This window comes from Paraburkholderia sp. BR14374, from assembly GCF_040948685.1.
Taxonomy (GTDB): Bacteria; Pseudomonadota; Gammaproteobacteria; order Burkholderiales; family Burkholderiaceae; genus Paraburkholderia; species Paraburkholderia youngii.
In genome coordinates, this window is the sequence record NZ_JBFPKF010000019.1 from 57,408 (window position 1) to 115,078 (window position 57,671).

General features: G+C 61.8%; 48 protein-coding genes and 1 tRNA gene (1 of these 49 only partly in view). 14 read left to right on the forward strand and 35 right to left on the reverse strand.

The annotated features are described in order from the left end of the window. Window positions 1-48 precede the first annotated feature (48 nt). From rfbC to AB3X86_RS30830, 13 genes are all read right to left on the reverse strand, one after another. Window positions 49-600: a dTDP-4-dehydrorhamnose 3,5-epimerase gene (gene rfbC / locus AB3X86_RS30770; RefSeq protein ID WP_176123404.1), complete on the reverse strand. Its 552-nt coding sequence runs from the start codon at window positions 598-600 to the stop codon at window positions 49-51. A gap of 116 nt (window positions 601-716) precedes the next feature. After that, a complete protein-coding gene (locus AB3X86_RS30775) occupies window positions 717-1,709 on the reverse strand; it encodes a GlxA family transcriptional regulator (protein ID WP_176123405.1) in 993 nt (330 codons plus the stop codon). A gap of 792 nt (window positions 1,710-2,501) precedes the next feature. Then, window positions 2,502-8,450: an excinuclease ABC subunit UvrA gene (gene uvrA / locus AB3X86_RS30780; protein WP_368598859.1), complete on the reverse strand. Its 5,949-nt coding sequence runs from the start codon at window positions 8,448-8,450 to the stop codon at window positions 2,502-2,504. Between the two features lie 448 nt (window positions 8,451-8,898). Continuing rightward, window positions 8,899-9,930, reverse strand: coding sequence for an anthranilate 1,2-dioxygenase electron transfer component AntC (antC, locus tag AB3X86_RS30785; RefSeq protein ID WP_368598860.1), 1,032 nt, complete (start codon window positions 9,928-9,930; stop codon window positions 8,899-8,901). A 14-nt stretch (window positions 9,931-9,944) separates the two neighbouring features. Beyond that, complete coding sequence (antB, locus tag AB3X86_RS30790) at window positions 9,945-10,433, reverse strand: anthranilate 1,2-dioxygenase small subunit (RefSeq protein ID WP_368598861.1); 489 nt, start codon at window positions 10,431-10,433, stop codon at window positions 9,945-9,947. 4 nt (window positions 10,434-10,437) lie between these two features. Continuing rightward, window positions 10,438-11,826: an anthranilate 1,2-dioxygenase large subunit gene (gene antA / locus AB3X86_RS30795; RefSeq protein WP_184225906.1), complete on the reverse strand. Its 1,389-nt coding sequence runs from the start codon at window positions 11,824-11,826 to the stop codon at window positions 10,438-10,440. Between the two features lie 207 nt (window positions 11,827-12,033). Further along, entirely contained in the window at window positions 12,034-12,990 is a 957-nt protein-coding gene (locus AB3X86_RS30800; protein ID WP_368598913.1) for a transporter, read from the reverse strand. A 39-nt stretch (window positions 12,991-13,029) separates the two neighbouring features. Then, a complete protein-coding gene (locus AB3X86_RS30805; protein WP_368598862.1) occupies window positions 13,030-13,566 on the reverse strand; it encodes a flavin reductase family protein in 537 nt (178 codons plus the stop codon). A gap of 27 nt (window positions 13,567-13,593) precedes the next feature. After that, window positions 13,594-14,832, reverse strand: coding sequence for a styrene monooxygenase/indole monooxygenase family protein (locus AB3X86_RS30810; protein ID WP_368598863.1), 1,239 nt, complete (start codon window positions 14,830-14,832; stop codon window positions 13,594-13,596). 83 nt (window positions 14,833-14,915) lie between these two features. Then, on the reverse strand, window positions 14,916-15,704 hold the full coding sequence (locus AB3X86_RS30815; RefSeq protein WP_368598864.1) for an SDR family oxidoreductase: 789 nt from the start codon (window positions 15,702-15,704) through the stop codon (window positions 14,916-14,918). A 29-nt stretch (window positions 15,705-15,733) separates the two neighbouring features. Then, entirely contained in the window at window positions 15,734-16,975 is a 1,242-nt protein-coding gene (locus AB3X86_RS30820) for a dienelactone hydrolase family protein (protein ID WP_368598865.1), read from the reverse strand. A 129-nt stretch (window positions 16,976-17,104) separates the two neighbouring features. Then, window positions 17,105-17,344, reverse strand: a complete 240-nt coding sequence (locus AB3X86_RS30825) for a hypothetical protein (RefSeq protein WP_368598914.1) — start codon at window positions 17,342-17,344, stop codon at window positions 17,105-17,107. 22 nt (window positions 17,345-17,366) lie between these two features. Continuing rightward, the gene (locus AB3X86_RS30830; protein ID WP_368598866.1) at window positions 17,367-17,894 is read right to left on the reverse strand and encodes a lecithin retinol acyltransferase family protein; all 528 of its coding nucleotides are present in this window, start codon (window positions 17,892-17,894) and stop codon (window positions 17,367-17,369) included. Between the two features lie 346 nt (window positions 17,895-18,240). Between AB3X86_RS30830 and AB3X86_RS30835 the strand changes: the two genes are divergently transcribed. Next, window positions 18,241-19,278, forward strand: a complete 1,038-nt coding sequence (locus tag AB3X86_RS30835) for an AraC family transcriptional regulator (protein WP_368598867.1) — start codon at window positions 18,241-18,243, stop codon at window positions 19,276-19,278. Window positions 19,279-19,481: 203 nt separating this feature from the next. Here the strand turns inward: AB3X86_RS30835 and AB3X86_RS30840 are convergent, their stop codons facing one another. Then, the gene (locus tag AB3X86_RS30840) at window positions 19,482-20,363 is read right to left on the reverse strand and encodes a LysR family transcriptional regulator (protein WP_368598868.1); all 882 of its coding nucleotides are present in this window, start codon (window positions 20,361-20,363) and stop codon (window positions 19,482-19,484) included. Window positions 20,364-20,476: 113 nt separating this feature from the next. Here AB3X86_RS30840 and AB3X86_RS30845 point away from each other — a divergent pair, with 113 nt between their 5' ends. Further along, window positions 20,477-21,355, forward strand: coding sequence for an SDR family oxidoreductase (locus AB3X86_RS30845; RefSeq protein ID WP_368598869.1), 879 nt, complete (start codon window positions 20,477-20,479; stop codon window positions 21,353-21,355). Window positions 21,356-21,494: 139 nt separating this feature from the next. Here the strand turns inward: AB3X86_RS30845 and AB3X86_RS30850 are convergent, their stop codons facing one another. Beyond that, window positions 21,495-23,027, reverse strand: a complete 1,533-nt coding sequence (locus AB3X86_RS30850; RefSeq protein ID WP_368598915.1) for an amino acid racemase — start codon at window positions 23,025-23,027, stop codon at window positions 21,495-21,497. Between the two features lie 136 nt (window positions 23,028-23,163). Continuing rightward, window positions 23,164-24,054: a LysR family transcriptional regulator gene (locus AB3X86_RS30855; protein ID WP_368598870.1), complete on the reverse strand. Its 891-nt coding sequence runs from the start codon at window positions 24,052-24,054 to the stop codon at window positions 23,164-23,166. A 120-nt stretch (window positions 24,055-24,174) separates the two neighbouring features. Here AB3X86_RS30855 and AB3X86_RS30860 point away from each other — a divergent pair, with 120 nt between their 5' ends. Beyond that, window positions 24,175-24,918 carry an SDR family oxidoreductase gene (locus tag AB3X86_RS30860; RefSeq protein WP_368598871.1) on the forward strand — a complete coding sequence of 248 codons (744 nt, stop codon included), beginning with the start codon at window positions 24,175-24,177 and terminating at the stop codon, window positions 24,916-24,918. Between the two features lie 84 nt (window positions 24,919-25,002). Here the strand turns inward: AB3X86_RS30860 and AB3X86_RS30865 are convergent, their stop codons facing one another. The 3 genes from AB3X86_RS30865 to AB3X86_RS30875 all read right to left on the reverse strand — a co-directional run bounded on the left by AB3X86_RS30865 (window position 25,003) and on the right by AB3X86_RS30875 (window position 28,517). Continuing rightward, window positions 25,003-26,028, reverse strand: a complete 1,026-nt coding sequence (locus tag AB3X86_RS30865) for an aldo/keto reductase (RefSeq protein WP_176378098.1) — start codon at window positions 26,026-26,028, stop codon at window positions 25,003-25,005. A gap of 67 nt (window positions 26,029-26,095) precedes the next feature. Next, window positions 26,096-27,835 carry a tetratricopeptide repeat protein gene (locus AB3X86_RS30870; RefSeq protein ID WP_368598872.1) on the reverse strand — a complete coding sequence of 580 codons (1,740 nt, stop codon included), beginning with the start codon at window positions 27,833-27,835 and terminating at the stop codon, window positions 26,096-26,098. A 106-nt stretch (window positions 27,836-27,941) separates the two neighbouring features. Continuing rightward, window positions 27,942-28,517: a DUF4142 domain-containing protein gene (locus AB3X86_RS30875; RefSeq protein ID WP_176109026.1), complete on the reverse strand. Its 576-nt coding sequence runs from the start codon at window positions 28,515-28,517 to the stop codon at window positions 27,942-27,944. 351 nt (window positions 28,518-28,868) lie between these two features. Here AB3X86_RS30875 and AB3X86_RS30880 point away from each other — a divergent pair, with 351 nt between their 5' ends. Continuing rightward, window positions 28,869-29,861 carry a chemotaxis protein CheV gene (locus AB3X86_RS30880; protein ID WP_368598873.1) on the forward strand — a complete coding sequence of 331 codons (993 nt, stop codon included), beginning with the start codon at window positions 28,869-28,871 and terminating at the stop codon, window positions 29,859-29,861. 37 nt (window positions 29,862-29,898) lie between these two features. Here AB3X86_RS30880 and AB3X86_RS30885 read toward each other — a convergent pair whose 3' ends face one another. From AB3X86_RS30885 to AB3X86_RS30900, 4 genes are all read right to left on the reverse strand, one after another. Next, window positions 29,899-30,984 (reverse strand): asparaginase, encoded by a 1,086-nt coding sequence (locus tag AB3X86_RS30885; RefSeq protein ID WP_368598874.1) that lies wholly within the window; start codon window positions 30,982-30,984, stop codon window positions 29,899-29,901. A 59-nt stretch (window positions 30,985-31,043) separates the two neighbouring features. Beyond that, complete coding sequence (locus AB3X86_RS30890) at window positions 31,044-32,309, reverse strand: MFS transporter (RefSeq protein WP_368598875.1); 1,266 nt, start codon at window positions 32,307-32,309, stop codon at window positions 31,044-31,046. Between the two features lie 193 nt (window positions 32,310-32,502). Then, window positions 32,503-33,699, reverse strand: coding sequence for a phytanoyl-CoA dioxygenase family protein (locus AB3X86_RS30895; protein ID WP_176123425.1), 1,197 nt, complete (start codon window positions 33,697-33,699; stop codon window positions 32,503-32,505). A 75-nt stretch (window positions 33,700-33,774) separates the two neighbouring features. Next, window positions 33,775-34,677, reverse strand: a complete 903-nt coding sequence (locus tag AB3X86_RS30900; protein ID WP_368598876.1) for a class I SAM-dependent methyltransferase — start codon at window positions 34,675-34,677, stop codon at window positions 33,775-33,777. A 325-nt stretch (window positions 34,678-35,002) separates the two neighbouring features. Between AB3X86_RS30900 and AB3X86_RS30905 the strand changes: the two genes are divergently transcribed. From AB3X86_RS30905 to AB3X86_RS30930, 6 genes are read left to right on the forward strand one after another with little or no spacing between them, the layout of a single operon-like run. Continuing rightward, window positions 35,003-37,804 carry a monovalent cation/H+ antiporter subunit A gene (locus AB3X86_RS30905; protein ID WP_368598877.1) on the forward strand — a complete coding sequence of 934 codons (2,802 nt, stop codon included), beginning with the start codon at window positions 35,003-35,005 and terminating at the stop codon, window positions 37,802-37,804. Continuing rightward, the gene (locus AB3X86_RS30910) at window positions 37,804-38,136 is read left to right on the forward strand and encodes a Na+/H+ antiporter subunit C (protein WP_368598878.1); all 333 of its coding nucleotides are present in this window, start codon (window positions 37,804-37,806) and stop codon (window positions 38,134-38,136) included. Before AB3X86_RS30905 ends, AB3X86_RS30910 begins: the two co-directional genes overlap by 1 nt. Beyond that, window positions 38,133-39,929, forward strand: coding sequence for a monovalent cation/H+ antiporter subunit D (locus AB3X86_RS30915; RefSeq protein ID WP_368598879.1), 1,797 nt, complete (start codon window positions 38,133-38,135; stop codon window positions 39,927-39,929). The genes AB3X86_RS30910 and AB3X86_RS30915 overlap by 4 nt, the downstream gene beginning before the upstream one ends. 2 nt (window positions 39,930-39,931) lie before the next feature. Next, window positions 39,932-40,426 carry a Na+/H+ antiporter subunit E gene (locus tag AB3X86_RS30920; protein WP_368598880.1) on the forward strand — a complete coding sequence of 165 codons (495 nt, stop codon included), beginning with the start codon at window positions 39,932-39,934 and terminating at the stop codon, window positions 40,424-40,426. After that, window positions 40,420-40,695 (forward strand): K+/H+ antiporter subunit F, encoded by a 276-nt coding sequence (locus AB3X86_RS30925; protein WP_008922284.1) that lies wholly within the window; start codon window positions 40,420-40,422, stop codon window positions 40,693-40,695. The genes AB3X86_RS30920 and AB3X86_RS30925 overlap by 7 nt, the downstream gene beginning before the upstream one ends. Window positions 40,696-40,703: 8 nt before the next feature. After that, on the forward strand, window positions 40,704-41,096 hold the full coding sequence (locus AB3X86_RS30930) for a Na+/H+ antiporter subunit G (RefSeq protein ID WP_176123431.1): 393 nt from the start codon (window positions 40,704-40,706) through the stop codon (window positions 41,094-41,096). Between the two features lie 68 nt (window positions 41,097-41,164). Here the strand turns inward: AB3X86_RS30930 and AB3X86_RS30935 are convergent, their stop codons facing one another. The 10 genes from AB3X86_RS30935 to AB3X86_RS30980 form a co-directional block, all read right to left on the reverse strand. Continuing rightward, entirely contained in the window at window positions 41,165-42,238 is a 1,074-nt protein-coding gene (locus tag AB3X86_RS30935; protein WP_368598881.1) for a phytanoyl-CoA dioxygenase family protein, read from the reverse strand. Between the two features lie 134 nt (window positions 42,239-42,372). Next, window positions 42,373-43,407: a GlxA family transcriptional regulator gene (locus AB3X86_RS30940; RefSeq protein WP_368598882.1), complete on the reverse strand. Its 1,035-nt coding sequence runs from the start codon at window positions 43,405-43,407 to the stop codon at window positions 42,373-42,375. 85 nt (window positions 43,408-43,492) lie between these two features. Beyond that, entirely contained in the window at window positions 43,493-44,494 is a 1,002-nt protein-coding gene (locus AB3X86_RS30945; protein WP_368598883.1) for a LysR substrate-binding domain-containing protein, read from the reverse strand. Window positions 44,495-44,778: 284 nt separating this feature from the next. Continuing rightward, a complete protein-coding gene (locus AB3X86_RS30950) occupies window positions 44,779-46,272 on the reverse strand; it encodes an aldehyde dehydrogenase (RefSeq protein WP_368598884.1) in 1,494 nt (497 codons plus the stop codon). Window positions 46,273-46,289: 17 nt separating this feature from the next. After that, entirely contained in the window at window positions 46,290-47,621 is a 1,332-nt protein-coding gene (locus tag AB3X86_RS30955) for an NAD(P)/FAD-dependent oxidoreductase (RefSeq protein ID WP_368598885.1), read from the reverse strand. Window positions 47,622-47,626: 5 nt separating this feature from the next. Continuing rightward, window positions 47,627-48,514 (reverse strand): dihydrodipicolinate synthase family protein, encoded by an 888-nt coding sequence (locus tag AB3X86_RS30960; RefSeq protein ID WP_368598886.1) that lies wholly within the window; start codon window positions 48,512-48,514, stop codon window positions 47,627-47,629. Window positions 48,515-48,588: 74 nt separating this feature from the next. Then, window positions 48,589-49,884 carry a serine hydroxymethyltransferase gene (gene glyA / locus AB3X86_RS30965; RefSeq protein ID WP_368598887.1) on the reverse strand — a complete coding sequence of 432 codons (1,296 nt, stop codon included), beginning with the start codon at window positions 49,882-49,884 and terminating at the stop codon, window positions 48,589-48,591. A 122-nt stretch (window positions 49,885-50,006) separates the two neighbouring features. After that, window positions 50,007-50,888, reverse strand: a complete 882-nt coding sequence (locus AB3X86_RS30970; RefSeq protein WP_368598888.1) for a glycine betaine ABC transporter substrate-binding protein — start codon at window positions 50,886-50,888, stop codon at window positions 50,007-50,009. Between the two features lie 139 nt (window positions 50,889-51,027). Continuing rightward, window positions 51,028-51,909 (reverse strand): ABC transporter permease, encoded by an 882-nt coding sequence (locus tag AB3X86_RS30975; RefSeq protein ID WP_368598889.1) that lies wholly within the window; start codon window positions 51,907-51,909, stop codon window positions 51,028-51,030. Beyond that, window positions 51,906-53,195 (reverse strand): glycine betaine/L-proline ABC transporter ATP-binding protein, encoded by a 1,290-nt coding sequence (locus tag AB3X86_RS30980; RefSeq protein ID WP_368598890.1) that lies wholly within the window; start codon window positions 53,193-53,195, stop codon window positions 51,906-51,908. The genes AB3X86_RS30975 and AB3X86_RS30980 overlap by 4 nt, the downstream gene beginning before the upstream one ends. Before the next feature lie 514 nt (window positions 53,196-53,709). On the opposite strand from AB3X86_RS30980, the gene AB3X86_RS30985 reads away from it, so the two are divergent. From AB3X86_RS30985 to AB3X86_RS31000, 4 genes are all read left to right on the forward strand, one after another. Continuing rightward, window positions 53,710-53,883: a hypothetical protein gene (locus AB3X86_RS30985; RefSeq protein ID WP_368598891.1), complete on the forward strand. Its 174-nt coding sequence runs from the start codon at window positions 53,710-53,712 to the stop codon at window positions 53,881-53,883. Between the two features lie 280 nt (window positions 53,884-54,163). After that, window positions 54,164-54,316 carry a hypothetical protein gene (locus tag AB3X86_RS30990; protein ID WP_368598892.1) on the forward strand — a complete coding sequence of 51 codons (153 nt, stop codon included), beginning with the start codon at window positions 54,164-54,166 and terminating at the stop codon, window positions 54,314-54,316. Window positions 54,317-55,434: 1,118 nt separating this feature from the next. Continuing rightward, a complete protein-coding gene (locus tag AB3X86_RS30995; protein WP_368598893.1) occupies window positions 55,435-56,571 on the forward strand; it encodes an FRG domain-containing protein in 1,137 nt (378 codons plus the stop codon). 118 nt (window positions 56,572-56,689) lie between these two features. After that, the gene (locus AB3X86_RS31000) at window positions 56,690-57,241 is read left to right on the forward strand and encodes a hypothetical protein (protein ID WP_368598894.1); all 552 of its coding nucleotides are present in this window, start codon (window positions 56,690-56,692) and stop codon (window positions 57,239-57,241) included. A gap of 206 nt (window positions 57,242-57,447) precedes the next feature. On the opposite strand, the gene AB3X86_RS31005 is transcribed toward AB3X86_RS31000, so the two are convergent. Both AB3X86_RS31005 and AB3X86_RS31010 read right to left on the reverse strand, forming a co-directional pair. Next, a tRNA-Ser gene (locus AB3X86_RS31005) sits at window positions 57,448-57,538 on the reverse strand. 70 nt (window positions 57,539-57,608) lie between these two features. Continuing rightward, window positions 57,609-57,671: the final stretch of a sodium:solute symporter family protein gene (locus AB3X86_RS31010; RefSeq protein WP_368598895.1), read on the reverse strand. The gene runs 1,956 nt beyond the window's last position; 63 of the gene's 2,019 nt are visible here — the last part of the coding sequence; its start codon lies beyond the right edge, outside the window — the gene reads right to left on this strand; its stop codon occupies window positions 57,609-57,611.

Below are 57,671 nucleotides of genomic sequence, written 5' to 3' on the forward strand. Positions count from 1 at the left end.
GCGTCTCAAGAAAAAATGTCGTAAAAACTCTGGCCGATCACCTGTCGTTCACGACATGTTTTCGGCTTCGTACAGACGACGACCCGCCGCATCCTTGCTGCCGAGAATGGGTTGAAAGTCGATCGGCCACTCGATGCCGATGTCGGGATCGGACCACAGCAGGCAGCGTTCGAGTTCGGGAAACCAGTACTCGGTGGTCTTCCACACGCACTCGGCGACCTCGGACAGCACGACGAAGCCGTGCGCGAAACCGGGCGGCACCCACATTTGCCGCTGGTTCCCTTCGCTCAGATACTCGCCGCTCCATTTGCCGAAGTTCGGTGAGTTCAGGCGCACGTCGACCGCGACGTCGAAGATCTCGCCGCGCACGACGCGCAGCAGCCGTCCCTGCGGACGCTGCACCTGGTAGTGCAAGCCGCGCAGCACGCCATGCACGGCGCGCAGATGGCGGTCCTGCACGAAGTTGAAACCTTGCGCGACGTCGTCCGAAAACTCGTCCGCGCTGAAACTCTCGAAGCAGAAGCCGAATTCGTCGATGAACACTTCCGGCTCGATGAGTTTCACCTCCGGCAATGCCGTCGCCATGACCCTGTTGCCCATCGCCACTGTGCTCGTAAGAAGGCTGGCCAGCGAACCTACGGCCGCTCTCGCGACCGCGTCCAACAGACGAGGCGCGCCCGCGGCGCGGGCGCGCTATCGCATGCTATTGATACATGCTACGCCTCAGTGGCCGCCCGGCTTCGGGCGCGATACTCGGTTGGCGACAAAGCCATGCGCTTGCGGAAGATTTTCGCGAGACGGTCCCCGTTGCCGGTGCCGCTGCGACGCGCGATCTTGTCGACCGGCAATTCGGTCTCGGTCAGGAAGTTGCACGCGATGCGCAGTCGCACCTGCAGCAGGTAGTCCGACGGCGTGACCTGCATTTCGTGCTTGAAACGGCGCAGGAAATTGCGCTCGCTCATTGCGGCGACCTGCGCGGCATCGGCGACCGAGACCGGACGGTCGCAGTTCGCCTCCATCCAGCGTGCGGCCGCGCGAATCTTTTCGGCGACGCTCAGCGTGCCGCCCTCGGCCGGCAGCGGCACCCACGTGGAAGCCATGCCGGGCATCACGCGATCGGCGACGCTGCGTGCGAGCTCCGCGCCCAGGTCGCGCTTGATGAACATCAGCGCGCTGCGCGCGCAGTCGTGACGGTCGTTGGCCGCGCTGAACGCGCCTTCGCTCGCGCTCGCGCCCGGATAGCGGCTCATCAGGCCATCATGCTCGGTCGGGCCGGCCGCTTCGAGCACGAGGCGTCCCTCGCCGATCGTTTCGATCGCGCGGGTGCGCGATTGCACGGCGCGCAGCCAGTTCAGCAGGCGTTCGTCGCGTGCCGCCACGTGGGCGCCGTAGCCACCCGCGATGAACAGCACGTCGAAACCGCCGCCAAAGCGCGTGTCGATGCGATCAGTCCAGATGCGCGCCGACGACGAGCTGGCAACATTGCCGCCTTCCATCGACAGGAACTGCACTTCGTAGGGCGGATCTTCGCCCGCGCGCGTGCCCGCGAACTCATTGGCGGTCTGGAACATTTCGACGACGGTACCGGGGCCGAGCAGCCAGAAGCCGTCGAACAGCAGAATGCCGATTCGCCGCGCTGCAGTACGGACGTTCAATGCAGGCGTGTGAAGCCACGTAATTCTCGTTGTATCAAGGTGCATGTGCGGCATGATCTTCCCCAAACGGGCATACATTGTGGACCCCGATTTGCCCCGTCAGCAGACGGAACGAGAGAATGCGTTATTACGGCGGGAAAACGGACTAACGCCGCATAAAGGATTAAGCGTGATGTTAGCGGAATGGATCGCTATAGTAAAATTGAAAAGAATATTTCATCACGAATATCCATGTCTGAGGATAAGCGGTTATTGAGCGATTGATATGAGCGCTCGGCAGGGCCGGCAACTATGCAAGGTTGAGCGCAGAGGATGGGGATATCTTACCGCAAAGCCTTCGTGGACGGCACTCTCGCCCGTTCGGGCAAAGTTGCCGATAATGCGAAGCGTAGTGGACCCACCTTACCGAGTACGTTTCTTGCCGAATCAAAAATGTTTCAATTGTGAACTGCTTATCGTCCGGATTATGTCCGCGCAATTCGGTAGTTTATTCGCAAAGCGTAAAGTTATTCCCCGCGCCATTAGGGATATCGACGGCATTCATTCCGGGCCGAAAATTAATATCCAAATGCTGATTTATCGGGGGTTCTAAAAACGTTTCTATTTTGAAACATCGTCGGTCGCTTTCGTATGAACTAATGGCGCGGATGCGTCTCGTTCGGCGAATCTCTGACGATTGTATGCAGTGCAGCAATGATGTGTGGCGCACACGCGACGAAGCGCCGGCCGTTGCAACCTGCACGGTTGCAACGGCACATCTGACAAGCGGGTGGAATGCGAGCAAACAGTGGGTTGGGGACCGCAATCGCGGCCCGCAACGGCCGCGCCGCTGGTCGTCAGGTTGCCTCAGCCATTCGTCCCTTCGCCGGCCAGCGCCGCCGTAGCGGCCGTGCGCGCGAGCACTGGCCGCAAAGCCGCGCCGGTGTGACTCGCGGCCACACGTGACAGGCTTTCCGGATCGGTTGCCGCGACGATCGTACCGCCGCCCACGCCGCCCTCCGGACCGAGGTCGATGATCCAGTCCGCCTCGGCGATCACGTCGAGATCGTGCTCGATGACGACGACGCTATGCCCGCCATCCACGAGCCGATGCAGCACGCGAATCAGCTTCGCGACGTCCGCCATATGCAGGCCGACCGTCGGCTCGTCGAGCACGTATAGCGTGTGCGGCGGCTTCTGGCCGCGCCGGGTGACGTCGTCGCGCACCTTGCTCAGCTCGGTGACGAGCTTGATGCGCTGCGCCTCGCCGCCCGACAACGTAGGCGATGGCTGGCCGAGCGTCAGATAGCCGAGCCCGACGTCCTTCATCAGTTGCAGCGGATGCCCGATGTTCGTGATCGACGCGAAGAACTCGACCGCTTCGTCGATTTCCATCGTCAACACGTCGCCAATGTTCTTGCCGCGCCACGTGACCGCGAGCGTCTCCGGATTGAAGCGCTGACCGTGACAGACATCGCACGGCACTTTCACGTCGGGCAGGAAGCTCATGCCGATCGTGCGCACGCCTTGGCCCTCGCACGCGGGGCAGCGGCCTTCACCGGTATTGAACGAGAAACGCGACGCGGTATAGCCGCGCGCGCGTGCCTCCAGCGTGCCCGCGAACAGCTTGCGAATCGCATCCCACACGCCGATGTAGGTGGCGGGACAAGAACGCGGCGTCTTGCCGATCGGCGTCTGATCGACTTCGAGCACGCGGTCGATGCTCTCCCAGCCGGTGACCGAATCGCAGCCCTGCCACGTGTGCGTGACGTTCAGCGGCGCGCGCGGCGCCGAGCGCGCGAGCACACTCGAGCGCCGGTTCGCGGCCGGTTTCTGTTCGACCGCCGCACGCGCGCGCCGGGTGGCCGGCGACGACAGCACCGAGCGCCCGACCGCGTCGAGCAGATTGGTCATCAGCACGTCGCGCGCGAGCGTCGATTTGCCCGAGCCGCTGACGCCCGTCACCGCGACGAGCCGCGCGAGCGGAATGCCGACCGTCACGTCACGCAGGTTGTGCAACTTGCCGCCATGCACGGTCAGCCAGTTCTCGGGCACCGCGGCCGCGCGCTTGCCCGGCGCGACGACCTCGCGACGCGGCTGCAGCGGATGCACGATCGGCTGCGCGAGAAAGCGCCCGGTCAGCGAATCGGCCTGCGCGGACAGGTCCGCGACGCTGCCCTGCGCGATCAGCGTGCCGCCGCGTTTGCCCGCGCCCGGCCCGATATCGATGATGTGATCGGCGCGCCGGATCGTATCTTCGTCATGCTCGACGACGACGAGCGTATTGCCCTTGTCGCCGAGCTTGCGCAGCGCGTTCAGCAGGATCTGGTTGTCGCGCGGATGCAGGCCGATGGTCGGCTCGTCGAGCACGTAGCACACGCCCTGCAGATTGCTGCCGAGTTGCGCGGCAAGCCGGATGCGCTGCGCTTCGCCGCCCGACAAACTCGGCGCCGCGCGATCGAGGCTCAGATAGCCGAGCCCGACCTCTTCGAGGAACTGCAACCGGCTGCCGATTTCGCTGACCACGTCGCGCGCGATTTCGGCATCGCGGCCCGTCATCTGCAGCGTATCGATCCATGCGCGCGTGTCGGACACGGTCCATTGCGCGACATCGACGATCGCCTGCGAGTCGAACGTGACCGCGCGCGCGACCGGATTCAGCCGGGTGCCCGCGCAATCCGGACACGGCTCGTCGACGAGCCCTTCCGGTTCCTGCTCCTCCGACGGCAAGCTCTGTTCACGACCGCGATTGTCGTCGACGACGATCGTGTCGTCATACGCGGCGCGCTGCTCCCGCGTGAGCGACAGCCCCGTGCCGACGCAGCTCGTACACCAGCCATGCTTGCTGTTGTACGAGAACATGCGCGGATCGAGCTCGGGATAGCTCGTGCCGCACACTGGACACGCGCGCTTCGTCGACAACACCTTCACGTCGCCGAGCTTCGCGGTGGACTCGCCGCCGTTGATCGCGTCGTGCAGGCCGTCGAGCGGCGCGAGCAGATGCATGATGCCCTTGCCGACCTCAAGCGTCTGATCGAGCGCTTCGCGAAGCTCGGCTTCATGATCGGCCGAGATGACGAGATCAGCGACCGGCAGCTCGATCGTGTGCTCACGGAACCGGTCGAGCTTCGGCCACGGATCGACCGGCACGAACTCGCCGTCCACCCGCAGATGCGTATTGCCGCGCGCTTTCGCCCATTTCGCGAGGTCGGTATAGACGCCCTTGCGGTTCACGACGAGCGGCGCGAGGAAGCCGACATGCTGGCCCTTGTGATCGCGCAGCAACTGCGCGGCAATCGATTCGGCGCTTTGCGACGTGACCGGCGTGCCGTCGTGAATGCAGTGCTGCAAGCCGAGCTTCACGTACAACAGACGCAGGAAGTGCCACACCTCCGAGGTGGTCGCGACGGTACTCTTGCGGCCGCCGCGCGACAGCCGCTGCTCGATCGCGACGGTCGGCGGAATGCCGTACACCGCGTCGACTTCGGGGCGCCCGGCCGGCTGCACGATCGAGCGCGCGTACGCATTCAACGATTCGAGGTAGCGCCGCTGACCTTCGTGGAACAGGATGTCGAACGCGAGCGTCGATTTGCCCGAGCCCGACACGCCGGTGATCACATTGAACTTGCCGTGCGGAATATCGACGTCGAGCCCCTTCAGGTTGTGCTCGCGCGCGTTGACGATGCGCACCACGTCCTCGCCTTCGATCGCGCGACGCGCGCGGGCCGCGCTCAGTGCCTTCTGCAGCGGGATGCCTTGCGGCTCCGCTTCCGCTGCGACGCCCATCGCGCAGTCGTATTGCAGCAACGCCTCGCCGGTATGCGACTCGGCACACGCTTTCACTTCGTCCGGTGTGCCCGCGCACAACACGCGGCCGCCGCCGTCGCCGCCTTCGGGACCGAGGTCGATGATCCAGTCGGCCGCGCGGACCACGTCGAGGTTGTGCTCGATCACGATCAGCGAATGACCGCTCGCGAGCAGCTTGCCGAACGCCTGCATCAGCTTCGCGATGTCGTCGAAATGCAGGCCCGTGGTCGGCTCGTCGAACATGAACAGACGCTTCGCGACCGCCTGCTTCGCGCCACGCGTGCTGCGCGCCTGCGCCGATTCCGCGAGAAACCCCGCGAGCTTGAGCCGCTGCGCCTCGCCGCCAGACAGCGTCGGCACCGGCTGGCCGAGCTTCACGTATTCGAGCCCGACGTCGACGATAGGCTGCAGCACGCGCAATACTTCGGCATCCTTTGCGAAGTACGCGGCAGCCTCGCTGACGGTCAGCTCGAGCACGTCGGCAATGCTCATCGAGCGCGCGGCCTCGCCTCGCTCGATCTTCACCTCGAGGATTTCCGCGCGATAACGACGCCCGTCGCAATCGGGGCAGCGCAGGTACACGTCGGACAGGAACTGCATTTCGATGTGCTCGAAGCCCGAGCCGCCGCAGGTCGGACAGCGGCCGTCGCCCGAGTTGAAGCTGAACATGCCGGGGCCGTAGCCGCGCTGCTGCGCGAGAGGCGCCTTCGCGAACAGCTTGCGGATTTCGTCGAACGCGCCGACATAGCTGGCCGGATTCGAGCGCGCGGTCTTGCCGATCGGCGACTGATCGACGAACACGACGTCGGTGACCTGGTCGGCGCCCTCAAGCGACTTGAACGCGCCCGGCGCTTCGGTGGCAAGGCCGAAGTGGCGCGCCATCGCCGGATACAGCACGTCCTGCAGCAGCGTCGATTTGCCGGAACCGGACACGCCGGTCACGCAGACGAGCCGCTGCAATGGAATTTCGACCGTGACGTCACGCAGATTGTGCTCGCTCGCGCCTTCGAGCACGATGCGCGGCGTGCTTGAATCGACCGTGCGACGCGACCAGTGCGCGGCATCCGCGACATGGCGCCGGCCGCCGAGGTATTCACCGGTCAGCGTGCCGGTCGAGCGGATCGCGTCGGGCGCGCCGTCGAAAATGATCGAACCGCCGCGCTCGCCAGGCCCCGGACCCATGTCGATGAGCCGGTCCGCCGCGAGCATCACCGACGGATCATGCTCGACCACGACCAGCGTATTGCCCGCGTCGCGCAGCCGGTGCATTGCCTCGACGATGCGGTTCAGGTCGCGCGGATGCAGGCCGATGCTCGGTTCGTCGAGCACGAACAGCGTCTTGGTCAGCGACGTGCCGAGCGCGGTGGTCAGGTTGATACGCTGCACCTCGCCGCCCGACAGCGTGCGGCTTTGCCGATCGAGCGTCAGATAGCCGAGGCCGACGTCGCAGAGATACTTGAGGCGCGTGCGCACTTCGGCGAGCAGCAGCTTCAGCGCGTCGTCGAGCAACGCGCTCGGCAGCGTGATGTCGTCGAAGAAGCGGCGGATGCGCTCGATCGGCATCAGCATCAGATCGTGCACGGTCAAACCCGGCAACGCTTCGAGCTGTGCGCGCGACCACTGCACGCCGCGCGGCATGAAGCGGTGCTCGGGCGCGAGCACGTCGTTCGCGCTCGCTTTGCTGCCGAGGCGCCACAGCAGCGATTCGGTTTTCAGACGCGCGCCGCCGCAGGTTTCGCATGGCGTATAGCTGCGGTACTTCGACAGCAACACGCGGATATGCATCTTGTACGCCTTCGATTCCAGATAATCGAAGAAGCGTTTGACGCCGTACCAATGCGTCTGCCACTTGCCGTTCCAGTCCGGCGAGCCGTTGATGACCCAGTTGCGCTCGCGCTCGCTGAGCTCGCCCCACGGCGTGTCGCGGCGGATGTCGGCTTTCGCCGCATAGCGCATCAGATCGTCCTGGCACTCCTTCCACGCGGGCGTCTGCATTGGCTTGACCGCGCCTTCGCGCAGCGTCTTGCGCGCGTCTGGAATCACCAGACCGAGGTCGACGCCGATCACGCGGCCGAAGCCGCGGCAGGCATCACACGCGCCATAGGCCGAGTTGAACGAGAACAGCGCGGGCTGCGGATCGGCATAGCGCAGATCGCTTTCGGGACTGTGCAGGCCGGTGGAGAAACGCCAGATGCGCGGCTCGGCGGCTTCGGCTTTCGGTTCGTCCGAGGTGGCCGGCAGCACGTAGATATTGACGCGCCCGCCGCCACGCTTCAGCGATGCCTCGATCGCCTCGATCGCGCGCGCTTTGTCCACCGAACGCAGCCGGAAGCGGTCGGCGACGACGTCGAGCAGCTTGCGCTTGCCGGTCGGTGAATCGACTTCGCGCTGCGCCTGCACGCGCGTATATCCGCTCGCCGACAGCCACTGCTCGACCTCCTGCTCGGACGCCGACTCCGGCAATTCGACCGGGAACGTGACGACGAGCCGCGGCTCCTCCTGCGCGGTGCGCTCGAGCAGTTCCGCGTAGATCGTCTCCGGCGTGTCGTGCCGCACCGGGTGCGCGGTCTGGCGGTCGAACAGCTCGGCCGCGCGCGCGTACAGCAGCTTCAGATGGTCGTTGAGCTCCGTCATCGTGCCGACCGTGGAGCGCGAGCTGCGCACCGGGTTGGTCTGGTCGATCGCGATGGCGGGCGGTACGCCGTCGACGCGGTCGACCTGCGGCCGGTCCATCCGGTCGAGGAACTGGCGCGCGTACGCACTGAAGGTTTCGACGTAGCGGCGCTGGCCTTCCGCATACAGCGTGTCGAACACGAGGCTCGACTTGCCCGAGCCCGACGGCCCGGTGACGACCGTCATTTCGCCGGTGCGCACGTCGAGGTCGACGTTTTTCAGGTTGTGCTGGCGGGCGCCGCGAATGCGGATCGTGCCCTGGGTCTTGTTGCTGCTCGGCTTGCCGGCTTGGGGAGTATCGGCGAGGGTGTCAGGGGTTGCGTCGTTGGAGGACAATTTTTCCGACCGTCTGAAGGAGTGGGTCACCTCTCACGGCCGGCTCTCGCGACCGCGCAAGTTCGGTGCAGCCGGGACGGCGCGACGAGCGCCCGGAAGCCTGGCTGTAGGGGGATACTATACTGTATGTTTATACAGTTTTCCATGACAGGTGAGGGTGCGCCTCGCGCGTGGTGCCTGCGGACCGAATTCGTGGGACGCGAGCGGATTTTTGAGGCTGGACGAACCGCATCAGGGAGACTGCCGGGATTGGCGTCCCGGCGGATCTGCGGCGGGGGCAAGTATCTCGTCAAGGCACAGTGGGAAGATGCTGGTCCGCGACAGCCAACCCGGTGAGGCGTTGGCCGAACGCACGGCTCGGATGCGGGATCGAAGCAAACCGACCCTGAACGATCGGCCCGACGCTGCTCCAAAGGCAGATATCAGATCGGAGGGGTCATTCCGTACGTCACTCAAGGCCTCCGGTGCTTGCAAACTTTTCGAAATGCAGCTGAAAATCTTGAAGGCCTGAAGTCGCCAACCACTTCCTGACCGCTTCAACCATCGGGGGCGGACCGCATACGTACATGTCGAAAGGTCGCGCGGCTAGTGCCTTCACGTCCAAATGATCCGGAATATATCCCGCCTTCCCGCTCCAATCGGGCGACGAATTCACGACCACGGGCACGTACGAGAATCCCTCGATACGATCAACATACCCTTTCAACCGTTCATACTCGCACAGGTCGCCGACGTTGTTCACCCCGTAATACAGCGTGACGGGTTGACCGCAACCGCCACGCGAAGCCATCTCATCCAGCATGCCGAGGAACGCCGAGAGACCCGTTCCGCCCGCGACCATCACAAGCGGTCGCTCGACGTGTCGCAGGTAGAAAGTCCCAAATGGCGCTTCAAGGTCGATTGACTGACCGGGCGTACAGCGTTCGCGCAGGTAATTGCTCATGATGCCGTCAGGCAGCAGTCGGATCAGAAACTGCAACTGATTGTCATAACTTGGCTGATTCGCGAACGAATAGGAACGCCATGCGTCCGTCTCCGGAACGAGGAGGCGAGCATACTGACCGGGCAAAAAGTCCAGACGTCTGCGCACGCCACTCGCGTCGAGATGCAGAATTGCCGTAGAGCCGGATACTTTCTCCATACGGGTGACGGTCGCCGTCATGCGACCTGTATCCTCGGCACGGCACAACGTCGAGTCAAAGTCAAAGAAGAACGACGCATCCGATCTGACTCTGGTCTGGCACGACAGCATTTTGCGTTGCGCAAGATCCTCGGCAGAGAGCGCTTCATCGTCCACGTAGTCCTGCTCATATTCGCCCGATTCACAGCGCCCCTTGCAAGTGCTACAAACGCCTTCGCGGCAGTCGAATGGAATCTTCACGCCATTGCGCAATGCCGCGTCCAGCAAGATCTCGTTTGCGCCGGCATCGAAGAACAATGTCTTACCATCGGCAAAACTGAAGGCTACCTTGTGATTCATCTCAATGCCCTCGATTAAAGATGGTAAAAGTCGAGGACCGCGTTGATGCGGTCATTGAGCAATAGGATGTGTTTGCGCACGATCTTCCAGCTATCGACGTCGGCACGCAGCTGGTAAGTCCCATGGCCGAAAAAGTGATCCGACACGCCATGGCGCGTGTAAAACGTCGCCCAGTTGACCTTTGCTTCCGTCAACCCGTCCGGCCCGCCAGTAACACGTACATTGGTGATTTGATGGAGGGTACGCGGTAACGGTGTCGACGCGGCAGATTTGCCAGTGCGGAGTCGAAAAACACGATCTTCCAGCCCGGAGCGGTTCGAATAATAGATCAGTGATAGACCGCGCCGGGGATCTGTCGTGTACTCGAATTCAGAGTCCCACTGAGGCACATGGAATTCGCATTGCTCGTCAAAAAGGGCGAGGTAAGCATCCCAGTCCCGCGCATCGCAAAGTTCGGACTTGCGATAAAAGAATTGTTCGATCGAATGCTGCAACGGGTTCATGATCTCAGATCTCCTTAACGCTCAATGACTTCTGCCGCAACCCTTTCAGCAATAGCGCCTGCCATGCGCCGTGCTGGTTCACATACAAGCCTTCGTGCGTGAACTCGGAACCTGTTAATGCGGGTGAGATGCCCAACAACGTGCTGTTAGGTGTTGCCTGTTCGATCCATTTGTGATGGCCCCGCGAAATGTCGCTCCAAGGCTCAAGGCGCGCCTGAAAGCCCCGCTGAGCTTCACGGAACTCCACGAGATCGTCCGGTGTGCCCATGCCGGACACGTTGAAAAAATCCTCGAACTGTCGGATGCGGCTCTCACGGTCGCTGTCCGATTCGCCCTTCACGCCGATACACTGGCTGATCACCTCGGTCTTGTTCCACGCGATCGGACGCACGATGCGCAACTGCGAGCTGATCTGGTCCATGAAGAAAAGACTCGGATACACGTTCAGGTTGCGAAGCCGATGCATTATCCATTCAGCGCGCTGCTGGCCGTACTCCTGAACGAGGCGCGGCATCACACTCGCATAGCCGGGCCGCACTTGCGGATTCGGCATGTCACTGAATAGCACCGAGTGCCCGTTGCGGAACGAGAACCAGCCGTCATCGGTATCCGCGTCGCCAGCACCGAGCTTGCTGTAGTCGAGCGTGCCGTTGGCCGCCGCACCCTTTTGCACATTCGATTCGTGACGATGCTTGACTGTCGCCACATAGTTGTAGTGGACTGTACTTACGTGATAGCCGTCGAGGCCGTTCTCGTTTTGCAATTTCCAGTTACCGTCGTATGTATAGGTCGACCTGCCTGGAAGCACCTCAAGTTCACCGGTGGGCGACTGCGCCACCATCATGTCGAGAAAGACGCGCGTGTCGCCAAGGTAGTCTTCGAGCGAATCTGTGGCTGCCACATCAAGGCTAACGAACACGAAGCCCTTATAGCTTGCAATGCGTGCCTTCTTCAGGCCGCGCGCGCCTTTGTCAAAATCTTCGCAATATTCCGACGGCGCTTTCACCTTGACGAGCCGCCCGTCACTCTTGTAGCACCATGCATGGAATGGGCATGTGAAAGTCGACTGGTTGCCCTTGCTCATGCGCGTGAGCGTGGCGCCGCGGTGCTGGCAGGCATTGACCATCGCATGGAGCGCACCACTGCCGTCCCGGCTCACGATCAGCGGCTGGCGGCCTGCCTGCATCGTGACGAAATCATGCGGCTGCGGAATCTCGCTCTCGTGACACGCGTAAATCCATGCCTTTTCGAATATCAGTTCCATCTCCAGCGCGAACAGCTCAGGCTCCGTGAACATTTCGCGGGCGATCCGGTACACGCCCTCTGCCGGACGAAAGTCCAGACAGCCGCTCACAAACTCCTTCCATTCAGCCACGTTTCTTGCTGTATCCATCATCGTCCTCTCATGTCTGCTGCCGGCTGACGGTGCAAGGCGCGCACCGCATGCTGTCCGTCGGCGTTTGTAACACTGCGTCGCTTCACCTAGTGCTGGGTAACGGCATCCTTCTTAATTCAGGCGCTCGCCAATGCAATCCGAACCAGGAACGATCACCGTACTTTTCGTAACCAAAGAAAATGCAAAATGCCTTGTGATACATCGCTAATTAAAATGATGCACATACCGTAGGACCACCCTGGTCCCCTGGGGGCGGTTTCTGGCGTCCCGCTCGAAGTAACTGTCAAAGAACACATGGTCCTGCTGCGAAAAGCTGTACATCGCTCCTGGCCCGATTGCCCAGACTGCTTCGCGAGTACCCGGCACGTCCACGCCATTCACCTTCATGTCGGTGATCTGCCGTAGCCAGTATCCGTTCAGTCCAATCCGAAGACCTGGGCGAACTTCGTACTCGGTGGCGACGTTTACATGAACGGCCTGGCCCGCCTGAGATGACGTGACATCGGGTGCGAGCGCCGTCGCTGGTTCGTGGTTCGTCGCGTTCCACAGGTAATGCAGACGCCATGAAACGGTCCACTTCGGTGTCAGCCAGACGGTCGCCGCCCAATACGGGTTGAACGACCAGAAGTGGCTGCCTGGATTGATCGCCTTGCGCGGATCGTATGCCCCCATCGGCACGATGAACTGGAACTCAACGCGCTGCGCGAAACGTGGACCGTTGGCGCCCATCACGGGATCGAACTGGATGAACGGTCCAATCAGCAGATCACCGATACCGTTCTGTGCGCTCAGCGCCGCATTGCCCAGGCCATCATCCACATGCGCCGATGCGATCCACGGCAGCATCAGATTGAGACCCGGATGCGCTGTCGCAAAGGTTAGAGGCGACTGGTATGTGAGCTGCGTGATGCCCGCAAAGATATCGATATCCTGCTTCGGCAGCGGCACGCGGTTTCCCGCGTTGTCGTTGATCCGTCCCGCTGTGTAGTACTCGAAGTACTGCTGCGCATACCAACCCGATCCCGCAGGCGGCAAGCCGTCGAGAAAACTTGTCGCGCCCAGATTGACAGCCGGCAGATCGTTGGCGGATGCAGGCAAAGTGAGACACGATACCGCCACTGACACGAGCCATGGCAAGAGTCGAACACTGTTGATTCTCATTGACAGCACCATCTATCAGATTTTCACGGTCGTGAAGCGTCAAATGTGCGGATGCGGATGCGGCGAAACAACCCGATAAGCGCCTGCATGAAAGACGAGAGGTGCTCTGCCGAACGACTCGTACTCCTCGACACCGCCAATGAAGATGAGGTGATCGCCACCGTCGTATTGACCGACGTTTCGACACACGAAGTGGGCAGCACTACCGTCGATAAGCGGAACGCCCCCAGTGCCATCGACGCAAGGCACGCCTGCGAACTTGTCGGCAGACGCCGTTGAAGAAGTGCGCGACAGATGCTGCTGATCGTCGGCCAGCATGTTGATGGCGAAATGCGTAGTCGCAACAAAATCTGCCATGCTCGGTGACGGTTTCGCGAGGCTCCACAAAATCAACGGAGGGTCCATCGACAGCGAAGAAAATGAATTCGCCGTCAGCCCGAGTCTTCGGCCATCTGTCGTGCGTGTCGTGATTACCGTGACGCCTGTCGGAAACTGGCCGAGTGCGGAGCGGAAATGCTTCGAATCGAACCGGCGCCCGCCCGGCGCGAGCGCATCGAGATTGAGGTGAGCGGTCATGTATGTTCTCCTGCGGGACGTTCGTGCTCAGGCGGCAGCCCTGGTCTTTTCGCGGATGAAAGCATTGCATGCAGCCGGATCGAACCACCACGGCGAAAACGTTCGCGGATCGTCGAAACCATTGACGATCGCGGCCGCAAGCGCCTGCGAATCGCCAGCAGCGCGAAGCAGTTCGACGATGTGTGGCGGCGGCGGCGTCAGCATCGAATTGGTCCACCTGACCACGTGTTGCGCGTAGTCCCAGTAACGGTCGAACGTCTGCTGCATCCAGTCCTCGGAGAAGGGAGCCGATTCTCTTGCGAGGATTGCGTTCAGGTACACCTTGCTGCATTTCGCTGCGCTGTTCGAACCTTGCCCGGTGATAGGGTCATTGACAACCACCGCATCGGCCATACCAAAGATGGTCCGCCCCGAGGGCAGCCGGAAGAACGGCTTGCGCACGGTAGGTGCAAAACGACCAGAGAGAACACCGTTGGGATCCGTCAACTGCACATGCGCGCAACGATCTGCTTCCCAGGGAACGTATCGGCGGACAATGTCGAGACTTCTTTCCAGATGCTGCGCCGGTGTTTTTACCTCGCCCCAGCAATCCAGCGGTCCGTCGGGAATGCCTTCGAAGACCATGATTTCGCAGGGCCCCGTCACCGTCAGGGCCGGGAACACAAAGTACTCCCCTATTCCAGGCAACAGGTTGAAGCGCACCCGTGAATAGGGTGTCGACGCCGTCATGCCCGTCACATAGGTCAGGGCCAGGACGCGCTGCGGCTGACTGAATGCGCTACGCACCGGGTCGCGTCCGAGCAGATTGACTACTTCGCCCTTGCCTGCCGCAAGCAGCACAAGATCGTGGCTCGCGCTCAGCTGTTCGAGTTCCGGAACCCCGACATCGACAATGCGCACATGGCCTCCTCGCCGCTCGACTTGTTCGAGCCATGCCGCCATCTTGATCCGTTGATCGACGGCCTGAGCATAGCGATGCAGACGCGCCGACCAGTCGATGATTTTTTCGCCGGCCACTTCCTGATGCGGGACAGCGACACTGATTCCCTCAATGGAAGGACACGCTTCTTCCCACCCGTTAAGACCGAGATCGCGTTCGGTTTGCAGGGATTCATTGAACATGCACTGGCTGGACATGACCTTGCCGGTGCGAATCTGCTCTGCGCTGCGATTGGTGGCGAGCGTGATCCGATAACCCTGATCGAGCAAGGCCAAAGCCAGTTGCAGGCCAGCCTGTCCCGCTCCAACGATTGCAATGTTTCTCATGGACGATGTCTCCTGAATAGGTTGTTGTCTGGATAAAGCGCATGGGCTTCGCTGCGTATCCGCTCGCAAACCCACGCAATGTGTCATTCCGCAAGCCTGGGGATCGCGGGTATGTTCTGTTCCGGTCCCATCGTCGAGTAGCCGCCATCGACCGCGTAGTCGGCACCCGTCACGAAGCTGGCCGCATCGCTGCACAGGAACGTGACGACCCGGGCGACCTCTTCGGGATTGCCGACCCGCCCCAGAAGATGAAATGACGCAGCGACGCTATCGGCTTTCGCGCGATTGCCGTGCGTGAGTTCATGCATCACGCGAGACCACGTCCAGCCCGGAGACACGGAATTCACCCGGATGTTGTCGACGGCGAGATCCATCGCCATGCTGCGCGTCAAATGCCGGAGCGCGGCTTTCGATGTCGGATAAAGCCACCGCCCCGTTTGCGCGCAATGGGCCGAAATCGAACTGAAATTCACGATCACGCCGCCGCCCTGTCGCTTCATGTGTGGATAGGCCGCTTTCGCAAGCATCACGGCGGAGATCACGTTGACGTCCATGGCGCCGAGCCAGTCGTTGCGGCTCGCACTAAAGCCGTTATCCACGTAACTGCACGCGAGGTTCACAAGAGTGTCGACCGCACCGAAACTGTCGACCGTCCTGGCAATCGCGTGATCGATGGCCTTGTCGTCGGTGATATCGGTTTGGACGAAAATGGCACTTTCGCCGAGCGCGCGTGATGCGCGCTGACCGTTTTCCGCATCGATGTCCAGAACAGCAACCCTGGCGCCGGCGTCGGCCAGATCCTTCGCGACGGCCGCGCCAACGAGCGTAGCGCCGCCTGTGACGATCGCCACCTTGCCTGTCAGTGATGTCATGGTGTTCTCCGTGGATTGGTCAGAGTAGTTCACCGTTCTGCGCTGCCGTCGCGCAGCCAGCGGTTCATCAGCGTGTTCGAAGGGAGGGTTTCGTCGAGCAGTTTGTGGGCCGTCTCGGCCCCCGCGACCGGCAAGCCTTCCGGCTCAAGCAGACCGATCTGCACCAGCACACTCGCCTGGTCCCAGTAAATATGTTCGTGATAGAGCTTGTCGCCGCGAAATTTCACAATCGCGACGAGGGGAATCTCGACACGCTTTCCAGTCGGTGCAACGCCAGGCAGCATCCAGTCGATTTCCGTCGTGTGGGTAAAGCAGAAGAGCAGTTCATCGACGATCTGCGTTGCGCCAACCGTGCGCGACACTGGGGTGATCGTCGTATCGGGCGGATTGTTATGGACGAAGTGATGGCGGTAGAAACGCTTGAGTTCGCTATACCCGACACCGCCCGTCATCGTGGGAATGTGATTGACGTAGGGCTCTGGCACCATCGTGCGCATGGTCGCGTCGACGTCGCGCGTGGTGAATTCATGAGAGAGATGCGCCTCCCAGAGCGAAGACAGATCGTAGGTCGGACCGATCTCCCGCCTGAACGCCGCAACCGAGCGTTGATGTGCCATCGTCGCAGCAGCCTTGTCCCAGTGCTCGCCGCGTGCCCGGGCAAACGCGTGATCGACGCCGGGATATGTGTAAATCTCGACGCACTCCCGCGTGGACAAAGCCGCCTGAATTTGCTGCCGGGCTTCGGCAGGGCAGAAGCGGTCCTGTTCGGCGATCTGAAGCACCAGGCGTCCATGCAGATTTTCGGCTTCCCCAAGGGCCGTTTCGATACCGACACCGTAATAGCTGACGGCACAAGCGACGCGCGGCAGGCGGCAGGCAGCAAGATAAGCAAGCTTGCCACCCAGACAAAAACCAAGCACACCGATTTGACCGACGCATTCGGGAATCGAACCGAGCGCACTTATAGCAGCATCGATGTCTTCGACGCCCTTGTCGTGGTCGAAGGCGCGATACAGTGCGAACGCACGTTCGGCGTCTTCGGCCGAATAACCCAGTTCAATGCCCGGCTCGGTGCGCCAGAACAGGTCGGGAGCAAGGACGGTATATCCTTCTTCGGCGTAGTAGTCCGCCACTTCGCGCATCGTCCCGTTGACGCCGAAGATCTCGTGGCAAAGCACGATGCCGGGACCTTTCCCGTTGGCCGGCGTTGCCAGGTAGCCGCGAAAAGTGGCGCCGCCCGCGCATGGAATTTCGATGTATCGACCTTTCATTTGAGCCTCGACATAGGGTTGTTTGTGAATCAAGTATTGGCGGCCAATACTGGGTGCACTATCCGTTGCCTGCGACGGGTATCCACGAAATGCAGAATTTGTCGTTGATGCCGCTGGTCCGTGTGCAAGTCACAGCCAGGGGGCCATCGCAGGTCTTTGCGTCTGAGGCGGATAGACCCGCCACGATCTGTCGTCATGCCTGAAGAAGAAAAGTGCTAGCGTCCCCATCGGCCCCGACGCCTCAACGCATACGTAGCGTCTGCGATGCAGCGAGAGCCGACTGAACTGAATCACACGCATGCGCATTCCGTTCGTCGGCGCGAGCCATTTATCAACCTGGCCACGCAGGGATTTTTCCGGGGCGCGCATGTCGTTCTCCACGGGATATCGATCACATTGCGCGCGCCGTGCAGTCCACGCTGTGCAGTCTCGGTCTGAAGGTCTGGAGGAAAAGGATCGCTAAGGCGCGCAGCGCCCGGAGGGGATGGGCAAAACATGCTTCCACCTGTTCACTTCGGCTTTCCCCATACAGGCACCAGTTGCAAAAATGCTCGCAGTTGTTGCTCAGCAGCCGGTAGCGGTTTTCGCCCAGGCGCGAGCGGGCGCGGCGAACTGCATCGGCGCCGACGTATCTCGCCATCGAGTTCTGCACGACCGCGATTTCGTGACCTGAGGCAAAGCACTCGATCGTGGTTTCCTCCACCGGACCTCGGTGCAGAGATCCGCAGAGACCGGCGTAGTGCACCACCCTTCCATTTCCCACATAGATGCCGTGATGGTCGTATGCGGAACGGCGCGCAAAAATGTGGCTGCCCTCATCCGGTTCAATGCCGGTCGGCAGAGATCTTGATCGCACGCGTTCAGATCCGACCCGCACGACGGTCCTGTCGACTCTCGCATTGAACTGCTCGGATGCCATGGCACACCTCCGTAGGCGCTGGGGCCATGATCAAAGCATGGGGCGCCGGCACCCGCCGATCTATCCGCTGAATCCAATCGATGTCCGGAGAGTCCGGAAATTGACTTCATCCGGGCCAGACATTTGTGGACCCACGTCCCGGGTATTTGCCGATGTGGAGGGACGCGGATTTCACTACGATCAAAAGGAAATGGCCCGTTTATTGCGGGCGCGAAGAGTCATGTAGCAGACAATGCGACAGCGATATTCGAATCCTCGCAGTACTATCCGAATAGCACGACGATTCCGCGAAGACGCGAACGTGTTGCATCGCACAAGCGCGTGCGTGCTTTTAGTGGAGTAACTGATGGAGCACTGGTCGGCCTTCGGTGTCGATGGGCAGCGGCTGGCAACCGCGCCCTGTTTCAATCGCGACAACCTTCTGCTTCAGTCAAACGACCTGGAGGAAGTCCGCGCGAGCGTCGGACGCATCTTCAAGCCGCACGGACTCGAGTTGGCGGGCGGCTCCCATCGCCTGTTTGGACGCATGCACCACGCGCGGTATGGCGATCTCTCGCTGAATCTGCTCGATTATGGGAGCGAGGTGACCATAGATCCTGGACACCTGGAGAGCTTTTTCCTGCTGCAGATTCCGGTTCATGGCAATGCTGAAATCGAATGCGGCAACAAGCGGTTCGTTTCGTCCGCGCTCGTAGCGTCCCTGCTGTCTCCGTCACTGCCCTTACGGATGCACTGGAGCGACGCGTGTCCCCAAGTTCTCCTGAAAATCGAACGGGGGACCATAGAGCGTCACTGCGAGCAACATCTGGGAGACGCGTTCAGGCGACCGGTGGAATTCGATCCGGAACTGCAACTGGGGTCCCCCGGAGGCCATTGCGTGATGCAACTGCTGCCGTCTTTGGCGGACGTGTTGAGTTTCCCGGACCACCCACTGCGGAATCCGCTGGCCTTCAGTCAGTTCGAGTCCACTCTGATCAATGCGTTGCTATACGGCCAACCGAACAGTGCCCGGCCTGGACTTCGTCATTCCGTCGGCGCGCTCGCGCCGTTTTTCGTTCGACGTGTCGAGGAGTATATTCGCGCAAACGTGCAGGAGCCCTTGACCATCGAGCGACTTGCGGAGCACGCCGGCGTCAGCGCCAGCACCTTGTTCGCCGGATTCAGGAATTACTATGGCCTCAGCCCAATGGCTTATGTGCGACAGTTGCGTCTCGAACGTGTCCGAGCCGATTTGCTCGCCATGGAAGCATCCAACGCCTCATCAATTACTGAGGTCGCAACCAGATGGGGATTCGCGCATCTCGGCCGATTCTCACTGGACTATAAGCGGCACTTCGGTGAATCGCCGTCGGCTTCTCTACGTTACCGGGGTAAATCTGGCTAGCGCGCCCAACACCTGATGTCCGAAACAAGGGACGTTTTGCGCAGCGTTAGCAATCGCCTAAATACCATCGCAGATGCCTGCAATGCCAACACGCGACCGTTCACCAAACACCTACCGGAATGCGTAAGGTGGGGCCCTAAAATCATGTGTCCACGAATATCCACTGTTTGGTGCGGAACTGCGTCGCACACCGCCACGTTTTCTCACGCTCGCGCGGGTAATTCCTGAAGCGCATCCAGGAATGCTCTGACCTTGACACTCATCAGCCGACGAGAATGGTAAAGCGCCCATATCTCCACCGGAGAACCCTCTTCTTTACCCCAGCAGACGAGTCGTCCGGCCATCACATCTTCTTCGACTAGCAGTCTCGGCAACATCGCCGGTCCCACGCCGGCGAGAACGGCCTCGCGCACCATCAGTAGCGACGATAGCCGGAGGACCGGCATCGGCTCAAATGTCTTTGTACCTTTGGATTTCATCCGTACGCTCCAGATCGCTCCCGATGGCGCAGCCGCCGACAAGACCGCCGGCACCGGAAACGGGCTCATATCCTGTTTGCGCATCGCAGGAACCGATACGGCCGGCGTTGCCACAAGCCATCGCTCATCATCGAGAATGCGCCTTCCCACGAGCAGATCGTCTCGCGGCGGATCGACACGAATCACGAGGTCATAGCCGTCTTCCACCGGATCCACGACACGATCTTCCGCGACAATCTCGACCTCGACTTGCGGGTAGGCCAACGCGAAGCGCGCAGCGATCCTGCACAGCACAACGTGCGCGAAAACGATGGGAGCACTGATGCGTAGCCGTCCACGCGCGACGGGCGCACGCGAGGCCACCGCGTCGCCCGCCTCCTCAAGCTCTGCCAGAAGGCCCCGAGTACGCTCATGGAGAGCGATGCCATCTTCCGTCAGGCGCATTCGTCTCGAGCCGCGCTCAATCAACCTCACTCCGAGTTCGTCTTCCAACTCTGCTACATGCCGCGATAGCGTGGCCTTGGGCCGGTCCAGCGCGCGGCCAGCTGGGCCGAAGCCGCCGTAGGTGGCGACCGCATTGAAATCAGAAAGCGCCATTAAATTCATGAAAGTTCCGTTTTTGAGACGAGGTGTTTCGATTCTATGCCTATCGGCTCAAATCCGGAACGAATAACCTGTCCTCACCGGGCCGCTTTGGGCCGTTCATTACAGAGACAGTCATGACAATTCTTGTTACTGGAAGTACGGGCACAGTGGGTAAGCAAGTTCTTGAACACCTCCAAGGCCGTGGAGTTCAGGTGCACGCCCTGACGCGTTCGCCCCAGAAAGCCCAATTTGCTGACGGCATCAGGGCAATCAGAGGCGACTTGTCCGATGCGGATTCGGTACGGCAAGCCATGAAGGGCATCAGCACGTTGTTCCTGCTGGCGCCAAACGCCGCAGACGACCTGACTCAGGCGCTGCAGGCCTTGAGCATCGCGCGAGAGTCGCATGTGAATGGCGTGGTGTATCTGTCCGTATTCAGGGGCGCAGAGTTTGTCGACGTGCCACACTTCGCGGGCAAGCACGCAGTCGAGCGCATGATCGAGCAGTGCGACATGCCGGCGACTGTGCTTCGTCCCGCGTACTTCATTCAGAACGATGTGCGGCAGAAAGATGCGTTGCTGAAGCACGGCATCTATGGGATGCCGATTGGCGAGAAGGGCATTTCCATGGTGGACGTTCGCGATATCGGAGAGGCAGCAGCCAAAGAGTTGCTGCGGCGCGAGTTCGCTGCCAGCCCGCTACCGCGAGAAACCTACGAACTGGTCGGCCCGGACGCGCTGACGGCGCAATCCGTTGTCCGTATCTGGGCGGATGCACTCGGACGCGCTGTTCGCCATGGCGGTGACGATCTCGATATTCTCGAGCAGCGTTTGAAGTCAGTCGCGCCGGCGTGGCTGGCGTATGACATGCGCTTGATGATGCAGCGATACCAGCAAGACGGTGCCGTGGCTTCGACTGAACAGATCGGGCGCTTGTCGACCCTACTGGGACGCCCGCCCAGGTCTTACCGCGATTTTGCGGTTGCCATGGCCGCTGCGTGGGCGAAGGATTGACCCACGCGCGCACGGTGGTTCATCAATCTTGCTTGATGCAAGAGGCATAACACGACCCGGAACGGGCCGATACATGGCCGAAAGCAGGCGAGACTTGCTCTCGCGAACCGTAATTGAACACTGGAAGGACAATACCTCGTTAGCCGACCGCGCTTTCCTTCGGCGACGCGCACCCTGTCACCGCCAGCACCGCGCGACCCGCCAGGGTCTCGCGCGCGGCACTATCGCCAAGCGCATACTCGACACAACGCCTCGCCAGCAGGTCGGTCGGATCGACGAGTCGCACCACCCGCCCGCCCGAACACGCGAGCGCTTGCTCACGCAACAGCAACGGCAGCTCGGTGCACGCGAGCACGATGACCTGCACGCCACGCATGACCAGATCGTCGACGGCCGCCGCCAGGTCGTCGCAGCATTCGCCCGATGTATGCCCAGCCTTCGCGCCGCGCGGCCCGTAGATCGCGTTCATCAGACGCGCTTGCGCGGCCGCGGACGGTGCGATCTGCACGAGGCCGCGCGCATCGAGCGCCTGTTCGTAGACGCGGCTCGCGAGCGTGCCCGAGGTGGCCAGCATGCCCACTTCGCGCAGACCCGGAAAGGTCTCGCGCAAGTAATCGGCAGTACAGGTCAGCATATTGACGATCGGCACGCGCAGCGCCGGCTGAAGCCGCTCGATGAACGCATGCGCGGTATTGCACGGAATCGCGATCAGATCCGCGCCGCCCTCCTCGAGCGTCTTACAGGCCGCGTACAGCGCAAGCGTCGGGTCGTCGCCGCGACCGAACAGCGCCGCGGTGCGGTCCGGGATTTGCGGATTCTGCTCGACCATGATCCGGATATGGTCCTGATCGCGCGCGGCCGGCGTGTTGCGCACGACCTTGGCCATGAAATCGACGGTCGCGGCCGGCCCGATGCCGCCGACCACGCCGAGGCGGAACGCCCGCTGCGGCTGTGTGTACCGCGCCGCCGCGACATAGCGCGCGTACACCTGGTTCGAATCGACGAGCGGCACCTCGATGGGCCCGAGCGCGCGCAGCAGGAGGCCGATTTCCGCGAGCCCCGGCACGATCACGTCGACGCCCTGCGCGACCAGGTCGACGCACGCCGCGCGCAGCAACTCGACCGGCCGCCCTTGCAGGCGGCCAGCGCGGATGCCCTCGTCGCCGAAGACGGCGCTCGTCACGCAGTCGAAACCAGCGTCGTTGCGCGGATAGCACACGTCGAACTGGCCGGCTCCGAAGTAGCGCTCGAACAGGCCGTTCGCGCGAATCGCCGCCGACGTCAGCACGCCAATGCGCCGGGCGCCGTCGCGCCGCGACGATGGATAGTTACGCCGCATATGCTCGGACAACGCGGTCATCATGTTGGCGACCGGCACGGTGACGTTGGCCGTGAGTTCGTCGATGAAGGTGTGGCTGAGGAAGCATGGCAGCACGATCGCGTCCACACCGCGCTTTTCGAACGCGCGCATCGTGTCGAGCATATGGATCTTGAACCGCGCGTCCGTCGCATCGGGCGCGGCGGGCCCGGGCCACGGGCGCGGTTCGAGAATCAGATCGAAGGTCTGCGCGGCACCTGGCCGGCGCGACGCCGTGCTGATCCGGCCGAGGATGTCGGCGCTGGCGAATTGCGCCGCGCCAGTCGCCACACCCAGCGAACGAAAACGCTTCATCATCAGATCCCCCGGTCGTTCTGTGCGTCCACCCTCGCTCACGGGTGGCTTTCTGCGCGCTTGAGAATGACACTATGCGAGACGCAGATGTACAGGTGTTAACCACGTCAAAGCATTACCTTGCGTTTGCGCTTCTTCAACTCACTGGCTCGAAAATCTCCCGCAGCCACTGCGCGAACACCCGCACCCGCGACGACAACTGCCGGTTCTGCGGATACAGCACCGACACCGGCATCGGCGGCGGCGGATAGTCCGCCAGAATGACGCGCAACCGTCCGGCCGCCAGTTCGTCAGCGACACGGTAGCGCGGCACCTGCACGATGCCGAGTCCGGCGATCGCCGCGCCCGCGTACAGTTCGGCGCCGCTGACCGACACCGCCGACGGCAGCACGAGCGCGGTATCCCGCCCGTCGACGCGGAATTCGAGCGGCAGCGGCTTGCCGGTGGCGCTCGACACGTAGTTGACCGCGCGATGCGTCGACAGCGCGCCAGGATCGGCCGGCTCGCCATACGCGGCCAGATACGCAGGACTCGCGACCGTCACCTGCTGAAGCTGCGCGACGCGCCGCCCGACCATCGACGAATCCTGCAGCACGCCTGCGCGCAGCACGCAATCGATGCCCTCGCGCACGAGGTCGACGAGCCGGTCGTCCTCGCCGATCATCAGCTCGATGTCTGGAAAGCGCGCGAGAAACGCGGGCAGCGCCGGCACCACGAAGTGCCGTGCGAGCGTGCCCTGCACGTTCACGCGTAACAGTCCCTTCGGCGCGACATTGGAGAACGCGCCCTCGGCCTCCTCCATGTCGGCGATCAGGCGCACGCAGCGCTGGTAGTGCGCGTCGCCGTCAGGCGTGAGCCGCACCGTGCGCGTGGTGCGTTCGAGCAGCCGCGCGCCGAGCCGCTGCTCGAGGCGCTTCATCAGGTTGGTGACGGTCGCGCGCGGGATTTGCAGATCGTCGGCAGCGCGCGTAAAGCTCTGGCGCTCGGCGATCCGCACGAATACCCGCATTTCCTCGAAACGGTCCATATCGGCGGATTATTAAAGCGAATGGAATGATGATCGCGAGTCTAACCGGATTATCTCGACGCGGAAAGCCTTCATCATTCACCTCACCGATCCACCACCCCTTCTGTGAGGAAACGAATCATGAGCACGAACCAACAACCGAAAGTCGCCATCGTCACCGGCGCATCGCGCGGCATCGGCACGGCGATCGCACAGCGCCTCGCGAATGACGGCTACGCGGTCGCCGTCAACTACGCATCGAGCGCGGGCGAAGCCGACGCGCTCGTCGGCGCGATCCGCGAAGCCGGCGGCAAGGCCATCGCGGTGCAAGCGGACGTGTCGAAGCCCGGCGACGTGCGTCGCATGTTCGAGATCACCGAACGCGAACTCGGCAAGGTCGACGTGCTCGTCAACAACGCGGGCGTGATGAAGCCCACGCCGCTCGCCGACACGTCCGACGCGCTGTACGACCAGACCTTCGACATCAACGTGCGCGGCACCTTCAACACGCTGCGAGAAGCGGCCGCGCGCCTGAACGACGGCGGACGCATCGTCAATTTCTCGACCAGCGTGCTCGCGCTGAACTTGCCCGGCTACGGCATCTACACGGCGACCAAGGCGGCCGTCGAAGCGTTCACGCGCGTGTTCGCGAAGGAGCTGCGCGGGCGCAGCATCACGGTGAATGCGGTCGCGCCGGGACCGATCGCGACCGCGCTGTTCCTCGAAGGCAAGACCGACGAGCAGATCGAAACCTTCGCGAAGATGCCGCCGCTGCAACGCCTCGGCGAGCCGGAAGACGTGGCGGGCGTGGTCGCGTTTCTGGTCGGCCCGGATGCGGGCTGGGTCAATGGCCAGACGTTGCGGGCCAATGGCGGTTTGGCTTGATGGGATGCGCTGGTCCAGCGTGCTGCCGCGCTGGACCGCTGCGTTGCGCCGGCTGCGGCGCCTGGAATGTGATCGACCCGCCGCTCAAACCGCCTTCGGATTGCGTTCCGCGAAACCTTCCTGATGCCAGTACGGATACGCGGGACGCACCGCGCTAGCCGCGTCGAGCTTCGCGACCTGGTCGGCCGTCAAATTCCAGCCGACCGCGCCGAGGTTCTGCCGCAGTTGCTCCTCGTTGCGCGCGCCGATCAGCAGCGTCGCGACGGTCGGCCGTTGCAGCAGCCAGTTCAGCGCGATCTGCGGCACGGTCTTGCCGGTCTCGGCGACGACTTCGTCGAGCGCATCGAGCACGCGGAACAGATACTCTTCCGGCACCGGCGGGCCCGATTCGGCGGTCTTGTGCAGACGGCTCGTCTCGGGCAGCGGCTGGCCGCGCTTGAGCTTGCCGGTGAGACGCCCCCAGCCGAGCGGACTCCATATCACCGCACCCACGCCCTGGTCGACGCCGAGCGGCATCAGCTCCCACTCGTAGTCGCGCCCGACCAGCGAGTAGTAGGTCTGATTCGCGACGTAGCGCGGATAGCCGTAGCGGTCGGCGATATCGAGCGACTTCATCAGATGCCAGCCGGAGAAATTCGACACGCCGACATAGCGGATCTTGCCCGCGCGCACGAGGTCGTCGAGCGTGGACAGCACTTCGGGAATCGGCGTTTTCGCGTCGAAGCCGTGCAACTGGAACAGGTCGATGTAATCGGTTTGCAGACGCTTGAGCGCCGCATCGACCGCGTTGATCAGATGGAAGCGTGACGAGCCGACGCCGTTCGGATCGCCGTCGAAACGGAAGGTCGCCTTGGTCGACAGGATCGCCTTGTCGCGCTTGCCTTTCAGCGCTTCGCCGAGCACCGACTCGGACGCGCCCTTCGAATAGATGTCGGCAGTGTCGAACATCGTGACGCCCGCGTCGAAGCAGATGTCGATCAGACGCCGCGCTTCGGCGACGTCGGTCGCGCCCCAGGCCTCGAAAAATTCACCCTTGCCGCCGAAGGTACCGGTGCCGAAACTCAACACCGGCACCTTGAACCCCGATGCACCCAGATGTCTGTATTCCATTGCAGAATCTCCATGACATTGCCGTCGATGAACGGAAATTCAGTCTACGCGCGTCGGTGAAAACGCGTCATGGCGGCGACGCGCTCAGATCGGCCAACGCATCACGCACAGCGTCGATCACGCTGTCCCAGGCGCCGAGCTGCGGTTGACGGAATAGACGCGCGGACCGATACCACGGCGTGTCGCTGCGTTCCAGCAACCAGCGCCAGCAGGTGTCGAAGCGGTTCAGAATCCAGACCGGTTTGTCGAGCGCGCCGGCCAGATGCGCGGTGGACGTGTCGACCGAAATCACCAGATCAAGACTGGCGACGAGCGCGGCGGTATCGGCGAAATCGTGCAGCAGCTCCGTGTAATCGGCGACGCGTTCACGGTAGGCGCTTTCGGCGAGTTGTGCGGCGGCCGCGCCCTTCTGCACGCTGAAGAAGCGCACGTTCGGCACGTCGAGGAGCGGCGCGAATTGCTCGAACGCGAGCGAGCGACGCGCATCGATCTTGCGCAGTTCCGCGACCTGCGCGCGGTTCTCGCCGGCCCACACGAGGCCGACATTCAGCGGTTTGATTGCGTTGCCATCCGCATTGGTGTTGCCGTGCGGTTCGATACGCTCGCGCCATTCGCCGACGGCCGCTGGCTGCGCAAAAAGATACGGTGTGGCTGCCGGAATGCTCGCTTCGTTGGTGCTGAACGCAAGCGGCAAGCTCAGTAACGGGCAATGACAATCGAACGGCGGCAATGGCTGGCCCGTTTCGATCAACTGATCGACACCATCGAGGGTCGACAGCAGCCGCAACAACGGACCCGGCACTTCGAGCACGAGCTTCGCGCCAAGCTTCGCAACCAGCGTCGCATAGCGACAGAATTGCAGCGTGTCGCCGAGGCCCTGTTCCGCATGCAGCAGGATCGTTTTGCCGTCGAGCGCAAAATCGCCGAGCCACAGCGGCTGCGCGAACGCGCGCCGGCCGGCCTTGATGCGGCTACGCTCCCAACGCCATTCGTATTCGCGCCAGCCGCTCTCGAAGCGGCCCATTTGCAGCAGGCACAGCGCCTGGTTCCAATGCGTTTCGACCGACGCCGGATTCAACGCAAGCGCGCGCTGATAGCTCGACAACGCCTGTTCGCGCTGATTCAGATCGATCTGCGCGAGACCGAGGTTATTCCATGCATCGACGAAACCAGGCGAGAGTTCCAGCGCGCGCTGGTAGCAGCGCTCTGCATCGTGCGGCTGGTTCAGATCGCCGAGCACGTTGCCGCGATTGCTCCACGCATCGGGATAGCCGGGCTGCAATGCGAGCGCCCGGTCGCAGCTATCGAGTGCATCGGTATAACGGCCGAGATCGCGCAGCACGCATGCGCGGTTGTTCCAGGCCGGCGCGAACTCCGGCGCGATAGAAAGCGCGCGCTCGTAGCTCGCGAGCGCCTCGAGCGGACGGTGCAGCGCCGCCAATGCGTTGCCGCGATTGTTCAATGCATCGGCGAATTTCGGCTGCATCACGAGCGCCCGCTCGGCGCACGCAAGCGCTTCGTCATGACGCTGCAACGCGTTCAGCGCATAGGCGAGATTCGAATGCACGGCCGGCTGTCTCGCGTTCACGGCGAGCGCCTTCTTCAGCAGATCGACGCCTTGCTGCAAGCGGCCCGTTTGCAGCGCGAGTTCGCCGAGCCAGCGCAACGCGTCGCCGTGTTTCGGCTTCAGTTCGAGAATCTCGCGATACATCTCCTCTGCTTCGACGAGCGCGCCGTTCTGTTGAAGCGCGACGGCTTGTCGAAGCAGATGGTCCAACTGTTGCGGCAGACTGGCTTGCTTGCTCATGCGGTACCTGGAATCGAAGGCGCGAAGAATCGTCGGATAAAGCGCACGATTATCGCTGAAAAGCCTGTATTCGAAGTACCGCCGCCGCGTCGCGACGTGACGCCGCTTATTGCGCGGCCACGGACAGATGCTTGCGCTTCGCGAGTTCCTGCGCCATCGCGTAGTGCTGCTGGATCGTTGGCAGCGCCTCTTTCGCCGCGGTCTTCAACTTCTCGTCACGACCCGAGGCGATTTCCGCCTGGAACGCGGACAACGCTTTCTGCTCACCGGCGAGCGCGACCTGCTCGATATACCTCTTGTCGAAGTCGGCGCCGCGCAGATTGTTGATGCTCGCGAGCACGGCCTCGTCGGGATCGTTCTTCGGCACGTCGACACCGCGCGGACTCGCCGCCCGCAATGCGTCGGTGATCTTCGCGTCGTCATCCGACACGCGCTCGGCGAACGCCTTCACGTCGCGATCGGCCGAACGCGCGGTGGCGATACGCGCGGCGTCGCGCTGCGTCGCGACGGCTTTGGTGCCGTCCGCGACGAATGTCTGATCGGCCGCATGCAGGCGGACTGCGTCCGCGGGCGCGGCGCTCTGCGCGCTCGCCACCGAGGCGGCCGTCAGAAGACCGCCGAAGCAGGCAGCGGCGGCGATGCGGGCCAAAGCGACCGAAGGGACGGAAGGCAGGCGGATCATACGTTCTCCTTGAGGTGAAAGCATCTGAAAGCAAAACGAAGGACACGTGTGCGCCGCGAACAAAGCGTGCGATGCAAAACGCTGCGGACTGCTTGCGAGCCCAGCGGGGCGCCACGCTTTCATCGCTGCCGATTCTAGAAGCCATGCCGGCTGGCAGGTGAAACGCTGCTGTCGCTTCTGTAACCTTAGGTAACCCTCATATGAATGCGCACACGTTTGCCTTATTGACGTGAATCATGCGCGCCGCTCGCCACTGCGAGGCAGTGCTGAATCTTTCGCCATCGACGCCGATAACCAGAGACAGGCACCGCTTAGCACCGCTCAGCACCGCAACTCTGGAGAACGATTCCGATGGCAGACGACCACCGTGCCAATCACGAGCGCCATACCGAACGCAGCAACCTGACGAGCTCCAACAAATTCGAGCTGCTGCTATACCGCCTCGGCCACGTGCCGGACAGCGACGCGCACGAGCTGTATGGGATCAACGTATTCAAGGTGCGCGAAATCTCGACGATGCCGACCATCACGCCGATCGCCGGATCGTCGCCGTACGTGATGGGCGCGGTCGACATTCGCGGGCAGATCATCCCCGTGATTGACCTGCCGCGGCTGATGGGCTGCGAGCCGACGCGCGGCCTGAACATCCTGCTGGTCACCGAATTCGCGCGTTCGACGCAGGCCTTCGCGGTCGAGGAAGTCGACGAGATCGTGCGGCTCGAATGGAACCAGGTGCTGTCGGCCGATGGCTCGGCGGGCGGCAAGCTCGTCACGAGCATCGCGCGCATCGACGGCAATACCGGCGACTCGCGGCTCGCTCAGGTGATCGACGTCGAGCAGGTGTTGCGCGACGTGTTCCCGTCGCAGCATCCGAGCGTCGATCCGGCCTCGGTAGGTGAAGCGCTCGGCATCCGCCGCGGCGCGAAGATCCTTGCCGCCGACGACTCCGGCTTCGCGCGCAAGCTGATCGAGCAGGCGCTCACCGCGATCGGCGCCGACTACATCATGACGAAGACCGGCGAGGAAGCGTGGCAAGCGCTGCAGCAGGTCGCACGCGAAGCGCAGCAAAAAGGCGTACGCGCGAAAGACACCATCGCTCTCGTATTGACCGATCTGGAGATGCCGGAGATGGACGGCTTCATGCTGACGCGCCAGATCAAGGCGGACGCACGCACGCGCGATATTCCGGTGCTCATCCACTCGTCGCTGACGGGCGCGGCGAACGAGGCGCATGTGAAGAACGCGGGCGCGAACGGCTACGTCGCGAAGTTCGCGGCGAGCGAGCTCGCCGATGCGATCCGTCAAGCGCTGGGCTGCGCGCCGGCGAAAGCGACGGCGGCTTGACGCCTCGCGTGCCGGGCAGTGAAGCGGATCGCCGCACTCAACGATGCGCGGCAAGCTCGATCGAGAAATCCATCCGGCCGATCTCGACGCCCATCGTGTTGAGCCGCTTCGGCGCATGAAAGCCGTCGAGCGTCGCGCGTTGTTCAGGCGTGCCGATATCGAGCACCGCGAGCAACTCGGCAGTGACCGCGTAGAGCGCGGCGGCATTGCCGTCCTCGATCTTCAGCGCGATGCCTAGCGCGCCCTTCGCACCCAGCCGCGCGGTTTGCCGCGATGCGCGCACGCCGATCGCATAGCTGCCGTCCGCGCCGACCTTGCCGACCAGCGCGCCACCGAACGCCCGCATCAGCAGCGTGCAGAAGCGCCCTTCCCCGCCGACCAGTTCCGGGTACGACGTCATCGCGCGATAGATGCGCGCGAGCGCGGCCGTGCGCGGCGGCGTCGCGGCTGCTCCGGCTTCGTGTTGATCCTGCGCCGCCGCGAGCTTCGCGAACAGACGTGCGAGCCGGTCGAGGGGAAACGCCGGGGTCGGCAGATTGCAGCCGTCGATCGCCCATTGCACGCCGTCGTCCGGCAGGTCGCACACGCTCGCGACCGTCTGCTTCACGCGCACCTGCAACGGATGCGCGGGCAGTTCATAGCCGGCGAGCGCCGCCCCGATCGACCGCGCGCCGGCAAGCATGCCCGCATGCTTGCCCGAACAGTTGCTGCACACGCCGGTGGGCGTAAAGCCGCGCCGGATCCAGTCGACATACACCGCATCCGACAACGGCGGATGACCGCCGCAACGCAGATCGGCCTCGCTCGCCTGCGCTTTCGCGAGCATCGCGCGCGTGCGTTCGATATGACGCGGCTCGCTGCTGTGCGATGCGCACATCAGCGCTAGATCGGCTTCGTCGAAACCGCAATGCTCGAGCGCGCCGGTTTCGAGCACCGCGAGCGCCTGGGCCGGCTTCGCCGCGGAACGCGCGAGCGTGATGCGCGCAGCGTCGCCGAACGAATACAGCAGACGGCCGTCCGCATCGACGACCGCGACATGCGCCAGATGCGTGTTCTCGACGGACTCGCCGCGATAGATCGTCGCCGCGACCGGCGCGGCGGGGTGCAGTTCGGATCGGCTCATCGGTATCGTCTCCGCGTCGTTCATTGATCGGGCGATGGCGCCCAAGGCCTGGCAATCGATCAGGCGCTCGCCGCGAGCGCTTCTTCTTCTCGCTCGAGCGTGCGGGTGTGCCGCAGTTCGGGAAAGAACCGCATCCACAACAGCGCGATCGCGATCGTCGCGACACCGCCGACCAGCACGGCCGGCTGCGCGCCCCACCATCCGGCAGTCAGGCCCGATTCGAACTCGCCCAATTGATTCGACGTCCCAATGAACAGCGAATTGACCGCGCTGACGCGGCCGAGCATTTCATCGGGCGTGCGCAGTTGCACGAGCGACAGCCGCACCACCACGCTGATCGTGTCGGACGCACCGAGCACCATCAACGCGAGCAGCGACACGAGGAACTGATGCGACAGCCCGAACACGATCGTCGCGATGCCGAACGCGATCACGCCGCCGAACATCGCTGCGCCGGGCCGGTTGCGCAATGGAAAATGCGCGAGCCAGATCGTGGCCGCGAGCGCGCCGATCGCCGTGCCCGAGCGCAGCAGGCCAAGACCGATCGGGCCCGCGTGCAGCACGTCGCGCGCGAAGATCGGCAGCAACGCGGTCGCGCCGCCGAACAGCACCGCGAACAGATCGAGCGACAGCGCGCCGAGAATCACCGGCTCGCGGCGAATGAACGCGATGCCCGAAAAGATCGATTCGAGCGTGACGGGCGCGCGACTCGCCGGCTTCACTTGCAGCGGAATGCTCCACACCGACGCCGCCGCGGCCGCGAACGACAGCGTGCACGCGAGATAAGCGGCACCGGGGCCGATGCCGTACAGCAGACCACCGAGCGCCGGCCCGGCGATCTGCGCGGTCTGATTGGCGGACGTGGACCATGCGGTAGCTTTGGGCAGATAGCCGCGCGGCACGACGGCTGGCAGCAGCGACGACACGGCCGGCGATTCGAACGCGCGCGACGCGCCCACGCAGGCAGCCAGCACGTAGATCACCGGCGCGCTGATCCAGCCGCTGAAGGTGCCGATCGCGAACAGCAATGCAGCGACGCTTTCGAGGCTCTGACAGACGGCCGCGATGCGTCGCCGATCGTAACGATCGGCGACATGACCGACGACGAGCGTCAGCAGGAACATCGGCAGGAACTGCGCGAGACCGACGAGGCCAAGTGCGAACGCGCTATGCGTGAGCGCGTAGACATGCCAGCCCATCGCGACGGCGAGCATCTGGAACGACAGCGACGACAGGATGCGGGTGCACCAGAAACGCTGGAACGGCGGGTGTTTCGGCAGGCTGAAATGCGGGGAATCGGCGGGATCGGTGGAGGCTGGGGGCATCGATTGTTGCTCGTGACGGGGAGCATCGGAGCGTGGATTGGGCGGCCGCTAGTTTAGAGCAAGATCCGGGAGCGTGCAGAAAGGCGGCGGGCACGGGCGGCGGCGTAATCGGAGGCGATGGGGTGGCCCGTGCCGAGGCCGGCACGCTCGAACGAAGCAGGCCGTCCTCGCCTGCTTCGGCGCCACGCATGACTCAGGGGTGCAGGGGCCGGCCTTCCGCGCGGCCGAACTCGACGAAGTGATCGACGGGGTCGACGCCCGCCGCGGCGACGTCGGGATTCGCTTCGAGGTAAAGCTTCGGATCGAAACCCTCGGGCAGTTGGGCAAGCCGCGCCTTGCGCTGAAACGATTCGGCGCTGCTCAACGGACGCCCTTCGAATCGACCGTAGTAGATGTAATGCTGCAACGCATTGCCGCCGCTCGCCGCGACGTCCGGATTGGCGTCGAGATACGCCTCGCCGTCGAAGTCGACGATTGGCGTCAGGCTCGACGGCATACCGGTCAGGTCGTGATAGCACAGACAGCCGTCCGCGAAGAAATGGCAAACCAGCGCCTTGCGGCTCACGTGCTCCGGATCGCGCATCTTGCTGCCGCCGTGCAGGAGGTTCGCATGCCACAACAGCACATCGCCCTTCTTCGGATAGAAGTACTTCGGGCCCGCCGAATGGTCAGCGATCAGCTTCTGAATCGCGGGTTCGTAGATGTCGTGATAAGCGGAATAACCGCAACCGAACGGCATGCCCAATTCAGTCGACATCAGATACGGCAGCTTGTGCGTGCCGGGGTGATAAACGAGCGGCCCCGAGTCCGGATGGATATCCTCGAAGGCGATCCAGTTCGCGACCAGATACCCGTTCGGATAGGTCGACATGTGAATCGAATCGGAATGCTCGAGTTGCTCGCTGCTCTTGTGACCGCCGATCGTCTGGAACGGCGCCGATTTTGCGCCCAGCAGCAAGCCCACGATCTCGTTCATGCGCGCATCGAACAGCATGTCGCGAATCGCGGGCACGTTGAAATGCGGATTCAGCGTGCGCCCCGGCAGCGTATCGCCTTCGAAAAGCGGCTCGTGCGGCGGCCGCAGCGTGCCGTCGGCGATCGCGTTTTCGTAGGCTTGCCACGTCGCATCGAGCTGTTCGTGCCCGAAGAAGCCTTCAATGATCAGATAGCCGTCGCTGACCCATTTCCGGCACCATTCGGCTTCCTGCTCGCTGATTACACCTTGGGACAACAACTCGGCGACCCGCTCCAGCGCATCCGGTCGATCGAGCCAGGGAACCGGGCCCGCCGCGGGAAATTTTTCGAATTTGAAGACCTGGGTCTGACTGTCGATCGGAACGTCCGCGACGACGGGCTTATCGAAAAAACGCTGAGTCTCGAGAGTGTTCATGTTGTATCGGGAAACTTTCCGGGTTAGCGTTTCAGGGTACCTGGCTTGAACAGGACGCGGGCGGTGCGGTGTCGGTCACCCGAACGAGCGCCCTTCCGTACGGCCATAACGGATGTAGTGTTCCGCACCAGAGCCGATGTGCTTTTGCGCAACGGCTTCTGCTACGTCGGGGTTGCGCTGAAGATATTGCGCCTCGTCGAAATGCGGAATGTGAGCGGCATAAAGCAGAATCGACGGGCCGGCCGGATGTCGATCGCGATCGTCCATGCCGACGACCACGGTCATACCCAACGCGTCGAGGACCGCCATCAGGCTTTCGCGGGTCATCCAGTTGACTTGCGGAGCACTCCCGCCGATGAATTTTGCGTTGTTGATGCTGTCGAGATAACTGTGTCGGTGCAGATGGACTTCGCGTCCGCGAAACTCCGAGATGGTCGGCGTCGAATCGAAGTGCGTCCGCAAGTTCGCATTCGTGCGCACGACTTCGGCGTCGTAATAGTGCGTCCAGATGCAGATCGAGTCCGACGCATACGCCATATCTTCCAGTAGTGATACCGGATCGGTCATGTGATAGAGCACGCCGCTCGCAAGAATCAGATCGAATCGCTGATCGCGCTTTTTCAGCAATTCTCTGAAATCGCCATACATGAATTCGGCATTGAACTTCAATGCATTCTGCACGAGCAGGCATTTCAGAAAGGACTTCGAATTCGCCTCGATTGCAAGGACACGGGAAGCGCCGGCTTTGGCCATCATGAACGTATGGCCGCCTTCCATCGGGCCGAGTTCGAGCACGCTTTTTCCGGAAAAGCCGCCGCACATCGTCTCGAACCAGTGAAGACGCCCATCGTCGAAATGGGGCGCCATACCTAAACCGTAGCCCGGCACATCGGACACCCACGTGCCATCGAAAAGATTGAAAGCCAAAGTGTGGCCTGGCTCTTCCGTTGCATACAGATCCAGTTCAGTTCCTTTCAATTTGGCGCCTCGATCGGTCGTCAAGTTTGCCGATTATGGCACGCTCAGGCGATAAATCACGCAAACCTCGCATTCGCGCGCCGCATGTCACGCAAGCGGGTGTCAAATCGAACGCGCGTCCGCATTAATGGACATGATTTGACATCGGTCGCGATCGCCGCGCGCTTCGCACTGCGTATATTTATGCTTCATGGATCGACGTGAACTGCCGGTCTGTTTGCGGCTATGATTGTGCCCCGTGGGCTGCCGTCCGGCAGGCGGCACGCCGGCCCACTCCCACCGGCCAGCGACACCGCCTGACACTCGAACTCCCGGAGGGCATCGAATGGTATTGGCGTGGCTCGTCCTACTTCCATTCATGGCCGCGGCGCTCATCGCGCTCACGAGGCGGCGCGCCGCCGCGCTCAGCACCTGGATCGCGTTCGCGACGGCGCTGTTCGGCTGCGCGCTGCTGCTCAGCGAACGCGTGGGCATGGCCGACCGCGACGTGCTGCAATGGCGCCATCAGTGGGTGCCCGACATCGGCCTCGCGCTGTCGCTGCGTCTCGACGGCCTGTCGTTCATGTTCGCGTTGCTCGTACTCGCGATCGGCCTGCTGATCTTCATTTACGCCAGCTACTACCTCGCCGGCAGCGATACGTTGCCGCGTCTGTACCTGCAGCTTCTGCTCTTCATGGGCGCGATGCTCGGCATCGTGCTGTCGAACAACCTGCTGCTGCTCGTCATCTTCTGGGAACTGACGAGCCTCGTGTCGTTCCTGCTGATCGGCTTCTGGCCACAGCGGCCCGACGCGAGGCGCGGCGCGCGCATGGCGCTCACCATCACCGGCGCGGGCGGGCTCGCGCTGCTTGCGGCAGTGCTGCTGCTCGGCCACGTATGCGGCAGCTATGAGCTGAACGATGTGCTCCCCCAGCTTGCCAAGGTCCAGCACGATCCGCTCTATCCGGCGATTCTGCTGCTCACGCTATTCGCGGCGTTCACGAAGTCCGCGCAGTTTCCTTTCCACTTCTGGCTGCCGCACGCGATGTCGGCGCCCACGCCCGTGTCGGCCTATCTGCATTCGGCGACGATGGTGAAGGCCGGCGTGTTCCTGCTCGCGCGTCTCTATCCGGTCTTCGAAGGCACCCACCTGTGGGCGTACACGGCGACGGTGGCCGGGCTCGTCACGCTCGTCGGCGGCGCGGGGATGGCGTTGATCCAGCGCGATCTGAAGGGCCTGCTCGCCTATTCGACCATCAGCCATCTCGGCCTGATCGTGCTGCTGTTCGGTCTCGACACTCAACTGTCGACGGTCGCCGCGCTCTTTCACACGGTCAATCACGCGGTTTTCAAGGCGTCGCTCTTCATGGCGGCGGGCATCGTCGATCACGAAACGGGCACGCGCGATCTGGGCCGTCTGCGCGGTCTGCGCAGGTACATGCCGCATACGGCCTTGCTCGCGAGCGTGGCGTCGCTGTCGATGGCCGGCGTGCCGCTGCTCAACGGTTTTCTGTCGAAGGAAATGTTCTTCGGCGAAACGCTCGCGCAAAGCATGTTCGGGCCGCTGAACCTCGCCGTGCCGGTCATCGCGATCGCCGCGGCGGCGCTGTCCGTGGCGTACTCGCTGCGTTTCGTCTGGGGCGTGTTCTTCGACGGCGAGACGCCGCGCGACCTGCCGCACTATCCGCCGCACGAGGCGCCGCGCTTCATGAGGCTGCCGGTCGAGATCCTGGTGGCGCTGTGCCTGCTGATCGGCCTGTTCCCGCAGCAAAGCATCGGCAGGCTGCTCGAGTCGGCCGCGTGGATCACGCTCGGCGGCAAGCTGCCCGACTACAGCCTGAGCCTGTGGCACGGCGTCAACACACCACTCGTGATGAGCGTGGTGTCGTTCGCGGCGGGCGCGGCGCTCTTTTTCCTGCGCCGCAATACGTTCCGCCACCGTCGCACGGCGCTCACCGAGTTAAACGCGAGCGAGATCTTCGACCGCTTCGTGCAGCGTCTCGAACAGAGCGCCGGCGTGATCGTGCGCGTGTTCGAGACGCGTTCGCTGCCGGCCTACCTCGCATGGCTGATCGCGGCGATGCTGATCGTGCCGGGCGTGCCGCTCGTCGCGCTCGACACGTGGAGCGGCAACTACACGCGCCTGCCACCCGATCCGTTCACGCTTGCCGGCCTCGTGCTGATGGCGTTGCTCGCCGTCGGCGTAGTGCTGGTGCGTGCGCGCACGCTTTATGCACTCGTGATGCTGAGCACCTGCGGTCTGCTCGTGTCGCTTGCCTTCGTGCGCTTCTCCGCGCCCGATCTCGCGCTCACGCAGATCTCCGTCGAAGTGGTCACGATCCTGCTGCTCGTGCTGGCCGTCTATTTCCTGCCCGCGCTGCAACGCGCCGTCGAGCCGATCCCGGTCCGGCTGCGCAACGGCGTGCTCGCGCTCGCGGGCGGCGCATTGCTCGGCGCCGTGTCGTACAGGATCATGACGAGCGCGCCGCTGGCTGGCATCGCACCGTACTTCCTCGCCAACGCGCTGCCCGGCAGCGGCGGCCACAACGTCGTCAACGTGATCCTCGTGGATTTCCGGGGCTTCGATACGATGGTCGAAATCAGCGTGCTCGTGGTCGCAGGGCTCGCCGTCAAGGCGCTGCTGCGCGGGCTGCGACTGAAGTCGCCCGAGGCGGGGCCGGACGGCCGGCCGTGGTCGTCGCAATCGCATCCGCTGATGCTGGCGATCCTCGCGCGACTGATGCTGCCGCTCACCGTGCTCGTCGCCGTGTTCGTGTTCCTGCGCGGCCACAACCTGCCCGGCGGCGGCTTCATCGCGTCGCTGATCGTCTCGATCGCGCTATTGCTGCAGTACGTCGCGAGCGGGGTGCTGTGGACGGAGTCGCGCATCCACCTGAACTACCGCGCGCTCGCGGGCCTCGGCATTCTGATCGCCGCGGCCACGGGGCTCGGCAGCCTCGCGTTCGGCCAGCCGTTTTTGACCAGCGCGTTCGGGCATCTGCACGTGCCGCTGATCGGCGAAATCGAACTGTCCACGGCGATGCTGTTCGATCTCGGCGTGATGGGCGCGGTGGTCGGCACGACGCTCACGATCGTTTCGCACCTCGGCGTGCGCGACAAGGACATGCAGTCCGTGGAGAAAAGCTGATGGAAGCCGCTTTTGCCGTCGCGATCGGCGTGCTTGGCGCGTGCGGCATCTACCTGCTGCTGTGCGCGCGCGTGTTGCCGGTGATTCTCGGCATCACGCTGTTCTCTTATGCGATCAACCTGTTCCTGCTCGGCATGGGCCGGCTTGCGATCGGCAAACCAGCGGTCATTACGGCGGGGGCGCAATACGTCGACCCGGTGCCGCAGGCGCTCGTGCTGACGGCCATCGTGATCGGCTTCGCGATGACGGCCTTCACCGTGGTGCTCGCGCTGCGCTCGTTCGCGAGCACGGGCAACGATCACGTCAATGGCGAGGAGACGCGCGGCGAATGAACCACGTCCTCCTGCTCCCGATCCTGATTCCGCTGTTTTCCGCTGGCGTGATCGTCGCGCTGCCGCTGCGCGTTCAGCGCCTGCAGCGTGCGCTGAACGCGCTCGCCATCATTTCGCTGCTGCCCGTCGCGTGCCTGCTGATGGCGCGCGCCGCGCAAGGCGAGATCGCCAGCTACGCGCTCGGCGCATGGCCCGCACCGTTCGGCATCGTGCTGGAACTCGACCGGCTCGGCGCGCTGATGCTGGTGCTCACCGCCGTGCTCGCGGTCTGCTGCCTGCTCGGCACATCGAGCGAGGACGCAAGGCGCGGCCGCTATTTCCGCGCGCTGTTCCAGTTCGAGCTGATGGGTCTGAACGGTGCCTTCCTCGCGGGCGATCTCTTCAACCTGTTCGTGTTCTTCGAGTTGCTGCTGATCGCGTCGTACGCGCTGCTGCTGCATGGTGGCGGCGCGCGACGGGTGCGCAACGGACTGCACTATCTGTTGCTGAACCTCGTCGGCTCGTCGTTCTTTCTTGTCGCGATCGGCGTGCTCTACGGCGTCACGGGCACGCTGAACATGGTCGACATGGGTGAACGTCTGGCGCGGCTCGACCCCGACACGCTGCCACTCGCGCAGTTCGCGGGCGCGACGCTGATGCTGGTGTTCGGCCTCAAGGCCGCCGTGTTTCCGATGTCGTTCTGGTTGCCGCAGGCCTACCGCAGCGCCATCGGCCCGGTGGCCGCGCTGTTCGCGATCATGACCAAGGTCGGCATCTACGCGATGCTGCGCTGCGACGCGCTCGTATTCGGCGCAGCGGGCGGCGTGCTCGATGCGTTCATGCATCAGTGGGCATGGTGGCTCGCGATCGCGACGATCGGGTTCGGCGCGCTGGGTGCGCTGGCGGTGTCGAGTCTCAAGACCACGACGGGCTATCTCGTGCTGGTTTCGGTGGGGCTGCTGATCGCGGCGATCGCGCAACAGACGCCGCTTGCATGGAGCGCGCTGCTCTACTACCTGATCAGTACGACGCTCTGCACAGGCGCGCTGTTCCTGCTCGCCGACACGCTCGAACCCGAGCAAGCTTCGACAGCGCACGCCATCCAGCCAGCCGTTTCCGCCGATGCCGATGCCAATGCCGATGCCGATACCAATGCGATCGAGCCCGGCTCCCTCGAAGCGCTCGACGACGCGGCCGCGGCGGTCTTCTCGCCCGACCCCGACGGCGAGGCGGTGGCGACGCAGGCGCGCGTGCAGCCGCTGCTGCTCGAAAAGGCCGGCGCGCTAGCCGCAGAACCGGCTCGCGCCGAAGCCGAAGCTCCGCCCGACGCGGCCTCGCGCACGCGTGCACCGTGGCCGTCGAACCTTGCCGCGCTGCTCTATCTGATCGCCGCGGTGGGTGCCGCTGGCTTGCCGCCGCTGTCGGGTTTCCTCGGCAAGGCGATGGTGCTGGCCGCGACGCCGACCGGCGCGGCAGGCGTGCTGTGGCCGGCCGTACTGTTGTCGGGCCTGCTGTCGATCGTCGCGCTGAGCCGCACGGGCACGCGCCTGCTGTGGGCTGCGCCGGCCGCGCGCGCCGCCGAAGGCAAAGAGGAGCACGCGCCGCGCGGCAGCAACGCGAAGCTCGCCGCCTGCGCGGTCCTGCTCGGCTGCGTCGTGGCCATCACGCTCGGCGCGGGCGCGGTACGGCACTATCTCACCGATACCGCCGCCCAGCTATTCGATCGCGCCGCCTATGTGCACGCGATCCTGCCCGCGCCGCGATCTTCGCCACCGGCGGCCGCCGCGACCGCGGCCGACGCTCAGGGAAACTGACGATGCTGAAAAGGCTCTTCCCCCACCCGTGGCTCACCGTGTTGCTGATCATCTGCTGGGTGCTGCTGATGAACGACGTCTCGCCGGGCAATCTGCTGCTCGGCGCCGTGCTCGGCTGCGTGATCTCCTTTCGCGTCGCCGAAGGCTTGTGGCTGCGGCCGATGCACTTCGGCCGGCCGCGGCTGCTCGTGCGTCTCGCCCGGCATGTGTTGGTCGACATCATCGTGGCCAACGTCGAGGTCGCGCTGCTCGTGCTCGGCCCGACCAGCCGGCTGCGCCCGGCGTTCATCGAAGTGCCGCTCGACAGCACCCACGAAATCGCGCTCACGGTGCTCATCAGCGTGGTCTCGCTGAGCCCCGGCACGCTGTGCGCCGAACTCAGCGACGACCGCAGGCGCCTCACCGTGCACGTGCTCGACCTCGACGATGAAGCGGCGCTCATCGCGCTGATCAAGTCCCGTTATGAAGCCCCTTTGATGGAGATCTTCGCATGCTAGCCATCGTGATTCCGATCTCGCTCGCGATCCTCGGCATCGCGTTCCTGCTCACGCTGTGGCGCCTCGTGCGCGGTCCGTCGCTGCCCGATCGCATCGTCGCGCTCGACACGCTGAACATCAATGCGATCGCGTTGATCGTCGTGTACGGCATCAGCCTGCGCTCGACGGTTCTCTTCGAGGTGGCGTTGCTGATCGCGGTGATGGGGTTCGTGGGCACCGTCGCGCTCACCAAGTACCTGCAGCGCGGCGACATCATCGAACTCAACTAGCGTGAGGTATGCCGATGGAAACCTTTGTCGAAGCGATCGTTTGTTTGCTGTTGCTCGTCGGCAGTCTGTTTACGCTGATCGGCGCGCTCGGGCTCGCGCGACTGCCTGACTTTTTCATGCGGCTGCACGGTCCGACCAAGTCGACCACGCTCGGTGTGGGCGGCATCGTGCTCGCGTCGGTGGTGTATTTCAGCGCGCATAACAACTTCGCGAGCCTGCATGAGTTGCTGATTCCGGCGTTCCTGTTTCTTACCGCGCCGATCAGTGCACATATGCTGGCCAAGGCTGGAACCCAGCAGGGGGTGCCGCTGTGGCGGGCGACGCGGGGGCGTCCACCTGCCACGGGGGCGAGTGCGAACCGGGGGGATACGGGGGACCTGCGTGAGAACGACGAGAGGTGACGCTTGCCGGGCGTCGCGCTTCTCGTGACGATCCGCGCGACATCAGTTGCCAGCATGCCACGGGCAGGCTACCGCCACCGACGCCCTTCCCGACATCCGTATTCGAGGAAGTGCGCCGCGGGATCTGCATTGGCTGCCGCGACGTCGGGATTGAGTTGCAGGTAGACCGCGGGATCGAAGTCCGCTGGGAGTTTCGGCCTCGCGTAAGGCTCGAACGCATCAGGCATGCTGCGTTCGATCACGGCATGCTCGACCTCGACTCCAGAATAAATGTTGGGCTGTACGAAACCCGTGCTGGCATCCTTGATCTGTCGGTAGTAGGTCTGACCGAACGCCGGGTCAGATACCACAGGGGTGTAGTACACGCAGTTTTCGAAGTAATAGTGCGTGACCTGACTCCAACGGGTGCGGGTTGGATCGGATTGCTTCGAGCCGCCATGCAGCAGGTTCGAAGCCCAAATCAGTGCTTGCCCCTTCCGGGCGTGGAACGTTACCGGCGCGATTCCCGCTTTGCTGATCAACTGCTTCCAGAGGTTCAGGTATTGAGCGTAGTGGGCCGTCGGCTTGTGCTGCGTCGCCGAGCAGACGCCCATATGCTCGTTCACATAGGTCGGAAACTTGTGACTGCCCGGATAGTATTCGAGCGCGCCATTGGTGCCGTCCACGTCCTCGAGGGCGACCCATACGCCGCACATGAAGCGCTCGGGAACGCACGAAAAGTGTATGGCGTCGTTGTGGATAGCCTGCTGGGTTCCGACAGGAAAGTTCAAGGTCTGAAATGGGATGGCGCGGCGCCCGTAGAGCTGGAAAAGAAGATGAAGAATCTGTGGATTGCAGGCCAGCGATCTCACGTCCGCGTCGCTCTCCCACGCGTCCTGCACTCTCATGCCGTCATTTTTATACCAGAGCTCGTCGCGCCAGTGGTCGAAATCAAATCTTCCATGAAATTTCGATTTGATTCGCTCCGCGCGAGCGTCGAACTCCGCATCTGGAAAATCGATAATCGCGAAGCCATTCTCACGCAGCTGTCTGGCCACACGTAAAACGTTTTCAGATGCCTCCTTCTGGGCGAATAGCTCGTCGAAGAACGGCGATTCGACATCGGGAACGCCTGGCAACGGATTCACGAACGAAGTATTCATGTTGGGTATCGGCAATGTTTATGTTGCGAATGACCACCGACGCAGTCTAGCACGTTGGTTTTGCCGCACCACCCTTCCCTTGTCGTCACTATGCGCAGCGCCGCTCGCGACCGGGCCATCACGCTCGTCAATCGCTAAGCATCGGCAAACGCATGTGTTTGACTCGGCGGTCGCGCCACGCGATAAGCGTTAGGCGATTCGCCAAACTCCTTTCTGAACTCGCGGCCAAGGTGAGAAGCGTCCGAAAAGCCGCACGAGGAAGCAATGTCAGCGACCGTGCGGTCCGAACTGGTAAGCAGCCACGACGCCATTCGTATCCGAATCTGTCGTGCGTACGCCTGGGGCGACTTGCCTGTCTGCGCCGTAAACAGACGTTCGATCTGACGGACCGACATCTCGAGACGTCGCGCCAGTTCAGCCATGCAAAGCGGCTGCCCGATGTGCTGCTCCATCAGCAGGATTGCGCGCCTTACTTTGGGATGCGTCGCCGGTTCGAGCCCCGGTGGGTATGGCTGGGGGGCGTTTCCCTTTTGTGCATCATCGACGAGCATGATACGCAGCGCCTTTTGTACGATCGTCGCCTCGAAATGTCGCAGCAAAATAGCTGCGGCAACGTCGATGGAAGCGCGCCCGCCCGAGCACGTAATGCGACGTCGGTCGATGACGAAGAGCCGGTCGGCAACGAGATTGCGTTCGTCCACGCCAGGAAAACGCTCGACGAAGTCCCAATAGTGAAACCAGCTCACACACATCCGATATCCGTCCATGACCTCGGCGCGCATCAACGCAAACACCCCGGTGCAGATTCCGACCAGCGTCGCTGATGTTGCCGCTGCATCATGAATGAACTGAATCGTGGCTTTGCTTGCGGGCGGTCCCGAGTGCAACAATCCACCGACGACCACGACGTAATCGAAGGACCCCGCCTCATCGAAAGTCGTCCACGGCGTTACCTGAATTCCGCAGCTTGCTCTGACTGGAACCAGCGACTCCCCGACGATGGTCCACGAACAGCGAACGTGTCTGCTCATGTCGCTTTCATCGCTTGCCAACCTGAGCACATCCACGAACCCGGAAAATGCGGTTAACGTGAAGTTGGGCAGCAGCACGATTCCAAAGCGAAGTGGCCGCGTGGCACTGGCTTTGGGGCTGATTGGATTGTTAAACATGAACTGCCTGCATTATTGCTTGCTGAGTTGGCCGCGACCATCATGCAACGACGTTCGCACGCTCCGCGACCGAGATCCGCACGCCTTATTTCGTCGTTTCGGCCTCGACACCTCGCCATTCGCGCATCATTGCGCCCACTTCCTCCCCGAGCCATGCGCGGAACTGAAGGTATTGCGGACGAAGCTTTGCGTTCTTGTGCGTTATCAAGTAATGGTGCCGGTCGTGAAATTCGAGCGCGTTTTGTACCGGACGAACCAGTATCCCTTGCTCGACCTGGCGGTGAACGAGGTGATGCCAGCCAAGCAGGGTGCCCTCGCCAGCTTCAGCTTGCGATACCAGAAGTCGATAATCGTTGCTTTCCAGGCGTTCGTTCTCGACCAGTTTGTCCGGACCATCACCTTCCTGAAACCAGTTTCGCCACACGGACCAGTCGACGTGTTCGCAAATCTGGGCTCGCCCCAACAACGAAAGATTGAGCGTGGCGTGCGACAGAAGGTCCAGCGGTTTCACGTACCTGCCTTGAAAATGACGCTCGTAAAACGACTGGCTGCAGACCGGATACACGACATCATGAAAGAGCGGCTCGGTTTCGTATTCCGGTTCGCGTGGCGGATTCTTGGTGATGATGATGTCCGGTTCCATCAGATCATCGAGTTCCATGAAATGCTCCGTCACCATCACGTGCAACCGGATGTCTGGAAAGCGCTTGCGGAACGAGGGCAGCCGGAACGACAGCCATAGCGCCGAGAAGGTGTGCGAAACGCACAGCGTCAGCGCATGTTTGTCGGTCCGGCGTACCGCCTGTGCCGCCTCGGCGATGTTCATGATGGACAGATAGGACGCGTTGTACAGAATGCGCCCCGCGTCCGTGAGCGCGATGTGCCTTCCCGTGCGCTCGAACAGCGCAACTTCGAGCGAGTCTTCGAGTTCCTTGATTTGTCTGCTGATTGCCGCCTGCGTAACACACAGCACCTCGGCTGCCTGTGTGAAGCTTTCGTATCGAGCGGCCGTGACGAAGCATTTGAGCGCCCGTAAAGACGGCATCTGAGTGAGCAATCGGTCGGCAAACACCTGTTTCTTTTGCATGGCTATCACCCTGTGAAGCGGAAGCGCCCGGGCGGCCTGAAGATAGCGCCGTGAACGCCGCGCACTGCCCCTGACAGTGCGTCGAACCCACGTCCGAGCCAAAGCGCTCTCGCGCAGAAATGGTTTGTGAGTCTTCGGGTTAGCTGACGAGAGCAGGCAGCAAATGTCAGCCGCCCCATCTGTCTATATTACGCTTCGCGGCTGCCTGCTATGCGTGCCCCTGGATTCGATTCAGCTGCTTTGCGCGACCATCGCTGAGAACGGTTGTTTTCGTCTGGACGGATTCAATCCAGCTTCAGCCAGGTGGTCTTCAGCTCACAATACTGGTCGTGCGCATAAACGGACTTGTCACGACCGCCGAAGCCACTTTGCTTGAAGCCGCCGAATGGCGTCGACAGGTCGCCTTCGCCGAAGCTGTTCACCGTCACCGTACCCGCGCGGATACGAGCGGCAATCTTGTGCGCGTGATTGACGTTGTCGGTCCACAGCGATGCGGCCAGTCCGTAGCACGTATCGTTGGCAATCCGCACCGCTTCGTCGACATCAGCGTATTCGATGAAGCAGACGACAGGACCAAAGACCTCTTCGCGTGCGATGCTCATCTCCGGCGTGACGTTATCGAAGATGGTCGGCTCGACAAACCATCCGCCCGTGCCAGTGCGAGTGGCCCTGCCGCCACAAACCAGGCGCGCCCCTTCCGACTTCGCCTTCTCGATGTGCGCGAGCACTTTTTCATAGTGCTTTTCTTCAATCAGAGAGCCGAGCTTCACCTCGGGGTCGAGCGGGTCGCCCGTCTTCCATCCTTCGAGAACGGCCTGTACCTTTTCGAGCAAGCGCGCCTTGGTGGCAGACGGAACGAGAATCCGCGAGCCCGCGCTGCAGTTCTCGCCCATGTTCCAGAACGCGGCGGCCACCGCCTGCTCAGCAACGGCATCGAGATTCGCGACGTCGGGAAGCACGACTTGCGGGTTCTTGCCACCGCATTCCAGCACGACCCGCTTCAGGTTGGTGTCGGCGGAATAGCGAAGGAATCGCTTTCCCGTTTCCGTCGAGCCGGTAAACGCAACGAGGTCGACGTCGGCATGTCTGCCCAATGCCTCGCCTGCGCTTTCGCCGAAGCCGGTAACGACGCTAAACACACCCGCAGGCACGCCGGCTTGCAACGCCAGGTCCGCGATGCGCAACGTGGATAGAGACGTCTGCTCCGCAGGTTTCACGATGACGCTGTTGCCGACCGAAAGCGCCGGACCAATTTTCCACGCGAGCATCAGCGCCGGGAAATTCCACGGCAACACTGCGCCCACGACTCCAATCGGTTCACGGGTAATCATGCTCACGACGCTCGCGCCCGACGGCGATAGCGCGTCGTATCGCTTGTCGGTGAGTTCCGCGTGCCAGCGGATGCATGCCGCCGACTCCGGAATGTCCAGTCCCATGCACTCGCTGATTGGCTTGCCGGCCTCGAGCGCCTCGAGAAGCGCCAGCTCTTCGGCGTTTTCCTCAATCAGTTGCGCGAGACGCAGAAGCACTGCTTTTCGCTCTGCAGGTGCTGCCTTTGACCATACTCCGGACTCGAACGCATCCCTCGCCGCCACGACTGCCCGGTCGATATCTTTCGATTCGCACTTCGCAATCCCGGCCAGTACTTTTCCCGTCGACGGATTCAGGGTCTGGAATGTCTCGTTCGATGCCGCCGGACATCGTTGCCCGCCGATAAACGCTCGTCCGTCCAGCGACAAGTTCTCTGCCCTTTGCTTCCATTCCAGATAGGTCGTCATGTCCTGTCCTCACAGATTTAAAGCTCGGCTCCCGCCGAAAATTCCTTCATCCAGATAGCCGCGGTGACAGCGACGTCGGCAATGGGACGAACCGGCAGCGAGCGCGGATGCGGTTGATTCAAAAGCTGGTGAACCAGGTCGTTGTCGTGACCGAGTGCGTATTCGGCGATCAGCTTCCCTGACGCGGAGCCCCTGCTCAGACCCAGACCATTGCACCCGACGGCTTCGAAAACACCATCGCCACGGCGCCCAAAAAGTGCCCCGTTGTTGACCGACAGACACAGCGGGCCGCCCCAGGTGTACTCGAGCTCAACGTCCTTCAGCATCGGAAAGCGCCGCTCGAACGAGCGTTGATGCAGGTTTTTCGCCTTCGCGAGATCAGCTTCGGACAACTCGAGGCCGGGCCGGAACGCGAAATGATTGCGAACGCAGATGCGGTCGGTAATCAGACGCCGTACAGTCGAACCCATCGGGTCGGCCGGAATCAGTGCCCATGAGCGCGTGCCGCCCAGCTGCCGCACTTCGTCCGGCGTCATCACACGGGTCATCGACGCAAACGTGTATACGGGCAACAGACCGTTCGGATGCCCGCCGAATGTCGCCGCGTAGGCATTGGTGCAACGAATCACGCGCTTCGCCACGATTTTCCCTGCGGCAAAGCTCAAGACTTTGTTCGCCCCCTGGTCCTCGATTCCCTTCACCGCGCTGAGCTCGAAAACCTTCACATTTGCCGGCAGAGTCGCGGCAAGGCCACGCATCAGGGCTGCCGGCTGGACCGTGCTGCATCCTGGCGTGAAGAGCGCTCCGTGGTAAAACCCGGTGCCAGTCACCTTCGCGATGGCGGCTTCATCGAGCCATTCAAAGTCTTCACCGATGCGAGTGAGTCCGTCGGCGAAGTGAGTCAGTGCCGCGTGACCCTTCCTGTTCACCGAAGCATGGAATTTGCCGTCATCTCGCCAGTCGCAGTCGATGCCGTGTTGCTTCACCACCGACCGTACGTAGTCGATACCGTGGCGCTGCAGTCGAATATCCGCTTTGTCCGCCTCCACGCTTCGCGAGTAGCTTTCGCTGCTGATGTCATGCGGCAGGTCGACGAAGAACCCGGAATTGCGTCCGGCCGTGGTGCGCCCAATACGGTCGGCCTCGACGAGTGCTATCGAGGCGGCGGGCGCCAGTTCGGCCATCCGCCGGGCAGCGCATAGCCCCGTGATTCCACCGCCGATAATCACCCAGTCGAATCGCCGTTCAGACGAGACGGTATCGGCGGGGCGAGGCGGCGGCAGACTTTCCCACCACCCGTTCACCCCATCCGGAGCCGGGAAGCGCGCGAATTCCAGGTTCGAGGCCATGAACGTTACTGCGCGTCGCGCAACAGGGGTTGAACCAGCCTGGAGAACGCGCTGCGCTCGTCTTCCGATAACGTGCCGAGCGGCGCCCGGGCGACACCAACAGGCGTACCTGCCAGCTCACATCCGTATCGAACGTATTGAATAAACTTCCCGCTGCGTTCCAGCAGTTCGAGCACAGGCAGCAGTTGGGCCATTAGCTTGCGGCCGGATTCGAAGTCATTGCGCTTTACGCACGCATCGAACAGCGCGGTGTGAGCTTCCGGCAGGAAGTTGGACGCGCCTCCGACCCAGCTCTTTACGCCCCAAACGAAGAACTCGAGCGCCTGGTCGTCCATGCCGCAGCTCAGCACCAGCCGGTCGCGGAAGCGCGTGGCAAGGTGATGCAAATGCGAAATATCGCCGGTGCTCTCCTTCATCGCGACGACGTTCGGGCGCTCGAGCAGCTTTTCCAGCACGGCATCGCCAATATCCGTTCCCGTGCGGGCCGGGAAGTTATAAAGCATGATCGGCATGTCGAGACTGTCGTCTACCTTCAGCATGTGGGTCAGCAGTTCTTCCTGCGTCGGCTGGGCGTAGTACGGCGCGGCAAGCAGCAATGCAGGCAGACCTGCGCGCTTCGCTTCCTGCCCGAGGCGAATGACTTCATTGGTCGTAGTCGCGTTGATGCCGGCCGTCAGATACGTTTTGCCGCCTGCTGCTTCGGCTACGGTGTTGAACGTCCGGACACGCTCGTCGAAACTGAGTGCGTAGTATTCGCCCGTGGTCCCGCCGACTCCCAGACCCGCGACACGCCCCGCCAGCTTGGCAGCATGCTTCCCGAGCAAATCATAATCAATCTCGCCGTCTGCCTTGAACGGCGTGACCAGTGGTGTATGTACTCCCTCGAAGCTCATCTTGATTCTCTCTTCAAATAAAGGATGACAACTTGTTTCGACGACTTGTCGAAGTCTTTTCGCGCTCTTGCGGGTTAAACAAGAGCGTCCGCATGCGAGTAAATCGGGAATTGGTTGCAGAGGTCTCGCACGCGGCCGCGCACAGCACGCTCGACCCGTTCGTCGCCGTCGGGCGCTTGTTCGAGTGCGGCCAAAACCTCCAGAATCATGTGTCCAACCTGCTCGAACTGTTCGGTCCCAAAACCGCGAGTGGTACCTGCAGGTGTGCCAAGCCGGATTCCCGAAGTGACGGTCGGGTTCTCCGTGTCGAATGGAATACCGTTCTTGTTGCAGGTGATGCCCGCACGCTCGAGTGCCTTTTCAGCCTGCGTACCGGTCAGGCGCTTCGAGCGCAAATCCACGAGCAGCAGGTGGTTGTCCGTTCCACCCGTCACGAGGTTCAGGCCACCCGACTTGAGAACGTTGCCGAGCGCATGCGCGTTACGCAACACCCGGTCGATATACGCCGAGAATTCCGGACGAAGCGCTTCGCCGAATGCCACCGCTTTACCCGCGATGACGTGCATTAGCGGACCACCTTGCAGGCCCGGGAATACGGCCGAATTGATTTTCTTCGCAATGTCGCCGTGGTTCGTCAGGATGAACCCGCCTCGCGGACCGCGAAGCGTCTTGTGGGTAGTCGACGTCACCACATCGGCGAAACGAATAGGATTCTCGTGCCGGCCGGCTGCAACGATGCCCGCGATGTGCGCCATATCGACCATCAGTAGCGCGCCAACGCTATCGGCAATCTCGCGGAATTCAGCGAAATCCAAAGCGCGTGGATAGGCCGAATAGCCCGCGATCAAGAGCTTAGGGCGGTGCTCTTGCGCAAGCCGCCGGACCTGCTCGTAGTCGATGCGGTACGTATCCGGGCTTACGCCGTACTGGACGGCGTTGAACCATTTGCCGGACAGCGCCGGACGGGCTCCGTGCGTCAGGTGGCCGCCCGCATCGAGCGACATGCCCATTACGGTGTCGCCCGGCTTCACGAGCGCCAACATCGCAGCGCCGTTCGCCTGCGCTCCCGAATGAGGCTGCACGTTCGCGTATTCGGCTTCGAACAGGGCTTTGACGCGGTCAATGGCGAGCGCTTCCACCCTATCCACGTGCTCGCAGCCGCCGTAATAGCGCTTCGACGGGTATCCCTCGGCGTACTTGTTGGTCAGCACGGTACCCTGCGCTTCCATCACCGCAGCCGAAACGATGTTTTCGGACGCAATTAGTTCGATCTGCGTTTGCTGTCGGCGCAACTCCAACGCAATTTCTGATGCGATAACCGGGTCGCGGCTCTGGAGGGTTTCAGCAAAAAAGCGTGAGTTCTCGTTCACGTGTTCACTCCGGATCAAATCGTTTGAAGCAAGACTTGCAAGTACGACAGTTGACGCGGGCAATGGCCGACTCGCCGCGAACGAGACGGACTCCACTCGTTCCCGGCGAAATCGCCCTTTACCTACTGCTGCAACCAGTCCTTCAGCTTGTCAGGATGTGCGTCGACGAATTTCTTCGCTGCGCTTGCATAATCGTTCGTGGTATTGCCTTCGTACTCGATCGATTCGACGTCGGCGAGCGTTAGCTTGAAATGCTTGAAGAAGACATCAGCACGGGGATACCTGGTTGCGAACTGTTTGGACGCGAAGGCGTGAACCTGCTCCTCGCCACCCAAGGTGCCTTTCGGGTCCTTCAGATAACGCATCTGCCACTTCTGGAAAAGCCAGTGGGGACTCCACACCGTGGCAACCACCCATTGCTTCGACTGGTAGGCTCGCGAAACGCCAGCGAGCATGCCGGCCTCACTCGATGACTGCAGGTTGTAGCCGTTGAGGTCGTAGCCCTTGATGGTCTTTTCGGACGCCTGCATCAGGCCACCGCCCGGCTCGATGCCGTCGATCGTCCCATTCAGCCTGGCTTTGACGTCCGGCTTGTTGAGGTCGGAAATGGACGACAGTGCCGACTCGGGAACGTACGCAGGCACGGCCCAGCCGTTCTTGCCTCCCGTGTAGATAACGCCGACATCATCCATATCGTTCTTGTACCTCGCGTAATAGGCCGCGTGGGTGACCGGCAGCCATCCTCCCACCATGATGTCGAGGTCGCCACGCGCGACGCCCTGATACTGAATGCCGATATCCGCCTGCACAAATTTGACCGGCTGCTGAAGCCTGGTCTCGAGCACGTATTTGGCCACGTTCGCAACGGCCAACACGTCTGCCCAGTTTGTTACTGCCACCTTGATTGGTTCGGCCCCGACGGCTGACCCAGCGCCGACGCTCATGGCAACGACTGCCGATATCGCTACTTTCGCAATAAGCGACTTGAGCAGATGGCTTTTCATATCGCACTCCTACGTGAAAAAAAATCATTTGAATATTCGATGGACTCGGCTAAACGACGGGCCCGGTACTTAACCTCGATACTGCCTTTGCTGATCGCACCGCACCGGCCGTGCAATCCGCTGCAACAGGTGGTTTCCGTCAGGTGCGAGCCGCGGCGCCTGTGCCGCCTTTTGCTGCTCGCCCGCTGCGTTTTGCTTTCTTCGCCTTCATGCCGAAGCTTTCGGTCAGGCGGTCGAGCACGATGGCAAGCAATACGACTCCGAGGCCACCTTCGAAGCCGATCCCGATGTCGAGCCGTTGAATGCCGCTCAGCACATACTCGCCCAAGCCACCGGCCCCAATCATCGATGCGATGACGACCATCGAAAGCGCCATCATGATGGTCTGGTTCACGCCGGCCATGATGGACGGCAGCGCGTTCGGCAACTGGATTTTCCAGAGAAGTTGCATGTCCGTGCTGCCAAAAGAGCGCCCTGCCTCCAGCAACTCTTCCCGCACCTGCCGGATACCCAGCGTGGTGAGACGCACGACGGGCGGCATGGCAAAAACGACAGTGGCAATCACGGCTGGAACACGTCCCAATCCGAACAGGATGACGGCCGGAATCAGATAGACAAAGGCTGGCATCGTCTGCATGAAATCGAGCAGTGAGCGCAAGACCACTTCTACCCTCTTGTTCCTTGCCCCCCAGATGCCCAGTGGTACACCAACGACCAGACTGAAGAATGTTGCGGCAATAACGAGCGCGAGCGTGGAGACGGTTTGAGTCCACAGTCCCATGTAATGGATCGCCGACAGCGCAATGCCCACGAACACCGCGAACACGATGCCGCGCCGCCATAGCGCGAAAGCCACGAAGATGACGAGCATTGCGACGAAAGGGATGGCGCCTAGTCCGTCCTCCAACAGCTTGACCACTGCTCCTAGCGCCGCAGAGAATGCGTCGAAGCCGCCCCGGAAATGCTGAAAGAGAAAATTGACGGCGTCTTCCGCAAACTTGCCGATGCGCGACGAATTCATGCTGCCCTCCGTTCCATAACCTGCTTCAGTATCGTCCGGCAGGACACCACGCCTGCGAGCTTTCCGGCCGTATCAGTGACGGGTACGTCGTGTTCCTGACTCAATGCGATGGACGCGAGCTCGTGCAAGTCCGCATCGAGTGAAACCGCATTCACATCGCGGAGCAGCGCGTCCCGTACCGGACGCGTACCCGCCTTGTGAAGTGATGCTGGCGTGACACAGCCCTGATATCGACCTGCCCCGTCGCATACATAGCCGCATTCCATGCCGCTATCGATGAGATGATTGAGGTAACGCTCAGCGGACGTGCCGATGTCGCAAGACAGCAGCCTTCGGTCTACCCCGGTCATCAGCGTGGAAGCCCTGAGAAAGCGGGAGACGTCGACATTGCGGAAGAAGTCCCGCACGTACGCGTCGACAGGCGACTGGATAAGCTCGGCAGGTGTGCCGACCTGAATCAGACAGCCGTCCTTCATGATGCCAATCCGGCCTCCAATCTTGATGGCTTCTTCGATGTCGTGCGAGATGAAGACGATGGTCCGCTGCTCTTCCTTCTGCAGTCGCAGAAGTTCACTCTGCATTTCGAATCGAATCAGCGGGTCGAGTGCCGAGAACGCCTCGTCCATCAGAAGCACCGAAGGGTTCACCGCAAGTGCGCGTGCAAGGCCGACGCGCTGCTGCATGCCGCCGGACAATTCGCTGGGAAGCAGCTTTTCGTACGAGCCCAGACCGACTCGGGTCAGCGCGGCGCGCGCGATATCGTACCGTTCTGCCTTCTTCAGGCCAGCAACCTCGAGTCCGTAGGCAATGTTGTCGAGCACCGTGCGGTTTGGCAGAAGCGCGAACGACTGGAACACCATCGCCATCTTCTTGCGGCGAACTTCGCGCAGTTCCGATGTGGACATGGGGGCGATGTCGCGGCCTTCGAGAACAACCTGGCCGGACGTGGGTTCAATCAGGCGGTTGAGCAGTCGAACCAGCGTCGATTTACCGGAACCCGACAGGCCCATCACCACGAAGATCTCCCCCGCCTTGACGGTGAGACTGACGTTATTGACTGCAACCATGTTGCCGGTCTTTTCGAAAATTTCGTTCCGACCGAGACCTTGCTTCACGAGGTCAGCGGCACGCTCTGGCTTCGGCCCGAAGATTTTCGACAGATTCTTGACCGAAAGAATATCGGTCCCGGAGACTGCGATTGGTTTCGCTGCGGCGGAAGCGTCTTCCGCGTTGATTGCACCGGGATGGACTACGTCTCCTGGTGCGAACGTCAGGTTTTGGGCCATTCTGTCATCTCAACTGGCAGGTTCAAAAAAATGAAGCGCGTGACGTATCGACCTTTGCAGGGCCGCCACTTGCGTGTCTCGCTTCTTTTAGCCGCCTCCGAGCCAGTTTCATCGCAGAACTGCGAATGCAAGAGCCGAAAGCAAACATCGCAGCGCCATGCAATTGAACGAAACGCTATTTTTCGGTTAGGACGCAGAATGATCATGCGCCGTCACCGCGTTCAATGGTGCCTAATGCATGCATTGCAGAGTAGCGCGTCAAATTGCACTACCCAGCTACATTTTCTGGGTACTTTTCCATACCTTTGGTAATGGGGCGCTTTTGTGTGGTTTTTGCAGAAAAGCGTGACTGCACGTGGAATTCGTTTGAAGTCAAAGCGGGCTTGGGTTCGCGGCTGACCATTGCCGTCAGAAGGAACAATCTGAACATTCAAAGCTTACAAAGCGTGGGACGCCGTATAGGGAATCTCCTAGGTCTATCGGAATCCTGCGTAACTTGCCTATCGAAAAACTGATGGAACGGAAGGCGGCTTCTCTCTACGCCGAGAGGCTGGAAGTCGAGCACAAGATGTCGCTCGCGGATCTCATCGCGGCAGCGGATGAGAGGCACGGGCCGTTTCCCGGCGAGCGCAGGCCTGCACTTGAGCATGGCGACGGCGATGCGGCTTCCTACTCGACGAGGTCATGATCATGGGCGGCGGACCGAGCATAGCAGCACCTAAACCCCCTCCCGCGGCACCGCCGCCTCCACCACAGCCACAGCAGCCCGCGGAGTCGGCCGCAGCCGATCAGGCCGAGGCGCAAGCCGCGAACAGGGTCGGTGCAGCGTCAACCATCCACACCAGTCCCCAGGGCGTGCAGCCTCAGGCAACGATAGGCACGACGAGCCTGATTGGCGTCTGAGAGGAAGTCCGCGTCCATCGCTGGCGTAAGCTCGGTGTTTCGGCAACCTGTCCGGGAGCGACCGCATGCACACCTTGCGCCTTATCGGTCGTGCCATCGTGACCTGCGTATCCATTGACGGCGGAATGATCGCGGTCCTGCTCGCCGTGTGGATCGCCCTGAAAGCCGCGCTCAGCCCGCTCAGGCTTGCGGCGTGGCTGAAGCGAAAACGGGCGTGACGGTGCGCTTGAGCTTTGCGAGAGCGGTACGGCGGAGCTTTTCTCCGCCCCTCCCCGTTGTCCTGCAACGCCTCGCGAGAAGCCTTGCGCCTCTACCTGACCCTGTACCCACACCGTGCGGCCGAACACGCTTCGCGTAAACTGTGTCAATGCGTGGACCTAACAAAGCCCACCGAAGCGGGCGTTGATACTCATCAAAATATTCAGGGTCGGTGGGCCCGATGATGTCTCGGTAAAAATAGCTGACTGTCACTGCCAACCAATGCCAAAGGTCGAGGTGTTTCGCGCAGTAGTCGACTACAAGGAAAAGTTCTGGTTTTCCGATGAGACCTAACACAAATTCATTGCCCTCGCCAAGGAAACGAGCCGCCACAAGTTCCCGATTCGGATGGCTGGCCTCAGAGAAGAATGCGTACAAATCTTTCAATTCCGCTTCTGATTCGCCCAGTGGATGACGGCCAAGTTGCCTTCGGACTTCCGCGTTGCCAATTTGCTTGCCTCTTTCCCACTTCGTTGCCCACGAAGAATCTAAGACACAGAGGTGAAGCAGTGAGAGCGATTCGTATGCCCTTCGGGCAAGCGGATAAGCGACGGTCAGCTTCCCGCCGACGATTAACGATCTCGACTCGTACAGGAAATCAAAGACGTCCGCTAGCAAATCACGAATCACTCGATCTTGCGTGTCGCGTGGCGGTGAGTGCCCGAGTAGGTTGGTAAGTCGTACGACGAGGCGGGCGTAGCGATCCGTTACAGCTATGTATGGTTGTGCCATGCCAGAGATCTCGCGCAATCGAGTAGCGGCGAACTCCGGCAGTTGGTCGAATAAGTCGTGTGCTTCTGCAACCGAGTAGGGCATTGGCGTAATGTACGATGGCTAGATTCGTTTAATCAAAATAGCTCTGGCGTTGGTCCACTAGCCTCCAATGTTGCTCACCCTGTTTCATTCGTTGTATCGATTGTCAACGATTCAGAGGCCACTGTCGAATGTCTGATCGCCCGGCTCAGTTCGGCCCAAGAGGCGTCGTTCGTGCGCGTCCCACCTTGACATTTCGGTGTCAAGTTTGCTCAACATTCAGTCACTCGGCTACCATTGATTCGAACAAAAAAGGGACGAAATAATGAACGGACAATGGTTGGGTATTCAGTACGGCACTTCCGCAAACGCTCGAGATGGCAACCTCGTCGTCAATCTGGACCGTGTCGGGGAAAACTATGAAGGTATTGCCTATAACTGGCCTCTGCAACCGCCATCTATTTGCGGGACAATTCCCATTCGCGTGCCGGCGAATCATAATCCCTTCGCAATTGAAAGCATTCTTCTCGCTTATACGGCGCAAACGGACGTAGCGCTTCCGTTCGTCGATGCCAGTTTATATGCGTCACAGATTGCCAAGTCGCCGCAAAGTGTGTCGCGGCGGGTGTATATCGAAGGCGACTGGAACTCCGACCGAATGCGGCTTTCGTACACCACGGACCTCGGTGACTCGGGACATGCGATAGCTAGTCGAATGGCGCCAGACCAACAAAGCCGAGTCGTCGGTAAACGAACGACATGGAAGGAGCTGAAATCCGAATTTCTGGGCACCTCGTACCGCAAATTCATTTTCCGGGGACAGTCGAAGGCCAACTGGCCTCTACGGTCGCTGTACCATCGGGAGGGCCGAGCAAATCTGTATCGCTACACAACGGAGGACGTGCCGATGATGCACAAGCGTCTCGGTGGTCTGTTGCAGCAGCCTATGAACATCAACCTAAATGACGATAGAGGTGGATTCGTCCACTTGTTACAGCATCACGGTTACCCAACCCCATTGTTAGACTGGTCGTTCTCACCCTTCGTCGCCGCGTTCTTCGCATTTCGGAGCCATCGGCGCTCGCCAGATGGCAACGACCAGTGCGCTCGCATATTCAGATTCAATCTAGTGGCCTGGGCAAAATCGATCGAGCCCATATTGATGTTGGCAACGCCCCGAAACAATTTCTCGTTTCTTGAGTTCCCGACGCAGAACAATCCTCGCGTCATTCCTCAGCAGGCGTTGTCAGCCGTGACGAGCGTGGACGATGTAGAGAACTACGTGCAAATTCAGGAGCGGTTGCGCGGCGAGTCATTCCTAGATGCGTTCGACATCCCGGTATCAGAGGCAGACACGATCATGGCCGATTTGCGACTTATGGGCGTTACGGCAGGGTCACTTTTTCCTGGCATCGATGGCGCTTGTGAGGAAATGCGCGCTTGGCGTTTCCCTTTACAATGACGGTCCCGTTTCCATTCCATGAAGCCGTAGTCGCTAGATCGTGGCCCGGATCGCAAACTTGAGGGCGAGGCCGAACCCATCAGGGAGCACTAGCATGAAATCGATGACAGTCTGGGCCATGGCGGGCGCGACCGTCGCGCTGATTTTTGCCGCGCAGGCGGTCGCCGCGGGACCTACGGTCGACCTTTCCTATAAGGGCACGCGCTTCGGCGCATCCGAGCAAGCATTTCTCCAGCAGCACGCCGGCGAGAACTTCGTCTGCACCGATGCTCCGCCATCAAGTGTCGGACGCTGGTGTTCCAGCAAATCGACAACGTTCGGCAACGAGCGTTCGAACACGATCGCGCAATTCCTGAATAACCGGCTCGTACTGGTCACGATCAGCTTCGCGCCGCCAGCGAACGATGTCGCGGACGTCGCCTTCGACGTGATCATGACGAGCCAGCTTCAGCAGCGTTATGGCAAACCAACTGAAGTGTACTGGCCCGGTCAGACCTCGCAGGGTGCCCCGTTTTGGAAAAAGGTCTGGCACTTGAAAAGTAGAGCGGCGATCACCTACATGCATTTCAACATTGACGCGAACGGCTCGCGCCTTGAGCAGCGGAATCTATTTCTGCAGTCTAAAGAAGCCGAAAAACTGGTCACGCAACACAAGCCGCCCGATATGTGACGCGTTGGCTGGGGCGCGCAGGCGCGCACGTCTCTTTGCCGAGCCGCGCTAGAGAACAATCCGACCTGCGGTGTTTGTACACCAAGAACCCAACGGTGGCTCTCCAACCTTCCTGCGATGCGGTTTAGGCAGCGATCGATGTCGTGTGGGTAGCGGTGAGGGTAGAAACGAAAAACGGGCCAAAAGGCCCGTATTCATTGGTGTCCTGGCGGAGAGAGGGGGATTCGAACCCCCGATAGGCTATTAACCTATACACGCTTTCCAGGCGTGCGACTTAAACCGCTCATCCATCTCTCCGGCGGGGAGCCGAATTATAGCAAACTTCGCGGCGTGCGCCACACCCCCGCCAGCGCGGCATGAAAACAGCCTACGGATGCCGGATATAGTCGACCAGCGCGATCGTATAAGCGTCCGCTTTGCGATCGATCAA

Excerpts from the sequence above, each read along its gene's own strand:
- rfbC (WP_176123404.1), bottom strand. The coding sequence starts at position 600 with ATGGGCAACAGGGTCATGGCGACGGCATTGCCGGAGGTGAAACTCATC.
- AB3X86_RS30775 (WP_176123405.1), bottom strand. The coding sequence starts at position 1,709 with ATGCCGCACATGCACCTTGATACAACGAGAATTACGTGGCTTCACACG.
- antC (WP_368598860.1), bottom strand. The coding sequence starts at position 9,930 with ATGAATCACAAGGTAGCCTTCAGTTTTGCCGATGGTAAGACATTGTTC.
- antB (WP_368598861.1), bottom strand. The coding sequence starts at position 10,433 with ATGAACCCGTTGCAGCATTCGATCGAACAATTCTTTTATCGCAAGTCC.
- antA (WP_184225906.1), bottom strand. The coding sequence starts at position 11,826 with ATGGATACAGCAAGAAACGTGGCTGAATGGAAGGAGTTTGTGAGCGGC.
- AB3X86_RS30800 (WP_368598913.1), bottom strand. The coding sequence starts at position 12,990 with ATGAGAATCAACAGTGTTCGACTCTTGCCATGGCTCGTGTCAGTGGCG.
- AB3X86_RS30805 (WP_368598862.1), bottom strand. The coding sequence starts at position 13,566 with ATGACCGCTCACCTCAATCTCGATGCGCTCGCGCCGGGCGGGCGCCGG.
- AB3X86_RS30810 (WP_368598863.1), bottom strand. The coding sequence starts at position 14,832 with ATGAGAAACATTGCAATCGTTGGAGCGGGACAGGCTGGCCTGCAACTG.
- AB3X86_RS30815 (WP_368598864.1), bottom strand. The coding sequence starts at position 15,704 with ATGACATCACTGACAGGCAAGGTGGCGATCGTCACAGGCGGCGCTACG.
- AB3X86_RS30820 (WP_368598865.1), bottom strand. The coding sequence starts at position 16,975 with ATGAAAGGTCGATACATCGAAATTCCATGCGCGGGCGGCGCCACTTTT.
- AB3X86_RS30825 (WP_368598914.1), bottom strand. The coding sequence starts at position 17,344 with ATGCGCGCCCCGGAAAAATCCCTGCGTGGCCAGGTTGATAAATGGCTC.
- AB3X86_RS30830 (WP_368598866.1), bottom strand. The coding sequence starts at position 17,894 with ATGGCATCCGAGCAGTTCAATGCGAGAGTCGACAGGACCGTCGTGCGG.
- AB3X86_RS30835 (WP_368598867.1), top strand. The coding sequence starts at position 18,241 with ATGGAGCACTGGTCGGCCTTCGGTGTCGATGGGCAGCGGCTGGCAACC.
- AB3X86_RS30840 (WP_368598868.1), bottom strand. The coding sequence starts at position 20,363 with ATGAATTTAATGGCGCTTTCTGATTTCAATGCGGTCGCCACCTACGGC.
- AB3X86_RS30845 (WP_368598869.1), top strand. The coding sequence starts at position 20,477 with ATGACAATTCTTGTTACTGGAAGTACGGGCACAGTGGGTAAGCAAGTT.
- AB3X86_RS30850 (WP_368598915.1), bottom strand. The coding sequence starts at position 23,027 with ATGAAGCGTTTTCGTTCGCTGGGTGTGGCGACTGGCGCGGCGCAATTC.
- AB3X86_RS30855 (WP_368598870.1), bottom strand. The coding sequence starts at position 24,054 with ATGGACCGTTTCGAGGAAATGCGGGTATTCGTGCGGATCGCCGAGCGC.
- AB3X86_RS30860 (WP_368598871.1), top strand. The coding sequence starts at position 24,175 with ATGAGCACGAACCAACAACCGAAAGTCGCCATCGTCACCGGCGCATCG.
- AB3X86_RS30865 (WP_176378098.1), bottom strand. The coding sequence starts at position 26,028 with ATGGAATACAGACATCTGGGTGCATCGGGGTTCAAGGTGCCGGTGTTG.
- AB3X86_RS30870 (WP_368598872.1), bottom strand. The coding sequence starts at position 27,835 with ATGAGCAAGCAAGCCAGTCTGCCGCAACAGTTGGACCATCTGCTTCGA.
- AB3X86_RS30875 (WP_176109026.1), bottom strand. The coding sequence starts at position 28,517 with ATGATCCGCCTGCCTTCCGTCCCTTCGGTCGCTTTGGCCCGCATCGCC.
- AB3X86_RS30880 (WP_368598873.1), top strand. The coding sequence starts at position 28,869 with ATGGCAGACGACCACCGTGCCAATCACGAGCGCCATACCGAACGCAGC.
- AB3X86_RS30885 (WP_368598874.1), bottom strand. The coding sequence starts at position 30,984 with ATGAGCCGATCCGAACTGCACCCCGCCGCGCCGGTCGCGGCGACGATC.
- AB3X86_RS30890 (WP_368598875.1), bottom strand. The coding sequence starts at position 32,309 with ATGCCCCCAGCCTCCACCGATCCCGCCGATTCCCCGCATTTCAGCCTG.
- AB3X86_RS30895 (WP_176123425.1), bottom strand. The coding sequence starts at position 33,699 with ATGAACACTCTCGAGACTCAGCGTTTTTTCGATAAGCCCGTCGTCGCG.
- AB3X86_RS30905 (WP_368598877.1), top strand. The coding sequence starts at position 35,003 with ATGGTATTGGCGTGGCTCGTCCTACTTCCATTCATGGCCGCGGCGCTC.
- AB3X86_RS30910 (WP_368598878.1), top strand. The coding sequence starts at position 37,804 with ATGGAAGCCGCTTTTGCCGTCGCGATCGGCGTGCTTGGCGCGTGCGGC.
- AB3X86_RS30915 (WP_368598879.1), top strand. The coding sequence starts at position 38,133 with ATGAACCACGTCCTCCTGCTCCCGATCCTGATTCCGCTGTTTTCCGCT.
- AB3X86_RS30920 (WP_368598880.1), top strand. The coding sequence starts at position 39,932 with ATGCTGAAAAGGCTCTTCCCCCACCCGTGGCTCACCGTGTTGCTGATC.
- AB3X86_RS30925 (WP_008922284.1), top strand. The coding sequence starts at position 40,420 with ATGCTAGCCATCGTGATTCCGATCTCGCTCGCGATCCTCGGCATCGCG.
- AB3X86_RS30930 (WP_176123431.1), top strand. The coding sequence starts at position 40,704 with ATGCCGATGGAAACCTTTGTCGAAGCGATCGTTTGTTTGCTGTTGCTC.
- AB3X86_RS30935 (WP_368598881.1), bottom strand. The coding sequence starts at position 42,238 with ATGAATACTTCGTTCGTGAATCCGTTGCCAGGCGTTCCCGATGTCGAA.
- AB3X86_RS30940 (WP_368598882.1), bottom strand. The coding sequence starts at position 43,407 with ATGTTTAACAATCCAATCAGCCCCAAAGCCAGTGCCACGCGGCCACTT.
- AB3X86_RS30945 (WP_368598883.1), bottom strand. The coding sequence starts at position 44,494 with ATGCAAAAGAAACAGGTGTTTGCCGACCGATTGCTCACTCAGATGCCG.
- AB3X86_RS30950 (WP_368598884.1), bottom strand. The coding sequence starts at position 46,272 with ATGACGACCTATCTGGAATGGAAGCAAAGGGCAGAGAACTTGTCGCTG.
- AB3X86_RS30955 (WP_368598885.1), bottom strand. The coding sequence starts at position 47,621 with ATGGCCTCGAACCTGGAATTCGCGCGCTTCCCGGCTCCGGATGGGGTG.
- AB3X86_RS30960 (WP_368598886.1), bottom strand. The coding sequence starts at position 48,514 with ATGAGCTTCGAGGGAGTACATACACCACTGGTCACGCCGTTCAAGGCA.
- AB3X86_RS30970 (WP_368598888.1), bottom strand. The coding sequence starts at position 50,888 with ATGAAAAGCCATCTGCTCAAGTCGCTTATTGCGAAAGTAGCGATATCG.
- AB3X86_RS30975 (WP_368598889.1), bottom strand. The coding sequence starts at position 51,909 with ATGAATTCGTCGCGCATCGGCAAGTTTGCGGAAGACGCCGTCAATTTT.
- AB3X86_RS30980 (WP_368598890.1), bottom strand. The coding sequence starts at position 53,195 with ATGGCCCAAAACCTGACGTTCGCACCAGGAGACGTAGTCCATCCCGGT.
- AB3X86_RS30985 (WP_368598891.1), top strand. The coding sequence starts at position 53,710 with ATGGAACGGAAGGCGGCTTCTCTCTACGCCGAGAGGCTGGAAGTCGAG.
- AB3X86_RS30990 (WP_368598892.1), top strand. The coding sequence starts at position 54,164 with ATGCACACCTTGCGCCTTATCGGTCGTGCCATCGTGACCTGCGTATCC.
- AB3X86_RS30995 (WP_368598893.1), top strand. The coding sequence starts at position 55,435 with ATGAACGGACAATGGTTGGGTATTCAGTACGGCACTTCCGCAAACGCT.
- AB3X86_RS31000 (WP_368598894.1), top strand. The coding sequence starts at position 56,690 with ATGGCGGGCGCGACCGTCGCGCTGATTTTTGCCGCGCAGGCGGTCGCC.